This window comes from Streptomyces sp. DSM 118878 (assembly GCF_052936595.1).
The window spans coordinates 4934249-4989786 of sequence record NZ_CP193622.1 but is presented as its reverse complement, the minus strand read 5'-3'; the positions used below and the strand labels follow the sequence as shown (position 1 = coordinate 4989786).

52 protein-coding genes and 1 pseudogene (2 of these 53 running past the window's edge) are annotated in these 55538 nt (G+C 72.4%); 27 read left to right on the top strand and 26 right to left on the bottom strand.

The window, feature by feature from the left end:
* Nucleotides 1-201, top strand: the 3' portion of a protein-coding gene (locus tag ACRAKF_RS22315; RefSeq protein ID WP_447039065.1) for a PAS domain-containing protein. It extends 1167 nt beyond the left edge of the window; only the last 201 of its 1368 coding nucleotides appear in the window; the start codon falls outside the window, past its left edge; the stop codon is at nt 199-201.
* 19 nt (nt 202-220) lie between these two features.
* Here ACRAKF_RS22315 and ACRAKF_RS22310 read toward each other — a convergent pair whose 3' ends face one another.
* Nucleotides 221-985 carry an SIS domain-containing protein gene (locus tag ACRAKF_RS22310; RefSeq protein ID WP_447039064.1) on the bottom strand — a complete coding sequence of 255 codons (765 nt, stop codon included), beginning with the start codon at nt 983-985 and terminating at the stop codon, nt 221-223.
* 150 nt (nt 986-1135) lie between these two features.
* Here ACRAKF_RS22310 and ACRAKF_RS22305 point away from each other — a divergent pair, with 150 nt between their 5' ends.
* On the top strand, nt 1136-1828 hold the full coding sequence (locus tag ACRAKF_RS22305; protein ID WP_447039063.1) for a metal-dependent transcriptional regulator: 693 nt from the start codon (nt 1136-1138) through the stop codon (nt 1826-1828).
* A 571-nt stretch (nt 1829-2399) separates the two neighbouring features.
* Nucleotides 2400-3263 carry an alpha/beta fold hydrolase gene (locus ACRAKF_RS22300; protein WP_447039062.1) on the top strand — a complete coding sequence of 288 codons (864 nt, stop codon included), beginning with the start codon at nt 2400-2402 and terminating at the stop codon, nt 3261-3263.
* Nucleotides 3264-3312: 49 nt separating this feature from the next.
* Here the strand turns inward: ACRAKF_RS22300 and pdxH are convergent, their stop codons facing one another.
* Nucleotides 3313-3948: a pyridoxamine 5'-phosphate oxidase gene (gene pdxH / locus ACRAKF_RS22295; protein WP_447042109.1), complete on the bottom strand. Its 636-nt coding sequence runs from the start codon at nt 3946-3948 to the stop codon at nt 3313-3315.
* A gap of 429 nt (nt 3949-4377) precedes the next feature.
* On the opposite strand from pdxH, the gene ACRAKF_RS22290 reads away from it, so the two are divergent.
* Complete coding sequence (locus ACRAKF_RS22290; RefSeq protein WP_447039060.1) at nt 4378-5478, top strand: citrate synthase 2; 1101 nt, start codon at nt 4378-4380, stop codon at nt 5476-5478.
* A gap of 40 nt (nt 5479-5518) precedes the next feature.
* On the opposite strand, the gene ACRAKF_RS22285 is transcribed toward ACRAKF_RS22290, so the two are convergent.
* From ACRAKF_RS22285 to ACRAKF_RS22245, 9 genes are all read right to left on the bottom strand, one after another.
* Complete coding sequence (locus tag ACRAKF_RS22285; RefSeq protein ID WP_447039058.1) at nt 5519-6142, bottom strand: TetR/AcrR family transcriptional regulator; 624 nt, start codon at nt 6140-6142, stop codon at nt 5519-5521.
* On the bottom strand, nt 6130-6864 hold the full coding sequence (locus ACRAKF_RS22280) for an enoyl-CoA hydratase family protein (RefSeq protein WP_447039057.1): 735 nt from the start codon (nt 6862-6864) through the stop codon (nt 6130-6132). The genes ACRAKF_RS22285 and ACRAKF_RS22280 overlap by 13 nt, the downstream gene beginning before the upstream one ends.
* A gap of 10 nt (nt 6865-6874) precedes the next feature.
* A complete protein-coding gene (locus tag ACRAKF_RS22275; protein ID WP_447039056.1) occupies nt 6875-8077 on the bottom strand; it encodes an acyl-CoA dehydrogenase family protein in 1203 nt (400 codons plus the stop codon).
* Nucleotides 8074-9960: an ATP-binding protein gene (locus ACRAKF_RS22270; protein WP_447039055.1), complete on the bottom strand. Its 1887-nt coding sequence runs from the start codon at nt 9958-9960 to the stop codon at nt 8074-8076. The genes ACRAKF_RS22275 and ACRAKF_RS22270 overlap by 4 nt, the downstream gene beginning before the upstream one ends.
* A gap of 10 nt (nt 9961-9970) precedes the next feature.
* Nucleotides 9971-11575: an acyl-CoA carboxylase subunit beta gene (locus ACRAKF_RS22265; RefSeq protein WP_447039054.1), complete on the bottom strand. Its 1605-nt coding sequence runs from the start codon at nt 11573-11575 to the stop codon at nt 9971-9973.
* Between the two features lie 52 nt (nt 11576-11627).
* Nucleotides 11628-13262, bottom strand: a complete 1635-nt coding sequence (locus tag ACRAKF_RS22260; protein WP_447039053.1) for an acyclic terpene utilization AtuA family protein — start codon at nt 13260-13262, stop codon at nt 11628-11630.
* 266 nt (nt 13263-13528) lie between these two features.
* Nucleotides 13529-14338 carry a TIGR03084 family metal-binding protein gene (locus tag ACRAKF_RS22255; protein WP_447039052.1) on the bottom strand — a complete coding sequence of 270 codons (810 nt, stop codon included), beginning with the start codon at nt 14336-14338 and terminating at the stop codon, nt 13529-13531.
* A 117-nt stretch (nt 14339-14455) separates the two neighbouring features.
* Nucleotides 14456-15466, bottom strand: a complete 1011-nt coding sequence (locus ACRAKF_RS22250) for an EamA family transporter (RefSeq protein WP_447039051.1) — start codon at nt 15464-15466, stop codon at nt 14456-14458.
* A gap of 173 nt (nt 15467-15639) precedes the next feature.
* Nucleotides 15640-18489 carry an FAD-binding and (Fe-S)-binding domain-containing protein gene (locus ACRAKF_RS22245; RefSeq protein WP_447039050.1) on the bottom strand — a complete coding sequence of 950 codons (2850 nt, stop codon included), beginning with the start codon at nt 18487-18489 and terminating at the stop codon, nt 15640-15642.
* A gap of 276 nt (nt 18490-18765) precedes the next feature.
* Between ACRAKF_RS22245 and ACRAKF_RS22240 the strand changes: the two genes are divergently transcribed.
* The 7 genes from ACRAKF_RS22240 to serC all read left to right on the top strand — a co-directional run bounded on the left by ACRAKF_RS22240 (nt 18766) and on the right by serC (nt 25795).
* Nucleotides 18766-20562 carry an ATP-binding protein gene (locus ACRAKF_RS22240; RefSeq protein WP_447039048.1) on the top strand — a complete coding sequence of 599 codons (1797 nt, stop codon included), beginning with the start codon at nt 18766-18768 and terminating at the stop codon, nt 20560-20562.
* Entirely contained in the window at nt 20559-21008 is a 450-nt protein-coding gene (locus ACRAKF_RS22235) for a roadblock/LC7 domain-containing protein (protein ID WP_447039047.1), read from the top strand. Before ACRAKF_RS22240 ends, ACRAKF_RS22235 begins: the two co-directional genes overlap by 4 nt.
* Nucleotides 21005-21361, top strand: a complete 357-nt coding sequence (locus ACRAKF_RS22230; protein WP_447039046.1) for a DUF742 domain-containing protein — start codon at nt 21005-21007, stop codon at nt 21359-21361. The genes ACRAKF_RS22235 and ACRAKF_RS22230 overlap by 4 nt, the downstream gene beginning before the upstream one ends.
* A 94-nt stretch (nt 21362-21455) precedes the next feature.
* Nucleotides 21456-22079: a GTP-binding protein gene (locus ACRAKF_RS22225; RefSeq protein WP_447042108.1), complete on the top strand. Its 624-nt coding sequence runs from the start codon at nt 21456-21458 to the stop codon at nt 22077-22079.
* A complete protein-coding gene (locus ACRAKF_RS22220) occupies nt 22076-23329 on the top strand; it encodes a cytochrome P450 (RefSeq protein WP_447039044.1) in 1254 nt (417 codons plus the stop codon). Before ACRAKF_RS22225 ends, ACRAKF_RS22220 begins: the two co-directional genes overlap by 4 nt.
* Nucleotides 23326-24555 (top strand): cytochrome P450 family protein, encoded by a 1230-nt coding sequence (locus ACRAKF_RS22215; RefSeq protein WP_447039043.1) that lies wholly within the window; start codon nt 23326-23328, stop codon nt 24553-24555. The genes ACRAKF_RS22220 and ACRAKF_RS22215 overlap by 4 nt, the downstream gene beginning before the upstream one ends.
* Nucleotides 24556-24676: 121 nt before the next feature.
* The gene (serC, locus tag ACRAKF_RS22210) at nt 24677-25795 is read left to right on the top strand and encodes a phosphoserine transaminase (RefSeq protein WP_447039042.1); all 1119 of its coding nucleotides are present in this window, start codon (nt 24677-24679) and stop codon (nt 25793-25795) included.
* A 100-nt stretch (nt 25796-25895) separates the two neighbouring features.
* On the opposite strand, the gene ACRAKF_RS22205 is transcribed toward serC, so the two are convergent.
* Together ACRAKF_RS22205 and ACRAKF_RS22200 are read right to left on the bottom strand one after the other, a co-directional pair.
* A complete protein-coding gene (locus ACRAKF_RS22205) occupies nt 25896-26741 on the bottom strand; it encodes an ABC transporter permease (RefSeq protein WP_447039041.1) in 846 nt (281 codons plus the stop codon).
* Nucleotides 26738-27733, bottom strand: coding sequence for an ATP-binding cassette domain-containing protein (locus tag ACRAKF_RS22200; protein ID WP_447039040.1), 996 nt, complete (start codon nt 27731-27733; stop codon nt 26738-26740). Before ACRAKF_RS22200 ends, ACRAKF_RS22205 begins: the two co-directional genes overlap by 4 nt.
* Nucleotides 27734-27833: 100 nt before the next feature.
* Between ACRAKF_RS22200 and ACRAKF_RS22195 the strand changes: the two genes are divergently transcribed.
* The gene (locus tag ACRAKF_RS22195; RefSeq protein ID WP_447039039.1) at nt 27834-28607 is read left to right on the top strand and encodes a TetR/AcrR family transcriptional regulator; all 774 of its coding nucleotides are present in this window, start codon (nt 27834-27836) and stop codon (nt 28605-28607) included.
* Between the two features lie 10 nt (nt 28608-28617).
* Here the strand turns inward: ACRAKF_RS22195 and ACRAKF_RS22190 are convergent, their stop codons facing one another.
* Nucleotides 28618-29622, bottom strand: coding sequence for a WD40 repeat domain-containing protein (locus tag ACRAKF_RS22190; RefSeq protein ID WP_447039037.1), 1005 nt, complete (start codon nt 29620-29622; stop codon nt 28618-28620).
* 86 nt (nt 29623-29708) lie between these two features.
* Here ACRAKF_RS22190 and ACRAKF_RS22185 point away from each other — a divergent pair.
* Nucleotides 29709-30377: pseudogene (locus ACRAKF_RS22185) on the top strand (SGNH/GDSL hydrolase family protein); the annotation flags it as partial.
* A gap of 104 nt (nt 30378-30481) precedes the next feature.
* Here the strand turns inward: ACRAKF_RS22185 and ACRAKF_RS22180 are convergent.
* Nucleotides 30482-30892 carry a hypothetical protein gene (locus tag ACRAKF_RS22180; protein WP_447039036.1) on the bottom strand — a complete coding sequence of 137 codons (411 nt, stop codon included), beginning with the start codon at nt 30890-30892 and terminating at the stop codon, nt 30482-30484.
* A gap of 83 nt (nt 30893-30975) precedes the next feature.
* On the opposite strand from ACRAKF_RS22180, the gene ACRAKF_RS22175 reads away from it, so the two are divergent.
* Together ACRAKF_RS22175 and ACRAKF_RS22170 are read left to right on the top strand one after the other, a co-directional pair.
* Entirely contained in the window at nt 30976-31782 is an 807-nt protein-coding gene (locus tag ACRAKF_RS22175; protein ID WP_447039034.1) for a helix-turn-helix domain-containing protein, read from the top strand.
* Nucleotides 31779-32015 carry a DUF397 domain-containing protein gene (locus ACRAKF_RS22170; protein ID WP_447039032.1) on the top strand — a complete coding sequence of 79 codons (237 nt, stop codon included), beginning with the start codon at nt 31779-31781 and terminating at the stop codon, nt 32013-32015. The genes ACRAKF_RS22175 and ACRAKF_RS22170 overlap by 4 nt, the downstream gene beginning before the upstream one ends.
* 14 nt (nt 32016-32029) lie before the next feature.
* On the opposite strand, the gene ACRAKF_RS22165 is transcribed toward ACRAKF_RS22170, so the two are convergent.
* On the bottom strand, nt 32030-32533 hold the full coding sequence (locus tag ACRAKF_RS22165) for a carboxymuconolactone decarboxylase family protein (protein WP_447039031.1): 504 nt from the start codon (nt 32531-32533) through the stop codon (nt 32030-32032).
* A gap of 28 nt (nt 32534-32561) precedes the next feature.
* Here ACRAKF_RS22165 and ACRAKF_RS22160 point away from each other — a divergent pair, with 28 nt between their 5' ends.
* The 4 genes from ACRAKF_RS22160 (at nt 32562) to ACRAKF_RS22145 (ending at nt 35556) form a co-directional block, all read left to right on the top strand.
* A complete protein-coding gene (locus ACRAKF_RS22160; RefSeq protein WP_447039030.1) occupies nt 32562-33092 on the top strand; it encodes a MarR family winged helix-turn-helix transcriptional regulator in 531 nt (176 codons plus the stop codon).
* A gap of 70 nt (nt 33093-33162) precedes the next feature.
* Nucleotides 33163-33759 carry a Uma2 family endonuclease gene (locus ACRAKF_RS22155; protein WP_447039029.1) on the top strand — a complete coding sequence of 199 codons (597 nt, stop codon included), beginning with the start codon at nt 33163-33165 and terminating at the stop codon, nt 33757-33759.
* Nucleotides 33760-33814: 55 nt separating this feature from the next.
* Nucleotides 33815-34810 (top strand): aldo/keto reductase, encoded by a 996-nt coding sequence (locus ACRAKF_RS22150; RefSeq protein WP_447039027.1) that lies wholly within the window; start codon nt 33815-33817, stop codon nt 34808-34810.
* A gap of 239 nt (nt 34811-35049) precedes the next feature.
* Nucleotides 35050-35556 (top strand): N-acetyltransferase family protein, encoded by a 507-nt coding sequence (locus tag ACRAKF_RS22145; RefSeq protein WP_447042107.1) that lies wholly within the window; start codon nt 35050-35052, stop codon nt 35554-35556.
* Between the two features lie 35 nt (nt 35557-35591).
* Here the strand turns inward: ACRAKF_RS22145 and ACRAKF_RS22140 are convergent, their stop codons facing one another.
* From ACRAKF_RS22140 to ACRAKF_RS22130, 3 genes are all read right to left on the bottom strand, one after another.
* Nucleotides 35592-36938 (bottom strand): MFS transporter, encoded by a 1347-nt coding sequence (locus tag ACRAKF_RS22140; RefSeq protein WP_447039026.1) that lies wholly within the window; start codon nt 36936-36938, stop codon nt 35592-35594.
* 45 nt (nt 36939-36983) lie between these two features.
* Nucleotides 36984-37421, bottom strand: coding sequence for a MarR family winged helix-turn-helix transcriptional regulator (locus ACRAKF_RS22135; RefSeq protein ID WP_447039025.1), 438 nt, complete (start codon nt 37419-37421; stop codon nt 36984-36986).
* 119 nt (nt 37422-37540) lie between these two features.
* Nucleotides 37541-38995: an NCS2 family permease gene (locus ACRAKF_RS22130; protein ID WP_447039023.1), complete on the bottom strand. Its 1455-nt coding sequence runs from the start codon at nt 38993-38995 to the stop codon at nt 37541-37543.
* A gap of 237 nt (nt 38996-39232) precedes the next feature.
* Here ACRAKF_RS22130 and ACRAKF_RS22125 point away from each other — a divergent pair, with 237 nt between their 5' ends.
* Together ACRAKF_RS22125 and ACRAKF_RS22120 are read left to right on the top strand one after the other, a co-directional pair.
* Entirely contained in the window at nt 39233-39490 is a 258-nt protein-coding gene (locus ACRAKF_RS22125) for a DUF2530 domain-containing protein (RefSeq protein ID WP_447039022.1), read from the top strand.
* A gap of 198 nt (nt 39491-39688) precedes the next feature.
* Entirely contained in the window at nt 39689-42091 is a 2403-nt protein-coding gene (locus tag ACRAKF_RS22120) for an HAD-IC family P-type ATPase (protein ID WP_447039021.1), read from the top strand.
* Nucleotides 42092-42119: 28 nt separating this feature from the next.
* Here the strand turns inward: ACRAKF_RS22120 and ACRAKF_RS22115 are convergent, their stop codons facing one another.
* The 3 genes from ACRAKF_RS22115 to ACRAKF_RS22105 all read right to left on the bottom strand — a co-directional run bounded on the left by ACRAKF_RS22115 (nt 42120) and on the right by ACRAKF_RS22105 (nt 47456).
* On the bottom strand, nt 42120-42953 hold the full coding sequence (locus ACRAKF_RS22115) for a calcium-binding protein (protein ID WP_447039019.1): 834 nt from the start codon (nt 42951-42953) through the stop codon (nt 42120-42122).
* Nucleotides 42954-43148: 195 nt separating this feature from the next.
* Nucleotides 43149-46322: a sacsin N-terminal ATP-binding-like domain-containing protein gene (locus tag ACRAKF_RS22110; RefSeq protein WP_447039018.1), complete on the bottom strand. Its 3174-nt coding sequence runs from the start codon at nt 46320-46322 to the stop codon at nt 43149-43151.
* A gap of 189 nt (nt 46323-46511) precedes the next feature.
* Entirely contained in the window at nt 46512-47456 is a 945-nt protein-coding gene (locus tag ACRAKF_RS22105) for a DUF3027 domain-containing protein (RefSeq protein WP_447039017.1), read from the bottom strand.
* Between the two features lie 397 nt (nt 47457-47853).
* Between ACRAKF_RS22105 and ACRAKF_RS22100 the strand changes: the two genes are divergently transcribed.
* The 4 genes from ACRAKF_RS22100 to ACRAKF_RS22085 all read left to right on the top strand — a co-directional run bounded on the left by ACRAKF_RS22100 (nt 47854) and on the right by ACRAKF_RS22085 (nt 51445).
* Entirely contained in the window at nt 47854-49284 is a 1431-nt protein-coding gene (locus ACRAKF_RS22100; RefSeq protein ID WP_447039016.1) for an MFS transporter, read from the top strand.
* A gap of 70 nt (nt 49285-49354) precedes the next feature.
* Entirely contained in the window at nt 49355-49864 is a 510-nt protein-coding gene (locus tag ACRAKF_RS22095; protein WP_447039015.1) for a DUF2771 domain-containing protein, read from the top strand.
* Nucleotides 49834-50583 (top strand): futalosine hydrolase, encoded by a 750-nt coding sequence (locus ACRAKF_RS22090; RefSeq protein ID WP_447039014.1) that lies wholly within the window; start codon nt 49834-49836, stop codon nt 50581-50583. Before ACRAKF_RS22095 ends, ACRAKF_RS22090 begins: the two co-directional genes overlap by 31 nt.
* Entirely contained in the window at nt 50546-51445 is a 900-nt protein-coding gene (locus ACRAKF_RS22085; protein WP_447039013.1) for a 1,4-dihydroxy-6-naphthoate synthase, read from the top strand. The genes ACRAKF_RS22090 and ACRAKF_RS22085 overlap by 38 nt, the downstream gene beginning before the upstream one ends.
* Nucleotides 51446-51473: 28 nt before the next feature.
* Here ACRAKF_RS22085 and ACRAKF_RS22080 read toward each other — a convergent pair whose 3' ends face one another.
* Nucleotides 51474-51857, bottom strand: coding sequence for a cold-shock protein (locus tag ACRAKF_RS22080; protein ID WP_447039012.1), 384 nt, complete (start codon nt 51855-51857; stop codon nt 51474-51476).
* 237 nt (nt 51858-52094) lie between these two features.
* Here ACRAKF_RS22080 and ACRAKF_RS22075 point away from each other — a divergent pair, with 237 nt between their 5' ends.
* On the top strand, nt 52095-52301 hold the full coding sequence (locus ACRAKF_RS22075) for a hypothetical protein (protein ID WP_447042105.1): 207 nt from the start codon (nt 52095-52097) through the stop codon (nt 52299-52301).
* On the opposite strand, the gene ACRAKF_RS22070 is transcribed toward ACRAKF_RS22075, so the two are convergent.
* Together ACRAKF_RS22070 and ACRAKF_RS22065 are read right to left on the bottom strand one after the other, a co-directional pair.
* Entirely contained in the window at nt 52294-52923 is a 630-nt protein-coding gene (locus ACRAKF_RS22070) for an HAD family hydrolase (protein WP_447039010.1), read from the bottom strand. The two genes, ACRAKF_RS22075 and ACRAKF_RS22070, sit on opposite strands and share 8 nt — an antisense overlap.
* A gap of 35 nt (nt 52924-52958) precedes the next feature.
* Nucleotides 52959-53990, bottom strand: a complete 1032-nt coding sequence (locus ACRAKF_RS22065) for a hypothetical protein (RefSeq protein WP_447039009.1) — start codon at nt 53988-53990, stop codon at nt 52959-52961.
* 99 nt (nt 53991-54089) lie between these two features.
* Here ACRAKF_RS22065 and ACRAKF_RS22060 point away from each other — a divergent pair, with 99 nt between their 5' ends.
* A complete protein-coding gene (locus ACRAKF_RS22060; RefSeq protein ID WP_447039007.1) occupies nt 54090-55334 on the top strand; it encodes a glycosyltransferase 87 family protein in 1245 nt (414 codons plus the stop codon).
* Here ACRAKF_RS22060 and ACRAKF_RS22055 read toward each other — a convergent pair.
* Nucleotides 55292-55538 carry the end of a DNA repair helicase XPB gene (locus ACRAKF_RS22055; protein ID WP_447039005.1) on the bottom strand. Its footprint extends 1397 nt past the window's final position, so the window shows 247 of its 1644 coding nt (coding positions 1398-1644); the start codon falls outside the window, past its right edge; it ends in the stop codon at nt 55292-55294. The genes ACRAKF_RS22060 and ACRAKF_RS22055 overlap by 43 nt on opposite strands.

The window sequence follows — 55538 nt, the reverse complement described above, 5'->3', positions numbered from 1 at the left end:
GCCGTGGCGCGGCAGTGGCCGGAGGACTCGGTGCACGCGCTGTGTGCGGTGCTGCGGAGCCGGGGGCGGACGCTGGGTGTCGTGACGTTTCTGCGGGCGGCGGGGCGGGGGGCCTTCGAGCTCCTGGACGCGACGTACGCGGAGAGCGTGGCGGGCAGGGTGGCCGCCTCCCTGGACCTGGCGGCCACCGCCAGGCCGTAGCCCCCGCTCGGGGGCGGGATCAGTGCCGGTAGAAGATCCGCTCCCCGTACTCCTGGAAGATCCGGCCGTTCCAGTCGTGGCCCCCGTCCACGTTCCCGGACCGGAGCAGCGGCGGCTGGACGCCCCGCTCGGCGAGACACTCGACCGTGGCGGCGATCATGGCCTGCATCAGGGCGCCCGTGACGACGCCGGACGCGGGCCCGAACGGCGCGTCGACCCCGTCGAGTGACAGCTCCGCGTCCCCCACGGCGATCTTGGAGTCGACCACGACATCGCAGTGGTCCAGCAGGAAGGTCCCCGAGACGTGCCGCGAACGGGTCTCGGAGGCGTAGGCCACGGAGGTCACGCCGATGACCTTGAGGCCGAGCGCGCGGGCGTTCATCGCCATCTCCACCGGCAGCGAGTTCCGCCCCGAGAGGGAGACGATCACCAGGGCGTCGCCGGGCTTGGCGGGGCTGGAGTCCAGGACGGCTCCCGCGAGGCCGTCGACCCGCTCCAGGGCGGAGCCGAGGGTGGCGGGCATCACGTCGACGCCGACCACGCCGGGCACGGCGAGGAGGTTCACCAGGGCGAGCCCGCCCGCGCGGTAGACGATCTCCTGCGCGGCGAGCGAGGAGTGTCCCGCGCCGAAGGCGAAGAGGCGCCCGCCGGACTGGACGGCGTCGGCCAGCAGGGTGCCGGCCTCCGCGATGTTCCCGGACTCCTCGTCGCGGACTCGCTGCAACAGGTCAATGGCGGCGTCGAAGTACTGACCGGCCGTTTTGCTCTCGCTCTTCGAGCTCATTCGGATCACGTTGAGGTCTGGACCAGTGCCCTGTCAACACTGCCGTCGGGCGGTACGGGGCCGGTTTTCCCACGGCGCGGCACGGTTGTCGGTGGTATGCGTCAGAATTGAGGGCAGGGCCAGCGCACGAGCGAATTCTGAGGGGCACCCATGTCGGGGCTGATTGACACCACTGAGATGTATTTGCGCACCATCCTCGAATTGGAGGAGGAAGGTGTGGTCCCCATGCGCGCCCGGATTGCCGAGCGGCTCGACCAGAGCGGACCGACGGTGAGCCAGACCGTGGCGCGCATGGAGCGCGACGGCCTGGTGGCGGTCGCCAGCGACCGTCACCTGGAGTTCACCGAGGAGGGCCGCCGCCTGGCCACCCGCGTGATGCGCAAGCACCGCCTGGCGGAGTGCCTGCTCGTCGACGTGATCGGGCTCGAATGGGAGCAGGTGCACGCCGAGGCGTGCCGTTGGGAGCACGTGATGAGCGAGGCGGTGGAGCGCCGCGTCCTTGAGCTGCTGCGCCACCCGACCGAGTCGCCGTACGGAAACCCGATCCCGGGCCTGGAGGAGCTGGGCGAGAAGGACGGCGCGGACCCGTTCCTGGACGAGGGCATGGTCTCCCTGACCGAGCTCGACCCGGGCGCGGAGGGCAAGACGGTCGTCGTGCGCCGCATCGGCGAGCCGATCCAGACGGACGCCCAGCTGATGTACACGCTGCGGCGGGCCGGCGTGCAGCCGGGCTCCGTGGTGAGCGTGACGGAGTCGGCGGGCGGCGTGCTCGTGGGCAGCAGCGGCGAGGCCGCGGAGCTGTCCTCCGAGGTCGCTTCGCACGTCTTCGTCGCCAAGCGCTGAGGCGGGCACGGACCGCCGAGGAGACCGAGGTCAACTTCCCCCGCCGCACAGATAGTTGAAGACGGCGAGCGGGCTCCGCGAAATCTCGCGGAGTCCAAGATTCAGTGTGCGGAATTGCAGCGCACGCGCGTTTTGCGTGCGAGGCTGTCGCGAGAGGCATATGACCTGAGGGCTCTTGACCGCGTCGACGCCAGGTCTGGCCGCCCGGCCGGAGAGGGGGCAGGAGGATGTGCCCGTCTGGTGAGCGCGGGGACCCTCGCGGTGGGCGCGAGCAGGGATGCGCACAAGGCGATGGCCCCGGCGCCTTGCGGCGCCGGGGCCTGTCCTCCCCTGTGCTGACCCGGAGCCCCGAGCTCTCAGGGTCATTCCCTTCGGACCGGTTTCCCCGAGCGGCCCGTCCCCCGAGGGAGATCTCCCCTCGGCGACGCCGGTCAACCCTTGAGCGTGGTCACCCGAACGAGGGGTGTTATCGGCTATCCGCCCGCTTTCGAAAGCGAGTTCGATAGCGTGCGGTGGTGTGGGGCAGGACCAGGCAGGGATCCCGACAGAATCTAGGGGGGTGCCAGGAATCATGGTGCGGCGCATCGACGTGAGGGGTGCAGGTGGCGTACGCCTCGCCGCCTGGGAGTTCGCCGACCCTCCCAAGCTCAGGGAGGCCGAGCGGTCACCGGGCGGCGTGCTGTTGCTGCACGGCCTGATGGGCCGCGCCTCGCACTGGGCGGACACCGCCCGCTGGCTCTCCGAGCGGCACCGCGCGGTCGCCCTCGACCAGCGGGGCCACGGCCGCAGCGAGAAGCCCCCGGAGGGCCCCTACACCCGCGAGGCCTACGTGGACGACGCCGAGGCCGCCCTCGAACAGCTCGGCCTCGCGCCCGCCGTGCTCATCGGCCACTCCATGGGCGCCCTCACCGGCTGGCAGCTCGCCGCGCGCCGCCCCGATCTCGTCCGGGGCCTGATCATCTGCGACATGCGGGCCTCCGCGCTCGGCGCGGCCTCGCAGCGGGAGTGGGAGGACTGGTTCAAGTCCTGGCCCGTCCCCTTCGCCACGCTCGCCGACGTCCGCAAGTGGTTCGGCGAGGACGACCCCTGGGTCGAGCGCCCCAACCCCGCGCGCGGCGAGTTCTTCACCGAGGTGATGGCCGAGGGACCCGACGGCTGGAGTCCCGTCTTCGACCGCGCCCAGATGCTGAAGTCCCGCGAGACATGGGTGCACGACGCGCACTGGGAGGAGCTGATCCAGGTCCGCTGCCCCACGCTCGTCGTACGGGGGCTCTACGGCGACCTGGGCCGGGCCGAGTCCCAGGAGATGGTCCGCGTCCTGCCCCGCGGGGAGTACGCGGAGGTCGTGGACGCGGGGCACCTCGTCCACTACGACCGGCCGGACGCTTGGCGCGCCGCGATCGAACCGTTCCTGGACGGGGTCCTGACCGGTTAGCCCGCGGCCCACGACCCGGCCGCCCCGGCCGGCCCGGCCGTCGGGGCCGTCACGGGCTCAGGCGGTCCACCTGCCAGGCGCCGCTTCCCGCCGCGCGGACGTACCGCAGGCGGTCGTGGAGGCGGTTGCTCCGGCCCTGCCAGAACTCCACCGCCCGCGGGGTCACGCGGAAGCCGCCCCAGTTCGGCGGAGCCGGGACCTGTTCGCCCTCGGGATAGCGGGCCGCCAAGTCGGCGTAGGCGCGGTCCAGTTCCTCGCGGGAGATCAGTACGGAGGACTGGGCGCTGGCCCAGGCGCCGAGCTGGGAGCCGTGCGGGCGGGTGCGGAAGTAGGCGACCGTCTCGTCGCGGCCCACGCGCGTCGCCGTGCCGGAGACGATGACCTGGCGGGCCATGGGGTGCCAGGGGAAGAGCAGCGAGACGTACGGGTTGGCGGCCAGCTCATGGGCCTTGCGGGAGGCGTAGTTGGTGAAGAAGACGAAGCCCCGCTCGTCGAAGCCCTTCAGGAGGACCGTGCGGGAGCTCGGCCTGCCCTCGGCGTCGGCCGTGGAGACGACCATGGCGTTCGGCTCGTGCACCAGGCCCGTCTCGCGTGCCGCCTCCTTGAACCAGAGGGCGAACTGGTCCATGGGGTCGGCCGGGAGCTCGGCCTCGGCGAGCCCCGCGGTGACGTACTGCTCGCGCATGCCGGCCGGCTCGGGCAGGGGTTCGGACGAGGAGGCGCTGGAGTCGGTCACACCGCCATCCTGCCGTATGCCTCCGGGCGCCCGGCGGTCGCGCCCGCGACGGAGGTGACGTGTGGCACTGAGTGCCGCATCGCATCGCCAAAGGTGGCACCACGGGATATCGTCCTGCTGCCGAACCGGTTGGGTGACCACCAGCCTCACTGGGCATCACCGGGGTGAACGTTCCGGACCGCGAGTCGACGGACGCGCCGCACTCGGGTGCGTCGGACCGCGTAACCGGGCCGCGTACGCCCGATTTTGACCGATGGTCATGAGCTGTTCCCTGGTCTGCCCCTGATCTGTCCCTGATCTGTCCCTGGTCTGCCCCTGGTCCGGCCCCTGGCCCCACTCGAGAACCATCACGTCGAACCCATCATGAGGAGCCGCCTGATGTCCGATTTCGTACCCGGGCTTGAAGGAGTCATCGCGTTCGAGACGGAGATCGCCGAACCGGACAAGGAAGGTGGCGCGCTGCGCTACCGCGGTGTCGACATCGAGGACCTGGTCGGCCACGTCTCCTTCGGAAACGTGTGGGGTCTGCTCGTCGACGGCGCCTTCAATCCCGGTCTGCCGCCCGCCGAGCCGTTCCCGATCCCGGTCCACTCCGGGGACATCCGCGTCGACGTACAGTCCGCGCTCGCGATGCTCGCCCCCGTGTGGGGCCTGCGCCCGCTCCTGGACATCGACGAGCGGCAGGCCCGCGAGGACCTGGCGCGCGCCGCCGTCATGGCCCTCTCCTACGTGGCCCAGTCGGCCCGCGGCCAGGGCCTCCCGATGGTGCCGCAGCGCGAGATCGACAAGGCCGAGACGGTCGTCGAGCGGTTCATGAGGCGCTGGCGCGGCGAGCCCGATCCCAAGCACGTCAAGGCCGTCGACGCCTACTGGACCTCGGCCGCCGAGCACGGCATGAACGCCTCCACGTTCACCGCCCGCGTCATCGCCTCCACCGGCGCCGACGTGGCGGCGGCGCTGTCCGGCGCCGTCGGGGCCATGTCGGGGCCCCTGCACGGCGGCGCGCCCTCCCGGGTCCTCGGCATGATCGAGGAGATCGAGCGCACGGGCGACGCCGTGGCGTACGTGAAGCGGGCGCTGGACAAGGGCGAGCGGCTGATGGGCTTCGGGCACCGGGTGTACCGGGCCGAGGACCCCCGCGCGCGGGTGCTCCGCCGTACCGCCCGTGAGCTGGGCGCTCCTCGCTTCGAGGTCGCCGAGGCGCTGGAGAAGGCGGCCCTCGACGAGCTGCACGCGCGGCGGCCCGACCGTGTCCTCGCCACGAACGTGGAGTTCTGGGCGGCGATCGTGCTCGACTTCGCCGAGGTGCCCGCGCACATGTTCACGTCGATGTTCACCTGTGCGAGGACCGCGGGGTGGTCGGCGCACATCCTGGAGCAGAAGCGGACGGGGCGGCTGGTGCGGCCGTCCGCCCGGTACACCGGCCCGGGCTCCCGTGACCCCCGGGAGATCGAGGGGTACGGGGACATCACCCGCTGACCCCTCGGGGCTCCGTCCCGGGCCCCGTTCCTCGGAGCTCTCACCCGCCGGAGGGGCCGGTTTTTCCGGTCCCTCCGGCCAGCGCCCGCTCCACCAGCACCGTCCACTGGGCCACCACCCGGTCCCGCCGCGCCCCGTCGTCCGTCAGGAGGTTCGCGAGGCCCAGGCCGCGGGCCATGTCCAGGAGGCCCTGGATGGTCTCCCTGACGCCGGGGACGGACTCGTCCGCGGCGAGGAGCTCCACCGCGATGCGGTGCGTCTCCCGGCCTACGCGGGCCTCAAGATCCGTGACCCGGCCCCCGAGCTGCGGCTCGTTGGACGCGGCCACCCAGAGGTGGAGCGCCGCGCGGAAGAGCGGGCCCGTGTAGAGGTCCACCAGGGCCGCGACGACCGAGGCCCTGTCCTGCGCGGGCAGGGCGCGCAGGGCCGTGGAGCGCCGCTCGGCGACGTACTCGACGGCGGCGGTGAACAGGTCCTCCCGGGTCGGGAAGTGGTGCTGTGCCGCGCCCCGCGAGACGCCGGCCCGCTCGGCGACCGCCGAGACCGTGGAGCCCGCCCAGCCGTGCTCGGCGAGGCAGGACACGGCGGCTTCCAGGAGCCGCTGCCGCGTCGCGCGGCTGCGGTCCTGCTTGGGTGAGCGGTCCGCGGCGGTCACAGCACCCATGGGCGCTCCCGTCGTTCGAGGAACGCCGTCATCCCCTCGCTCGCCTCGGCGGAGCCGAAGAGCCGTGCGGTCAGGGCGACGACAGCGTCCGAGTGGTCGTCGAATGCGTCGAGCACCCTAGCCGTGAGCAGCTTCTTCGTCTCGGCCAGGGCGCCCGGCGCGGCCCGCCGCAGCCCGTCGAGCATCGGTTCGAGCGTGGCGTCGACGTCGGCCCCGTACGCGGTGACGAGGCCGATCCGCGCCGCCTCCACCGCGTCGAAGCGCTCCCCGGTGAGGCAGTAGCGGGAGGCGGCGCCCGGGTCGAGGCGGGGCAGCAGCGTCAGGGAGATCACGGCGGGTGCCACGCCGATGCGGACCTCCGTGAGCGCGAAGGACGAGCCGGGCCCCGCCACCGCCAGGTCGCACGCGCCGAGCAGCCCGATCCCGCCGGCCCGCACATGGCCGTCCACGCGCGCGACCACCGGTTTGGGCAGCTCGATGACCTGCCGCAGCAGCCGTACGAAGTCGTGCGGGTCGGGCGGTGTCCTCAGGTCGGCGCCCGAGCAGAACGTCGTCCCGGTGTGGGCGAGCAGGACCGCGCGGACCGCGGGGGCCCTTCCGAGGTCGCCGAGCACCTCGGCGAGGGCTCCCAGCAGGTCGGCGGAGAGCGCGTTGCGGCGCTCGGGGCGATCGAGGGTGACGGTGACGATGCCGCGTACGGGCGAGGAGACGACCAGGCTCATCACAAGCTCCTCAGTACGACTTGGGAAGGCCCAGCGTCCGGTGGGAGACGTAGTTGAGGATCATCTCCCTGCTCACCGGGGCTATCCGTGCCACCCGGGACGCCACGATCAGCGAGGCGAGGCCGAACTCCTTGGTGAGGCCGTTGCCGCCGAGGGTGTGCACGGCCCGGTCGACGGCCTTCACGCAGGCGTCGGCGGCGGCGAGCTTGGCCATGTTGGCGGCCTCGCCCGCGCCCGCGTCGTCCCCGTCGTCGTAGAGGCGGGCGGCCTTCTGCGTCATCAGGCGGGCCAGCTCGATATCGATGTGGGACTCCGCGAGCGGGTGCGCGATGGCCTGGTGGGCGCCGATGGGGCTCTTCCAGACGCTGCGTTCCTTCGCGTACGTGGTGGCCCTGTCCAGGGCGAAACGGGCCATCCCCAGCGCGAAGGCGGCCGTCATGACGCGCTCGGGGTTCAGGCCCGCGAAGAGCTGGAGGAGCCCCGCGTCCTGGTCGCCGAGCAGTGCCTCGGGCGGCAGCCGGACGTCGTCGAGGACCAGCTCGAACTGCTTCTCCGCGGCCTGGAGCTCCATGTCGATCCGGTGGCGCGAGAAGCCCGGGGTGTCGCGCGGGACGATGAACAGGCACGGCTTGAGGTTGCCGGTCGTGGTGTCCGACGTGCGGCCGACGATGAGCGTGGCGTCGGCGATGTCGACGCCGGAGATGAACACCTTGCGGCCGGTCAGGAGCCAGTCGCCGGAGTCGGGGTCGCGGCGTGCCGTGGTGGTGATGCGGTGGGAGTTGGAGCCCGCCTCGGGCTCGGTGATGCCGAAGGCCATGGTCCGCGAGCCGTCGGCGAGGCCGGGCAGCCAGGCCCGCTTCTGCTCCTCGGTGCCGAACCGGGCGATGACGGTGCCGCAGATCGCGGGGGAGACGACCATCATCAGGAGCGGGCAGCCCGCGGCGCCCAGTTCCTCCAGGACGATGGAGAGTTCGGCGATGCCGCCGCCTCCGCCGCCGTACTCCTCGGGCAGGTTCACGCCCAGGTAGCCGAGGGCCGCGGCGTCCGCCCACAGCTCGTCGGGGTGGCCGCCGTCCTGGACGATGCGCGTCATGTAGTCGCGGCCGTACCGCTTGCCGAGGGCCGCGACGGCGGCGCGCAGGGCACGGTGCTCCTCGGTTTCGAGGACGGTGCTGCGAGCCGTGCTGCGGGCGGTGCTGCGAGCGGTGCTCATACGGACTCTTCCTCCTGGACGACGGGCTTGACGACGGCGAGCAGCGCGCCCACCTCGACCTGGCGGCCGGTCTCGGCGTGCAGGGCGGTGAGCGTGCCGGCGGCGGGAGCGGTGACGCGGTGCTCCATCTTCATGGCCTCCAGCCAGATGAGGGGCTGCCCGGCGGCGACCCGCACCCCTTCGGCAAGCCCCTCGGCGACGCGTACGACGGTGCCCGGCATGGGGGCGAGCAGGGAGCCCGGCTCGCGGCGCGCGGTGGGTTCGGGGAGCAGGGGCAGCGGGGTGAGGACGGTGCGCCCGCGCGGCGACGTCACGTACACCTGGTCCGTCGCGCCCCCGTACCGCGTGACCTCGTACGTCCTGCGTACGCCTTCGGATTCGATGACGACCCGCGTGGCGGTGACGCCGAGCACCCGTACCCCTTCGGCGCGCGGGCCCTCGCGGGTGTGGTCGTAGCGCACCTCGTGCTCGGTGCCGTCGGGTTCGGTGCGCCAGCGTTTGAGGTGCGGCTGCGAGCGGAGGCCGCGCCAGCCGCCGAACCGGGAGCGGCCGTGCGCGTCGGCGAGCGACGCGGCCAGCGCGGCGTGCGGGTCGGTCCCGGGCGCCGCCAGCTCCCCGGCGTGCCGGTCGTAGAAGCCGGTGTCCATGCGCGCCCCGGTGAACTCCGGGTGCCGCAGGGACCGTACGAGCAGGTCGCGGTTGGTGACGGGGCCGTGGAGCACCGCCCGCTCCAGGGCGCCCGCGAGGCGGCGTACGGCCTGTTCGCGGGTCGGCGCGTGCGCGACGGCCTTGGCGAGCATCGGGTCGTAGTGCACGCCGATCGTGTCGCCGTCCGCGTACCCGGTGTCCAGGCGGACGCCCGGCACGTCGATGCGGTGCAGGGTGCCGGTCTGCGGGGCCCAGCCGGCCGCCGGGTCCTCGGCGTAGAGGCGGGCCTGGACGGCGTGGCCGCGCGCGGGCGGTGGTTCGGCGGCGAGGGCGGTGCCTTCGGCGATCTGTATCTGGAGCGCGACCAGGTCGAGGCCGAAGACGGCTTCGGTGACGGGGTGTTCCACCTGGAGGCGGGTGTTCATCTCCAGGAAGTGCGCGCGCCCCTCCGCGACGAGGAACTCCACGGTGCCCGCGCCCCGGTAGCCGGTCACGCGCACCGCCCGTACGGCCCGTTCGTGCAGTTCGGCGACGAGTCCGGGGGCGATGCCCGGCGCGGGTGACTCCTCGATGACCTTCTGGTGCCTGCGCTGGAGCGAGCAGTCGCGGGTGCCGAGGGCCCACACCGTGCCGTGCGCGTCGGCCATGACCTGCACCTCGACGTGGCGGCCGCCCTCGATGAACGGCTCGACGAACACCTCGCCGTCCCCGAAGGCGCCGGCCGCCTCCGCCCGCGCGGCGGTCAACGCGCCGTCCAGTTCGGACAATTGCCGTACGACGCGCATGCCGCGCCCGCCGCCGCCGGCCGCCGCCTTCACCAGGACCGGCAGGTCGGCCTCGGTGACCTCGGCGAGGGGTTCGATGCCGAGGAGTTCCTTGGCGCGCGTCTTGGACGCCATCGCCTCGATCGCTTCGGGCGGGGGGCCGATCCAGACCAGGCCCGCGTCCAGGACCGCGCGGGCGAAGCCGGCGTTCTCGGAGAGGAAGCCGTAGCCGGGGTGGACGGCGTCGGCGCCCGCGGCCCGCGCGGCCTTCACGAGCAGTTCGCCGCGGAGATACGTCTCGGCGGGCGCCGCGCCGGGCAGCCGTACCGCCGCGTCGGCCTCGCGGACGTGCAGGGCGTCCGCGTCGGCGTCGGAGTACACGGCGACCGTGGCGATGCCCAGGTCGCGGCAGGTACGGAAGACGCGGCAGGCGATCTCGCCGCGGTTGGCCACAAGAACGCAACTGATCATCGTCACTGCCTCACATCCGGAAGACGCCGAAGCCGCCGCGCGCGCCCTCGAAGGGGGCCGTGTGGATCGCGGACAGGCACAGGCCGAGCACGGTGCGGGTGTCCCGCGGATCGATGACCCCGTCGTCGTAGAGCCGCCCGGAGAGGAACATCGGCAGCGACTCGGCCTCGATCTGCCGCTCCACCATCTCCCGCAGCGCGGCGTCGGCGTCGTCGTCGTAGGGCTGTCCCTTGGCCGCCGCCGACTGCCGGGCGACGATGGACAGGACGCCCGCGAGCTGCTGCGGGCCCATGACGGCCGACTTGGCGCTCGGCCAGGCGAAGAGGAAGCGGGGGTCGTAGGCGCGCCCGCACATGCCGTAGTGCCCGGCGCCGTAGGAGGCGCCCATCAGGACGGAGAGGTGCGGGACCTTCGAGTTGGAGACGGCGTTGATCATCATGGCGCCGTGTTTGATGATGCCGCCCTGCTCGTACTCCTTGCCGACCATGTAGCCGGTGGTGTTGTGCAGGAAGAGCAGCGGGATGTCGCGCTGGTTCGCCAACTGGATGAACTGCGCGGCCTTCTGCGACTCCGCGCTGAAGAGCACGCCTCGCGCGTTGGCGAGGATGCCGACGGGGTAGCCGTGCAGGGCCGCCCAGCCGGTGACGAGCGACGTCCCGTACAGCGGCTTGAACTCGTCGAAGTCGGAGCCGTCCACGATCCGGGCGATGACCTCGCGCGGGTCGAAGGGCGTCTTCAGGTCGCCGGGCACGATGCCGAGCAGCTCGTCCTCGTCGTACGCGGGCGGCGCGACGGTGAGCGGGTCGGGGTCGGCGTACGCCTTGCGCCAGTTGAGGCGGGCGACGACGCGGCGGGTCCGGCGCAGCGCGTCGTGCTCGTCCTCGGCGAGGTGGTCGGCGAGGCCGGAGGTGCGGGCGTGCATCTCGGCGCCGCCCAGCGACTCGTCGTCGCTCTCCTCGCCGGTCGCCATCTTCACGAGCGGCGGTCCGCCGAGGAAGACCTTCGCGCGCTCCTTGACCATGATCACGTGGTCGCACATGCCGGGCACGTAGGCGCCGCCCGCCGTGGAGTTGCCGAAGACGACGGCCACGGTGGGGATACCGGCCGCCGAGGACTGCGTGAGGTGCTTGAAGAGGGCACCCCCGGGGATGAAGATCTCCTTCTGGGAGGGGAGGTCCGCGCCGCCCGACTCCACCAGGTGGATCGAGGGCAGCCGGTTCGCGTGCCCGATCTCGTGGGCGCGGAACGCCTTCTTCAGCGTCCAGGGGTTGGAGGCGCCGCCCCTGACCGTCGGGTCGTTCGCGGTGATCAGGCACTCGACGCCCTCGACGACGCCGATGCCGGTGACCATGGACGCGCCCACGGGGTAGTCGCTGCCCCAGGCGGCCAGCGGCGACAGTTCGAGGAAGGGTGTGTCGGGGTCGAGGAGCAGTTCGACGCGCTCGCGGGCGAGGAGCTTGCCGCGCTTGTGGTGGCGCCGCACGTACTTCTCGCCGCCGCCCTCAAGGGCCTTGGCGTGTTCGGTGCCGAGTGCGGCGAGCCTCTCCAGCATGGCGGCGCGGTACTCGGTGTACTCGGCGCCCGCCGGGTCGAGCGCGGAGGCCAGGACGGTCATGCCCGCACCTCCGGCGCGCCGGACGCGGGCGGTCCCTCGGTGCTCCTCGGGCTCACAGCAGTACCTCCGGTATGTCCAGGTGACGGGCGCGCAGCCACTCGCCGAGCGCCTTGGCCTGCGGGTCGAAACGGGCCCGGGACGCGACGCCCTCGCCGAGCAGCCCCTCGACGACGAAGTTCAGGGCGCGCAGGTTGGGCAGGGCGTGGCGGGTGACCGGCAGGTGGGCCGCCTCGGGGATCAGTTCGCGGAACCGGTCCTTGGTCAGTTCGTGGGCCAGCCACCGCCAGGCCGCGTCGGAGCGCACCCATACGCCGACGTTCGCGTCGCCGCCCTTGTCGCCGCTGCGGGCGCCCGCGACGCGGCCGAGGGGGGCGCGGCGGGTGGGCACCGGGGGCAGGGGCTCGGGCGGCGGGGGCTCTTGCACATCCCGCGGTACGAGGGTGTCGGGTCCGGTGGCCACGGGGGTCCGCTCCCCGCCGGGCAGCACCGCCACGTGTGCGACGGTGTCCCGGTCCACGTGGGCCGCTTCGAAGACTCCGTAGGGGGCGCCCTTGCCGGGCGGGGCGGTCACGTGGAAGCCGGGGTAGCTGCCGAGGGCCAGCTCGATCACGGCGCCGCTCAGCTCCCTGCCCACGGCGTCGGCGTCGGCGTCGCGCACCACGAGGCGCAGCAGGGCGCTCGCGGTCTCCTCGGTGGCCGCGTCGGCGCGGTCGGTGCGGGACAGCTCCCAGCGGACCTCGGCGGGGCGCGTCCCCGCACGGTCCAGGGCGTCTTCGAGCTGGGCGCGGACCAGGGCGGCCTTGGCCTCGATGTCCGGGCCCGTGAGGACGAGGACGACCTCGTTGCGGAAGCCGCCGAGCCGGTTGAGGCCGACCTTGAGGGTGGGCGGCGGTGCCTCGCCGCGTACGCCTTCGATCCGCACCCGGTCGGGTCCCTCCCGCGTGAGGACGGCCGTGTCGAGCCGGGCGGTGACGTCGGGGCCCGCGTAACGGGCGCCGGCCGTCTCGTAGAGGAGCTGCGCGGTGACCGTGCCGACGTCGACGAAGCCGCCGGTGCCGGGGTGTTTGGTGATGACGGCCGAGCCGTCCTCGTGGATCTCGGCGAGCGGGAAGCCGGGGTGGCGCAGGGACGCCGGGTCGTGCTCGGCGAAGAACGCGTAGTTGCCGCCGGTGGCCTGTGTCCCGCACTCCAGGACGTGCCCGGCGACGACCGCGCCCGCGAGGCGGTCGTACGCGTCCTGCCGCCAGCCGAAGTGTGCGGCCGCCGGGCCCGTGACCAGGGCGGCGTCGGTCACCCGCCCCGTCACGACCACGTCCGCCCCGGCCTCCAGGCAGGCCGCGATGCCGGCGCCGCCGAGGTAGGCGTGGGCGGTGAGGGCGCCGGGGAAGCGGCTGCCGAGGTCGTCGCCCTCGACGTGGGCGACCCTGGCGGGGACGCCGAGCCGCCCCGCGAGGTCCCTGACGGCGTCCGCGAGCCCGGCCGGGTTGAGCCCGCCCGCGTTGGCGACGATCCGTACCCCGCGGTCGTGGGCGATGCCGAGACAGTCCTCCAACTGCCGCAGGAACGTCTTGGCGTAGCCGCGCGCGGGGTCCTTCAGGCGGTCACGGCCGAGGATGAGCATGGTCAGCTCGGCGAGGTAGTCCCCGGTGAGGACGTCGATCTCGCCGCCGGTCAGCATCTCCCGCATGGCGTCGAAACGGTCACCGTAGAAGCCGGAGGCGTTGGCTATCCGCAGGGGCCGCTCCGGGCGGGGCCGGTAGCCGCGGCGGTCAGAGCCTCCGGCCGGGCGTGGCGGGTGCCCGGGGGCAGGGGCAGGGCCTCGGCCGGTAGCCCGTGCCACGGAGGGGCCCTCGCCGCGCCCCGCTCCCACGGAGGCATCCCCGCCGGTTCCCGGCCCCACGGAGACGCCCTCGCCGTGCCCCGCTCCCACGGAGCCCCCGCCGCGCGCCCCCGTCACGTCGGGTTCCCCGCGGTGCCGTCCTTCGCCGGACGTCCCGTGCCCGGTGGTCCCGCGAATGCCTGGGCGATGTCCAGCCAGCGGTCCGCGTCGGCGCCCTGTGCGCGTACCGCCAGGTCGGAGCGGTGGGCGCGGCGGGTGACCAGGAGGCAGAAGTCGAGCGCGGGGCCGCTCACGCGCTGGGGGGCGTCCTCGGGGCCGTACGCCCACGGCTCCCCCGTCACCGGTGAGCTCAGCTCGACCCGGAACTCCTCCCGCGGCGGGCTCATCCCCCGTACCGCGAAAGCGAAGTCCCGCGCCCTGACGCCGATCCGCGCCACGTGCCGCAGCCGGTCCGTCGGGACGCGCCGCACGCCGAGCGCGTCCGCCACGTCCTGGCCGTGCGCCCAGGTCTCCATGAGCCGCGCGGTCGCCATGGACGGCACGGCCATGGGCGGCCCGTACCAGGGCAGCCGGGTCCCGGCGGGTGCCTCGGCCAGGGCCCGGCGGAGCGCGGCACGGCCGGTCCGCCAGCGGTCGAGCAGCTCGGCGGGCGGCAGCTTCGCGCCCTCCTCGGCGCCCTCGTCCACGAACGTGTCCGGAGCCGCCGCCGCCTTCTCCGCCTCGGCGGCGAAGGCCTCCGGGTCCGTGGCGGCGAGCAGGGCCACCCGGTCGGTCCAGGCGAGGTGCGCGATCTGGTGGGCGACCGTCCAGCCGGGCGCGGGCGTGGCGAGCGCCCAGCGCTCACCGCGCAACTCCGCCACCAGCCGGTCCAGTTCCTCGCTCTCGGCACGCAGGTCGTCGAGCACGGACAGGGCATCGGACACGGAACGCTCCCCTCGGTCCACGGCGATGTGCCAGGGAGCATGGCAGCGCCCACAGAAACAAGCAAGCGTGCTTGCATAATTTCCGCGGGCGCCCACCGGGGGCCCGCCGGGGGCCGATTACGGCCCGCCCCGCCCCACCTGCGTACGCACCGCGCCCATGCTCGCCGCGATGACCAGGGCGATCGCCAGCGCCTCCACGGCGGAGAGCGTCTGGCTGAGGATGAGGAACCCGGCGATCGAGGCGATGGCCGGTTCCAGGCTCATCAGGACCGCGAAGGTGTGCGCGGGCAGCCGCCGCAGCGCCAGGAGCTCCAGGGTGTACGGCAGCACGGACGACATCACGGCGACCACCGCGCCGAGCGCCAGCGTGCCGGGCTGCACGAGCCGCGACCCCGACTCGACGATGCCGAGCGGCAGGAACAGCACCGCGGCGACCACCATCGCCAGGGCGAGCCCGTCGGCCTGGGGGAAGCGCCGCCCGGTGCGCGCGCTGAAGACGATGTACGCCGCCCACATCGCGCCCGCGCCGAGCGCGAAGGCGACGCCCGCCGGATCGAGGCCGCTGAGACCGCCCCCGCCGCCGAGCAGGAACACACCGCACAGCGCGAGCCCCGCCCAGATCAGATTGACCGCGCGGCGCGACGCGACGACGGAGAGCGCGAGCGGCCCGAGGACCTCAAGGGTGACGGCGGGACCCATCGGGATGCGGGCCACGGACTGGTAGAACAGGCCGTTCATCGCGGCCATGGCCACCCCGAAGGCCACGACCGTGCCCCAGTCGGCGCGCGAGTGCCCGCGCAGCTTCGGCCGGCACACGATCATCAGCACCAGCGCGGCGAAGGCGAGCCGCAGCGTCACGATGCCGAGCGCCCCGGCCCGCGGCATCACGCTGACGGCCACCGCGCCGCCGAACTGCACCGAGATGCCGCCCGCGAGGACGAGCCCCACCGGGCCGAGGCGCGCCCGGAGACCACCGGCGGCACCCCCTCCCGCTCCCCCGGCCTCCGCGGTCGCCGCGGCGCCCGCGACCTCCGGCTGCTGCGCCACGACGGGGGCCGCCGCCGGTGCCGCCTGGTCGCTGCGCGAGATGTTCACCGCTGAGCCTTCCTGCCACTGCCACTGGGCCATGAGTCCAGCATCCTGGACCAGGCCATTCACGATAATGAACTCCGTAAGGATTGTGGAGCGGTTTTGCTGCTGTACGCAAACCACGTCCACATGTCGAAGGTACGGCCGCTCACGACGCGCGGGAAATGCCGATTACCCACCGGTTATGCGTGGTGCGCATAACGACGGTTCACTCAGAGCCGCTCCGCGAGGACTTCCGCGAGGTGGCGTGCGCGCACCCCGGCGAGCTGGTGCAACTGCGTGCGGCAGGAGTACCCGTCGGCCAGGACGACCGCGCCGTCCGGCGCCTGCCGCACCGCGGGCAGCAGTTGTTCCTCCGCGCAGGCCGCCGAGACGTCGTAGTGCCCGCGCTCGAACCCGAAGTTCCCCGCGAGCCCGCAGCAGCCGCCGGTCAGCTCGCCCGCCAGGCCCGCCTTCGCCCGCAGCCGCCGCTCCGCCGCGTCCCCGAGGACCGCGTGCTGGTGGCAGTGGGTCTGGCCGGTCGCCGGGCGGTCGACACGGGGCGGCCGCCACTGCGGGGCCAGCTCCTCGACGGCCTGGGCGAAGGTGCGTACGGCGGCGGCGAGGCGGTGCGCGCGCGGGTCGTCGCCGAGCAGTTCGGTCAGGTCCGTCCTGAGCGCCGCCGCGCAGCTCGGCTCAAGGACCACCACCGGCACCCCCGCGTCCACCAGCGGAGCCATCCGCTCCAGCGTGCCGCGCAGCACCGCGCGCGCCCGGTCGAGCTGCCCCGTCGACACGTACGTCAGCCCGCAGCACACCCCCGGCGGCGGCAGCTCGACGGCGATCCCCGCGGCCTCCATGACCCGCACGGCGGCCTCGCCGACCTCGGGCGAGAGGTGGTCGGTGAACGTGTCGGGCCACAGCACGGCACGCGGCCCGGCGACCGCCCCGGCGCGGTGCCCCGTCCGCCACCACCGCCGGAACGTGCGCGGCGCCACCTCGGGCACCGCCCGCCGCGCGTCGATCCCGCCGAGCCGCTTGCCGAGCGCCGCGAGCGGCCGTACGCGCGCCAGAGCGTTGACCACCCGCGCGGCGCGCGTCACCGCGACGGCCCGCAGCCAGCGCGGCAGCCACCCCATCGAGTAGTGCGCGGCGGGCCTGCGCCGCCCTTCGTAGTGGTGGTGCAGGAACTCCGCCTTGTACGTGGCCATGTCGACGCCCACCGGGCAGTCCGAGCGGCAGCCCTTGCAGGACAGGCAGAGGTCCAGGGCGTCCCTGACCTCCGTCGAGCGCCATCCGTCCGTCACCACCTCGCCAGCGAGCATCTCGTGCAGGAGATGCGCGCGGCCCCGCGTGGAGTGTTCCTCCTCGCCCGTCACCCGGAAGGAGGGGCACATGACGTCCGTGGGCGATCCCGGCGCCGCCGTGCGGCACTTCGCGACCCCCACGCACCGCCTGACCGCCGCCGAGAAGTCGCCGCCGTCGTGCGGGTAGCCGAAGGCGACGTCGACCGGCTCGCGCGGCAGCGGCGCGAACCGCAGACCGGCGTCGAGCGGCGCGGGCCGCACCAGCATCCCGGGGTTGAGCAGCCCTTGCGGGTCCCAGAGGTCCTTGACGCGCTCGAAGAGGCCGACGAGTTCGCTCCCGTACATCTTCGGCAGGAGCTCCGCGCGGGCCTGCCCGTCGCCGTGTTCGCCGGAGAGGGAGCCGCCGTGCGCGACGACGACGTCCGCGACCTCCTCGGAGAAGCGGCGGAACCGGGCCACGCCCGCGCGGCTGAGCAGATCGAAGTCCACGCGTACGTGGATGCAGCCGTCCCCGAAGTGGCCGTACGGGGTGCCGCGCAGACCGTGCTCGGCGAGCAGCGCGCGGAAGTCCCGCAGGTAGGCGCCGAGCCGGGCGGGCGGCACCGCGCAGTCCTCCCAGCCGGGCCAGGCCTCTCCCCCGGGCGAGCCGTCCGCCTCGTCCGGCAGGCGCGTGGCCGTGCCGCTGGCGTCCTCGCGCACGCGCCACAGGGCCCGCTGCCGCGCCGGATCGTCGACGACCACGGCGTCCAGCGCGTCCGCCGCCCGCACGAGGTCCCCCGCATGCGCGCGCGCCTCGGCAGGGCTCGCGCCGCCCGTCTCCACGAACAGCCAGGCGCCGCCCCTGGGCAGGCCGGCCGCGCCGCGCACGAGGTCGGCCGCCATGCCTTCGACGGTCAGCGGCCCGTACGCCAGGAGCCCCGGTGCCGCCTCGGCCGCCGCGCTCTCGTCGGCGTACCCGAGCACGGCGAGGGCGCGGGCGCGGGGCGCCTCGACCAGGCGCAGGGTCGCTTCGGTGAGGATGCCGAGGGTGCCCTCCGAGCCGCAGAACGCGCGCGCGAGGTCGGGGCCGCGCTCCGGGAGCAGGGCGTCGAGGGCGTAGCCGGAGATGCGGCGCGGCAGGTCGGGGTAGCCGGTGCGCAGGAGCTTCAGGTGGCTCTCGACGAGCGTCCGCAGGCCGTCGGGGGCTCCTTGCCAGCTCTGCCCGAGCCGGTGGGTGTCGCCCCGGCTGCCGATGACGGACAGCTCACGGACGTTGTCGGCGGTCGTGCCGTAGGCCACCGAGTGGGAGCCGCAGGAGTTGTTGCCCACCATGCCGCCGAGCGTGCAGCGGTTGTGCGTCGACGGGTCGGGGCCGAAGGTGAGGCCGTGCGGGGCGGCGGCGGCGCGCAGGTCGTCCAGGACGACTCCCGGCTGGACCACGGCCGTTCGCGCCTCCGGGTCCAGGGAGACGATCCGCCGCAGGTGCCGGGTGAAGTCGAGGACGACCCCGGTGCCCGTCGCCTGACCCGCGATCGAGGTGCCCGCGCCGCGCGCCACCACCGGCGTGTTCCGCTCCCGGCAGACCGCGAGCACGGCCGCCACGTCGTCGGCGTCGCGCGGGGCCACCACGGCGGCGGGTACGCGGCGGTAGTTGGAGGCGTCCATGGTGTGCAGGGCCCGCGCGGTGACGGAGAGGTCCACGTCGCCGCGTACGGCCGCGCGGAGGTCGTGTTCGAGGCCCTGGGCTTCGAGGGCGTCGCTCCGGGCCCCCTGACGCTTGCTCATGCGGTCGCTCATACGGCCAGGATGCCCCCGCCGGGCCCCCTGGCGGCCACCCCGCAGGGACCGCTATGTCATGATCCGGAAGGGATCATTCCCACTCCGGTCAGTAACTCTCCTATAGTGACCAGAACTTGAGCTGACCTTGAGAATCACCCGAGCACGTTCGAGTAAAAGTGTGTCGCTTCCGATCGAGGACCCCGATTGATGACCGCGCCAACCCCCCTAGCGCGCCCCGGGACGAATGGGGCATCTCCTGGTCGAGCCCAGTCGAGAGCTTGGGCACACGCTCCCTTGCGACCGTCCGCCCTCGTCCTCCTGACCTGCGCCGTGGTCACCGCGGCGCTCACCGGAACCGCCGTCGCCCTGGCCCCCGCCTCCGTGCGCGCGCCCCTCGCCTGGGGCGCGGGCACCGCGGCGCTCGCGCTCAGCGTCGCGGTGGCCGCCGCGTTCCACGGCGCGCGGTCCGCGGCCCTGCTGGGGCGTCAGCTCGCCGCCGCCCGGGAGGAGCTGGCGTGCTCCAGGGACGAACAGGCGCGGCTCGCGTCCGACTTCGCCCAGGAGCACGCACATCTCACCGGCCGCCACGCCCGTGAGATCGCCGCGCTGACCGCGGAACACGTACGGGAGCGCAACGCGCTGACCATGCGTGTCCGTACCGCCGAGTCCGAGCGCGCCGCCGCGCTCGCCGCCTCCGCCAACGCGGCGGGCCGCATGCAGGCGCTGGCCACCGGCATGCTCGCCGACCTGCGCGAGATGGAGGGCAGGCACGCCGACGAGGACGTCCTCACCGACCTGCTGCACCTGGACCACAGGACCGCGCAGGCCGGCCGCATCGCCGACTCGGTGGCCGTCCTCACCGGCGCCCGCTCCGGCCGCCGGTGGGCCCGCCCCATCGTCATGGAGTCGATCCTGCGCGGCGCGATGGGCCGTATCGGCGGCTACCAGCGCGTACGCGTCCACTCGGCCAGCGAGGCCGCCGTCGCGGGGCACGCCGCCGAGGGCGTCATGCACGCCCTGGCCGAAATCCTGGACAACGCCGCCAATTTCTCGCCGCCCACCTCCGAGGTGCACGTCTACATCGAGGAGGTCGCGGCCGGCGTCATCGTCTCCGTCGAGGACAGCGGCCTTGTCATGGGTCCGGTGCAGCAGCGCCGCGCCGAGCAGGCCGTGTCCGGCGGGACGAAGGGCCTCGGCGGGCTCTCCGGTACGCGGCTCGGCCTCGCGGTGGTCGGCCGACTGGCCCGCAAGCACGGCCTGACGGTGTCGTTCCGCCCGTCCGCGCGCGGCGGCACGGGGGTACTCCTGCTGATCCCCCAGGAACTCCTCTCCCACCCCTCACAACCACGTCCGACAACAGACGCTCCCCCCGCGACACCGTCCTTGCCTGCGGCCCGGACGGGCGGGGCGGCTTCGGAGGCTTCGGCGGCTTCGGAGACTCCGGCGGACACGGCGGCTTCGGCGGCTTTGGCGGGCACGACGGCTTCGGAGGCTCCGGCGGGCACGACGGCTCCGGAGGCTCCGGCGGGCACGACGGCTCCGGAGACTCCGGCGGACACGACGGCTCCGGAGGCTCCGGCGGGCACGACGGCTCCGGAGGCTCCGGCGGGCACGACGGCTCCGGAGACTCCGGCGGGCACGACGGCTTCGGCGGCTCCGGCGGGCACGACGGCTTCGGCGGCTTCGGCGGCTTCGGTGGCCGGAACGACCGCCGCGGCCGAAGCGGCGCAGGCGGCCGCGCCGCTCCAGCCCGCGGCCACCGCGGACTACCCGGCCCCCGCGGCCCCCGCGGACGACGACACCGCCATCCTCACCCCCGTGGACCGCGAGCCCCTCCCGGCCCATGACTCCCCGGCCGGCGGCCCCGACGCCCCCCTGCCCAAGCGGCCCCGTGGTCGTACTCTCGCCGCTGCCGAGCGGGCGCGGTCCGGTGGGGACACCGGGGAGCATCCTCGGCCGCGCGCGACCGACGCCGCCGCCACCGCGGCCCGTTTCAGCAGCTTCCGCAAGGCAGTCCGCGTCACGCCATCGCCCAGTGACACGGACGCCCCCGCAACCTCCCCGCACCCGGAAGGCGACTCCCCCCGATGACCACCGGCACCACCAACCCCGGCACCACCACCAACGCCAAGCTCACCTGGCTCCTCGAAGGCCTCATCGAGCGCACCCCCGGCGCCCGGCACGCGCTCGTCCTGTCCAGGGACGGCCTGAAGCTGTGCCGCACCCCGGAACTCTCCGTCGACCAGGCCGACCAGCTCGCCGCCATCGCCGCCGGCATCCAGTCCCTCTCCCACGGCGCGTCCGCCGAGTTCGGGGACGGCAGCGGCGGTGTGCGCTCGGCGATGACGGAGTTCTACGGCGGCATCCTCTTCATCGTCGAGGCGGGCGAGGGCGCCCACCTCGCGGTGATCGCCGCCGAGGACGCCGACCCCGGGCTCGTCGGACACACCATGAGCGAGCTGGTCGAACAGCTCGGCGAGCACCTGCGTGCCGCACCCCGCGCGGACGACGGCCCCAGCGCCACGCCCGCCTCATGAGCCGCCCCGGCCGGGACGACTCCCCCGACCGGCTGTACACCCTCACGCAGGGCCGCAGCCGGTCGGCGCCCGACGCCCCGTTCGACCTGGTGACCCTGGTCGTCGCCGAGTCGGCCCCCACGCCCGGCATGCAGTCCGAGCACACCGCGATCCTGCGGATGTGCGAACGGCCCACGGCGGTCGTCGAGATCGCCGCCGAGCTCGGCCTGCCGGTGAGCATCACGCGCATCCTGCTCTCCGACCTGCTCGACGCGGGCCGCATCAGCGCCCGCCATCCGCGGGCGGCAGCCGGTCACCTCCTTCCCGACCCCGACATCCTGGAGCAGGTGCTCGTTGGACTCCGCAATCTCTGAACTGAGCGAAGAACGCGGCGCGAGCGGCGCGAGCGACGCGCGCAGCGCCACCGGCACCGCTACCGGCACGGCTACCGGCACGGCCCGCAGAGAGCTGTCCGCGACCGCCGACAACGGCCTGAAGGTCGTCGTGGTGGGCGGCTTCGGCGTCGGCAAGACGACCCTGGTCCGGTCCGTGAGCGAGATCCGTCCCCTCAGCACCGAGGAGACGATGACGCAGGCGGGCCGTGGCATCGACGAGACGGGCGGCCTGGAGGGGCTGCGCGCCAAGACGTCCACGACGGTCGCGTTCGACTTCGGCCGCATCACGCTCGACGCGCGCAACGTCCTCTACCTCTTCGGCGCCCCGGGCCAGGAACGCTTCTGGTTCCTGTGGGACCGGCTGTTCTCCGGGACGCTCGGCGCCGTCGTCCTCGTGGACCCGCGGCGCATCGAGGACTCCTGGTACGCGATCGACCGCCTGGAGCACCACGGGACGCCGTTCATCGTGGCCCGCAACGACTTCGGCGGCTCCGCCCACACCGCCGAGCAGTTGCGCGAGGCGCTCGACCTCGACCCCGGGGTGCCGCTCATCGACTGTGACGCGCGCTCCCGCGAGTCCAGCAAGACCGTACTCATCACCCTCGTCGAACACCTCAAGACGCTGTACGCGGCTGGGCCGAACGCCTCTCGGCCGGGCCCGGCAGAGCTGAACCCCGCCCAGGAGACCGCCAAGTGACCTGCCCCGTATCCGGCGCCGCGGCCGGCCCCGTCCCGCTCTGGGGCCCGCGGTACGCCACCGAGCCCGCCCGCCTCTACCGGGAGATGCGGCGCGACCACGGCCCGGTGGCCCCCGTACTCCTCGACGGCGACGTGCCCGCCTGGCTGGTGCTCGGCTACCGCGAGCTGCACCAGGTCACCGGCGACCCCGTCCTGTTCAGCCGCGACTCCGAGCTGTGGAACCAGTGGCCGGACATCCCCGCCGACTGGCCGCTGCTCCCGATGATCGGCCACAAGCAGCCGTCGATCCTCTACACCGTCGGCGAGCGGCACACCGAGCGCGCCGCGATGATCGCGAACGCCCTGGAGTCGGTCGACCCGTTCGAACTCAAGGCCCATGCCGAGCGGTTCGCCGACGAGCTGATCGACGGCTTCTGCGGCCGGGGCTCGACGGACATCATCGCCGAGTACGCGATGCTGCTGCCGGTACGGGTCCTCACCAAGATCTACGGCTTCTCCGACGAGGACGGCCCCGCCCTGGTCACCGCGTTGAACGACATGATCGACGGCGGGGAGCGGGCCCTCGCGGGCGCGCGGCACCTGGCTGAGTCGATGGCGCGGCTCATCGCCGACAAGCACGTCCGGCCCGACCAGGACGTCGCCTCGTCGATGCTGGCGGACCCCTCGGGGTTCACCGACAACGAGATCGCGGAGGACCTGATGGTGATGATGGCCGCCGGCCATCAGCCCACCGCGGACTGGATCGGCAACTCGCTGCGGCTGATGCTCACCGACGACCGCTTCGCCGCCTCCCTCTTCGGCGGCCGGCACAGCATCGCCGAGGCCATGAACGAGGTCCTGTGGGAGGACACCCCGACGCAGAACGTCGCGGGCCGCTGGGCCTCGCGCGACACCCACCTCGGGGGCCGCCGTATCGAAGCCGGTGACCTGCTCCTCCTCGGCCTCGCCGCGGCCAACGCGGACCCCCAGGTGCGCACCGACGGCTCCGCGCTGACCGGCGGCAACAGCGCCCACTTCTCCTTCGGCCACGGCGAGCACCGCTGCCCCTTCCCCGCCCAGGAGGTCGCCGAGGTCATCGCGCGCACCGGCATCGAGGTGCTCCTCGACCGGCTGCCCGACCTGGACCTGGCCGTCCCCGCGGCGGACCTGACGCGACGCCCGTCCGCCTGGCTGCGCGGCCTGACCGAACTGCCGGTGACCTTCACCCCGACCTTGACTCCGGCTTCCACCCTGGGAGAGCACAGATGACGCGTATCGTCCTGGACCCGTTCGTCACCGACCTGGACGGCGAGAGCGCCCGGCTCCTCGCCGCGGGCCCGCTCGCCGAGGCGGAGCTGCCGGGCGGCGTGCCGGTGTGGGCGGTGACGCACCACGCGGAGGCCCGCCGGCTCCTCACCGACAAGCGCCTGGTGAAGGACATCAACGTCTGGGGCGCCTGGCGGCGCGGCGAGATACCCGCCGACTGGCCGCTGATCGGCCTCGCCAACCCCGGCCGCTCGATGCTGACGGTGGACGGCGAGGAGCACCGCAGGATGCGTTCGCTCGTCGCGCAGGCGCTGACGCCGCGCCGCGTGGAGCGGCTGCGCGAGCGCATCACGCAGCTCACGGAGGGCCTCCTCGACCAGGTGGCCTCGGCGGCGGTTGACGGCGTGGTCGACCTGAAGGCGGTGTTCGCGTACCCGCTGCCCATGTACGTCGTCAGCGAGCTGATGGGCATCGACGAGGCCGACCACCCGCGGCTGAAGGTCCTCTTCGACAAGTTCTTCTCCACCCAGACGCCGCCGGAGGAGGTCGTGGCCACGCTCGGCGAACTCGCCGGGATGATGGGCAAGGTCGTCGCGGCGCGCCGCGAGCAGCCGGGCGACGATCTGACCAGCGCGCTGATCCAGGCCTCCGAGAACGGCGACCACCTCACGGACGAGGAGATCGTCTCCACCCTCCAGCTCATGGTCGCGGCGGGCCACGAGACGACGATCTCCCTGATCGTCAACGCCGTGGTGAACCTCAGCACCCACCCCGAGCAACTCGCCCTGGTCCGCGAGGGCAAGGCCGGCTGGGACGCGGTGGTAGAGGAGACGCTGCGCCACTCGACGCCGACGTCGCACGTCCTGATCCGCTTCGCCGCGGAGGACGTCCCGGTCGGCGACAAGGTGATCCCCGAGGGGGACGCGCTGATCGTCTCCTACGGCGCCATCGGCCGCGACGAGGCGGCCCACGGCCCGACGGCGGCCGCCTTCGACATCACCCGCACCTCCGCCAACCGCCACATCTCCTTCGGCCACGGCCCGCACGTCTGCCCCGGAGCGGCCCTCTCCCGCCTGGAGGCCGGCGTGGCACTCCCCGCCCTGTACGCCCGCTTCCCCGCGCTGACGCTGGCGGTAAAGCCCGAAGCCCTCCGCAACAAGCCGGTGGTGACGCAGAACGACTTGTACGAACTGCCGGTCAAGCTCAATGGCAACACCTGCGGCAACTGAGGAGCGGAAATTCAGCCCCTCCGGCGTTTGAGGAGCGGGGTCCGGGGCGGAGCCCCGAGGCGGGGGTCTCAGCCGCCGGACGGGTTGAGGCCCCCTTGCCAGAAGCCGCTAGGCTCACCCCGTGGCTGAGATCCAGATTCCCGCTGACATGAAGCCCGCCGACGGCCGTTTCGGCTCGGGCCCCTCCAAGGTGCGCACGGAGGCGCTGGACGCCCTCGCCGCGACCGGAACCTCCTTGCTCGGTACGTCCCACCGCCAGGCCCCGGTGAAGAACCTGGTCGGCCGCGTGATCGGCGGCGTCAAGGACCTCTTCTCCCTCCCCGAGGGATACGAGGTGGTCCTCGGCAACGGCGGCTCCACCGCGTTCTGGGACGTGGCGACGCACGGCCTCATCGAGAACAAGTCGCAGCACCTGAGCTTCGGCGAGTTCTCGTCGAAGTTCGCGAAGGCGGCCAAGCTGGCCCCGTGGCTGGCCGAGCCGAGCGTGATCACCAGTGACCCGGGGTCGCACCCGGACCCGCGCGCGGAGGCGGGCGTCGACGTCTACGCCCTCACGCAGAACGAGACCTCCACCGGTGTCGCGGCGCCGGTCAAGCGCGTCGCGGGCGCCGACGACGGCGCGCTCGTCCTGGTGGACGCCACGTCGGGCGCGGGCGGCCTGCCGGTCGACATCACCGAGAGCGACGTCTACTACTTCGCCCCGCAGAAGTCGTTCGCCGCGGACGGCGGCCTCTGGCTGGCCGTGTTCTCCCCGGCGGCGATCGAGCGGGCCGAGCGCGTCCACGCGTCGGGCCGGCACGTGCCGGAGTTCTTCTCGCTGCCGACGGCGATCGACAACTCCCGCAAGAACCAGACGTACAACACCCCGGCGCTCGCCACGCTCTTCCTGCTCGCCGAGCAGCTCGACTGGATGAACTCCCAGGGCGGCCTGGAGTTCACGACCGGCCGCACGGCGGCGTCCTCGCGGACGCTGTACGGCTGGGCGGACGACTCCAAGTACGCGACGCCCTTCGTCACGGACCCGTCGAAGCGCTCGCAGGTCATCGGCACCATCGACTTCGCGGACGAGGTGGACGCCGCGGCGGTCGCCAAGGTCCTGCGCGCCAACGGCATCGTGGACACCGAGCCGTACCGCAAGCTGGGCCGCAACCAGCTTCGCATCGCGATGTTCCCGGCGATCGACCCGGCGGACATCGAGGCGCTCACGAAGTGCGTCGACTACGTGATCGAGAAGCTCTGACACCGCGCCGCTCGTATCTGAACGCGGGAGTCCCCGCGCCCCGGTCGGGGCGCGGGGACTCCCGCGTTTCAACGGCCCAGCGGCTCAGCGGCTCAACGGCTCAACGGCCCAGCGCCTTGAACTTCCGTACCGCCAGCGGCAGGAAGACCAGCGAGATCGCCAGCGGCCACACGACCGCCATCAGGACGGCGTGCTGCTCGACCCAGCTCGCGCCACCCGCGCCCGGGTTGCCGAAGAGTTCCCGCGTGGCCGTACCCGTCGACGAGACGGGGTTCCAGGCGGCGACGGGTGCCAGCCAGTCCGGCATCAGCGACGGCGCCACGAAGACGCTGGAGATCATCGTGAGCGGGAACGCCACCGCGTAGAGCCCGCCCGCGGCTTCGGGCGTCGGTACGACGAGGCCGAGGAAGACGCCGACCCAGATGAGGCTGAACCGCAGGAGCAGCAGCAGCGCGAAGGCGAGGGCGGTGTCGAGGAGCCCGGCGCTGGAGCGCCAGCCGATGGCCAGGGCGGTCACGGCGAGGATGCTCAGCTCCGCGCAGGCCACGACGAGGTCGGCGACTCCCCGGCCGGAGGCGACCGCGGAGGGCGCCATGGGCATGGAGCGGAAGCGGTCGATGACGCCCTTGGAGGCGTCGTTGACCACGGCCACGGCGGTGTTCATGAAGCCGAAGGCCATGGTCATCACGAACATGCCGGGCATCAGGAAGTCCTTGTAGTCGCCGCCGTCACCGCCTCCCGGCACCTTCATCGCCTCGCCGAAGACGAACCCGTACAGGAGTACGGAGATGATCGGGAAGCCCAGTTGCCAGGCGATGGTGACGGGCTGGCGCAGGAAGTGGGTCAGGTAGCGGCGGGTGACGTTCCAGCTGTCGGCGAAGGCCCAGAAGAGCCGGCCGTGCGGCCGTCCGTGTGACGTGGCGTCCGCGGTGAGTGCGACGCTCATGCCGCGACCTCCTTCTTCTTCCGCTCGGTGATGGCGTCGGCTGTCTCGGAGGGCTGGCCGGTCAGCCGCAGGAACACGTCGTCCAGGCTCGGCCTGCGCAGGCCGATGTCCTCCACGGCGACGCCCTCGTCCTGGAGGGTGCGCGCCACGTCGGTGAGGGCGCGGACCCGGTCGGTGACGGCGGCCTGTACGCGGCGCTCCACGTCGATGACGAGCGGTTCGCCCGCGCAGACCCGGCGGACGGCACGGACGGCCGCCGGCAGGTCCGCCGTCTCGCGCACGACGACGTCGAGGTGGCTGCCGCCGACGGTGTTCTTCAGCCCGTCGGGGGTGTCGTCGGCGATGGCCCGGCCCCGGTCGATGACGGTGACGCGGGAGGCGAGCCGGTCGGCCTCCTCCAGGTACTGGGTGGTCAGCAGCACGGTCGTGCCGCGGGCGACCAGGTCTCGTACGGTGTTCCAGACCTCCTGGCGGCCGCGCGGGTCGAGGCCGGTGGTCGGCTCGTCGAGGAAGAGCACGCCGGGGGCGAGGATCATCGAGGCGGCGAGGTCGAGGCGGCGCCGCATGCCGCCGCTGTACTGACCGGCGCCCTTCTCCGCCGCGTCCACCAGGTGGAACTGTTCGAGGAGTTCCTGGGCGCGCAGCGCGGCCCTGCGGCCGCCCAGGTGGAAGAGGCGGCCGAACATCTCCAGGTTCTGCCGGCCGGTGAGGATCTCGTCGACGGCCGCGTACTGCCCGGTCAGGCCGATGCGTCCGCGCACCAGGGCGGGTTCCCGCACGACGTCGGCGCCGGCGACCTCGGCGTGGCCGCCGTCGAGCCGGACGAGGGTGGAGAGAATCCGCACGGCGGTGGTCTTGCCCGCGCCGTTCGGTCCGAGAAGTCCGTGCACCGTGCCCTGCTCGACGCGCAGGTCGAAGCCGTCCAGCGCGTACGTGTCGCCGTACCGCTTCCGCAGCCCTTCGGCCCGTACCGCGAAGCCTTCGCCGTTCATCGCCCACCCTCCAGATCACCCGTCAGACACTTGAGTACACCGTACCCAATTTCGCGAGTACACCGTACCCAATTAAGAGGACGGCGATTAGGGTGAGGTCATGACGAGCACAGACGGCGGCGACGTCCAGCGCACCGGCAGCGACATCTCCCGGAGCCTTGAACTGCTGTGGGGCGGCGGCGAACGCCCCACGCGCGGGCCGAAGCCGGCGCTCACGCTGGACCGGATCGTCACCGAGGCGGTGCGCCTCGCCGACGCCGAGGGGCTCGCGGCGGTCTCCATGCGCCGCCTCTCCACGGAGCTCGGCACCGGCACGATGTCCCTGTACCGCTACGTCCCCGGCAAGGGCGACCTGCTCGACCTGATGCTGGACCGGGTGTACGCCCCGCCGGAGGAGGAAGAGCCCTGGTCGGGCGGCTGGCGCGAGGGCATCGAGGGGTACGCCCGCGAGACCCTCGTCCTCTACCGCCGCCACCCCTGGCTGCTCCACGTCAACCAGGCCCGCCCGGTGCTCGGCCCCGGCGCGGTCAGCGGCCTGGACAGGACCCTCGCCCGCATCAGGCCGATGGGCCTGACCGACCCCGAACTGATCGGCGTCATCGTCGCGGTCGAGGGGTACGTCACCGGGGTCGCCCGCACCCAGGTGCACGAGGTGGAGGCCGTGAAGAAGAGCGGCCTGACCGACCAGGCGTTCTGGGAGGCGCAGCAGCCGACACTCGAACGGATCATGATGAGCGGCAAGTACCCGGCGCTCGCGGGCCTCTCCGAGGACGCGTTCGGCTCGGACTTCGACCACTTCGAGTTCGGGCTCCAGCGGCTGCTCGACGGCTTGGACGTCCTGGTGGCCCGCCGCGCGACCGAAAGCGAAGCCTGACCCCCGGGTTCTAGCCTCTCGCGCCCCGCCGTGTCAGGCGCTTCAGGCCGAGGAAGGCCAGCAGTACGGCGCCGAAGACGACGGCCCCGGTGGTGAGCCCGCCGTCCAGGCCGTCGCCGTCGCCCCCCGAGGCCGAACCCCCGCCCGTCCCCGACGAGCCGGAGCCGCCGTCCTTCCCCTCGACCTCCACGGGCGTGACCGCGCTCTGCGCGCCCTCGGTGCCGTACATCAGGGTCGTGCCGTCCGGGGTGTACGTCACGGACTCGCCCTGCCGCTGGAGCGGCACGCTCAGCCGCCCCTCCCGCTCGGGCTTGGCGCCCGCGCCCTTCCAGGTGTACGAGACGCCGCCGAAGTAGCCGCGCAGGGAGAGCTGCTTCCCGTCCGGCGAGAAGGCGCCGTCGGTGACCCACAGGTCGGTGGCGGCGATCCGCCGGAAGACGTTCGTCCCGGACGCGGACATCCGGGCGGGCCCCTCGTAGAGGCTGCCGCCCTCCTCCTTCTTGTCGGCGATGTAGATCCGCCCGGTCTTCGGGTGCACCATCAGCGCCTCCGCGTCCCGGGCCCCGTCGGCGTACTTCACGACGTACTGCTTGGCGCGCACGGTCTGGTCGACCAGCTTCTTCGGCTCGGGCAGCTCGTAGATCCAGACGTTCGACCACTTGCCGCCGAGGTTGTCGCCGATGTCGCCGACGTACAGGTTGCCGTCACCCCCCACGGAGATGGCCTCCACGTCACGCGGCGCGCCGACCCCGGTCATGGTGACGGTGGCGACGGTCTTGCCGGTCTTCGAGTCGACGGCGTACAGGTAGGCGCCCTTGTCCTGGTCGTTGTGCGTCCAGTAGACGCCGGGGTGGGCGCGGGACGCGGCAAGGCCGCTGGACTCGACGATCCTTGGGTCCTTGATCGTGAACCCGTCGTGCCCGTCGTCGGCGGCGGCGGGTGCCGCCCCGGCGAGGGACAGCACGGTGACGACGGCGAGGACGGACGGAACCGGAACAGCCCAGAGCGAACGCATGGGCCCAAGCGTGCCATCAGCGCCCCCGCCGGGGCGTGCTCAGCCTCACATCGCAGGCGCCCCGCCCGATCCGCCAGAATGAGCGGATGCTCAGGTTCATGTTCGTCGGCGACTCGATGACCATCGGAAGCGCCGGTGAACACACCTGGCGCCACCGGATGTGGCAGCACCTGCGCGCCACTCTCGGCGAAGACGGTTTCGCGGTCGTCGGCCCGCGCACCGCCCTGTACGACAAGGCGGCGGGCGGACCCCTCTCGTACGACTACGCCGACCCGGACCCGGAGTTCCCGCGCAACCACCTGGCCGGCTGGGGCGAGGGCTGGCTGCACATGGCACCCGCGATCTCCGGCGCGCTCACGCACGCCCCCGCGGACGTCCTCCTCGTCTCCCTCGGCCTGATCGACCTGGGCTTCTACACGGACGCGGACCAGACCGCCGAGAACGTCCGCGCCTTCGTCGCGGGCGCCCGCACGGCCAACCCCCGGGTGCGCATGGTCCTGCTCCCGGTCATCCCCAACATCCGCGCCGAGTCGGACGCCCCCTTTGCGGCCGAGGTGGCCCGCTTCAACGAACTCCTCGCGAAGACCGCCGCGGACCTGGACACGGCGGCCTCACCGCTGCTCCTGGCGTCACCTCCGTACGGGTACGACATCCACGCCGACACGTACGACGGCACGCACCCCAACGCGAGCGGCGAGCACAAGCTGGCCGGCGCCTTCGCGCAGGCGCTGGCCCAGGGCTGGGGAATCGGCGGGCGGCGGTGGCGTGGCGGTCGGGGATTGCAGGAAAGTCCCACGGGCACTTGCGCTGACCTCGGGTTTTACTGGGCGGAGGTGGGAGTTTCCTGCGACGGTCCCGGTCACCGCGCCGCCCGCCCCACCGCCTCGCGCAGCGACTCCGCGTTCACGAACGGCTTCTCCGCCGTCGGCAGCGACCGCCAGTCCAGCGGCCAGGTCCAGCCGTCCAGCGCGGGCACGCCGACGTAGGCGAAGCCGGCCGAGGTCCGCCCCAGGGGGCGCACTCCGGCCGGCCAGCCGTACGACTTCGCCGTCCCCGGCGGGAGCAGGAAGTAGAAGTAACGCCCGCCGATGGCCTCGCGGATGACAGGGCCCACGTGGCACTCCGTGAGCTGCGTCAGGTCGTACATGATCCGCTCGCCTGGCGGACCTTCCACGCGTACGGCGTCGAAGTGGATACCGGCGTGACGCAGCGCGTGGCCCGACGCCGGAATCCAGTCGTGGACCGCAAGCGGTGAGATTTCCGAGTTCATGCACCGAATGCTTTCGGGTGCTCACATACTGTGACCAGGGCTACGCAACGTAGGTGCGGGGCTGTGCACTTGGGGAGGTCGTTGTGCACCAAGGTGAGCGGGGCTCGGAGACGTTCGGCGCGCTGTTGCGGTTCTACCGCGAGCGGGCCGGGATCACGCAGGAGGCGCTGGGCACGCATGTCCAGTACTCCAAGTCGCAGGTGGCGATGGTGGAGCGGGGCGAGCGGGCGCCCCGGGGCAGGTTGGTCGAGCTGGCGGATCAGTTCCTTGGTGCACAGGGTGCGCTGACGCTGCTCGCGGAGAAGGAGTTCGGCAGCGGGGGGCTCCGCCCGTGGACCGAGGATTACTTGGCCGAGGAACGGAAGGCGTCCGCCCTTCACGTGTATCAGAGCCATGTGATCCCCGGTTCACTACAGACAGAGGCGTACGCACGGGCCATCTACAGCTGCCATTGCCCAGCCCTCGATGACGAGGAGTTGGAGAACCGAGTGGCGGCACGCCTGGCGCGTCAGGAGCTGTTCCAGCGCAAACCGGCGCCCGTCATCAGTTACGTCTTGGAGCAGAGCACCCTGACTCGCCCCCTCGGCGGCCATGCTTCCCTCAAGGAGCAGTTGCGGCACATCCTGGGTATCGCCCGGCTTCGCCACGTTCAGATCCAGGTAATGCCGCACGACCGCCAAGCCCATGCCGGGCTGAACGGCCCCATGATTCTCCTGGAGACCTCGGAGCACCGCCAGCTTGCCTACGTGGAGGGGCCCAGCGGCGGCTACTTCGTCGGCGAGCAGCCCGACCTGGGACACCTGTTCGCGCGGTATGGCATCCTGCGGGCTCAGGCCCTCAACCCCGATGAGTCCGCAACACTAATTGACGAGGTGACAGCGTCACTATGAGAACTGACCTCGCCTGGTTCAAGAGCAGCCACAGCGGCGACCAAGGCGAGTGCGTCGAAGTAGCCCTGTCCTGGACGAAGTCCAGCCACAGTGGCGGTGAAGGTGAATGCGTGGAGGTGGCCGCCTGCCCCGCCGCCATCCACGTCCGCGACTCCAAGAACCCCGAGGGTCCCACCCTCCGCGTCGCCCCCGGCGCCTGGGCAGCCTTCCTGACCGAGGCCGCCACCACGTAAGGCCCCCGGCCAGGTCAAGCCCGCGTCAGTCGATTCGCGAGGGTCGACATCGTGTACGTACCAATCCCGAGGACGACTTCGAGCGCGTTGCGCTCGGTGTAGCCGTGGGCGAGGAACGCCTTGATGCCGGTGTCGTCGACACCGCCCGCCGTCGCGAGGACGGACAGCGTGAAGACCCGCACCGCTTCGAGGCGTTCGTCGGGGATGGGGCGCTGCTCGCGCAGGGCGGCGATGACCCCGGAGTCGGCGCCCAGCTTGCGCAGCTTCCCCGTGTGCAGGGCCACGCAGATGTGGCAGTCGTTGCGTACCGCCACGGTCATGATGACCGTCTCGCGGGCCACGGGCTCCAGCGTGGTGTGCTCGAAGGCGGCGCTCATGTCCAGGAAGCCGTTGAGCAGTTCGGGGGACTCGGCGAGGCGGGCGACGGCGTCCGGGAGCTGCCCGAAGGCCTTGGTCACCCGCTCCATGGCGGGACGGGACTCGGCGGGTGCGGTCTCGACGGTGCGGGTGGTGAACATGCGGTGGTGACCCCCTACGATCGACAACATGGTTGACGGTACGGAGAAGGTAAACCAGGTTGACGATATCGGCAAGGGCTTGGAGGGGCCGGCGGCGGACGCGCCGGGGTACGAGTTGCCCCTGCTCCTCTTCGCCGGGTTCCGTACGCTGATCGACCGCCTGCACGCCGAACTCGCCCGGCAGGGACACCCCGACGCCCGGCCGGCCCACGGCTTCGCGATGCAGGCCATCGGGGTGCGGGGCGCCACGTCCAGCGAGGTGGGCCGGCGCCTCGGTGTCAGCAAGCAGGCGGCGGGCAAGACCGTCGACCGCCTCATCGCCCTCGGCTACGCCCACCGCACCGACGACCCCGCCGACGCCCGCCGCAAGCTGGTCCACCTGACCCCGCACGGCCTCGACGCGCTGCGCCGCTCGGCGGCGGTCTTCGACGAGCTGCGGGCGGAGTGGGCGGCGTCCCTGGGCGCGGACCGCCTCCGGGACCTGGAGTCCGCCCTCCGCACGGTCGTACCGCCGGACGCGTTTGGCCTCGACGCGGCGGGGTGGCTGGGCGGCTCATGACCTTGTCTCCGTGCGTATCGTTGTACTGCGCGGCCGCGTCCGACCGGGGCGGCCGGGGAGGGGTGCCACGATGACCGTCGTAGATGTGAATACCGACAGGATCGAGATGGCCGACAGCAGCGACGAGCGCACTTTGGACATGATGTTCGGATGGCTCGACAAGATGCATGTCCCCGAGGGAATCAAGACAGAGATTGTCGGGGGTCATATCTTCGTGTCACCACAACGAGACACCCACTGGGACATCACCTTCCGCATCCTGCTTCAGCTCGACAACTGCTTCCCGACCGCGCGGCAGAAGTCCGACGTACGCATCGATTACCCGGGTCACCTCAACGGCTTCGCCAGCGACGTGACCTTGCTCGCAGATGGAGCCATCAAGAACGACAAGGGGCAATGGCGCTACCAGGATGTCGAGTTCGTCGGGGACGTGATCTCCCGAAGCACAGCGCAGAACGACTACGGTCCGAAGAAGGACGCGTACGCCGAAGCAGGCGTACCCGTCTACCTCATCGCCGACCCTTATCAGGGCAGGGTCTACATCTGCACGGCCCCTAAAAACGGTGAGTACACGACTGAATCGAAGTACAGCTTCGGCGAAGACATTGACCTCACCGACACTCCGGTCGGCCTCGTCCTCAAGACGGATCGCTTCCCCCGCGACTGACACGCCCCCGCTCCCCCTTGCCTGGAGCCCACTCCAACGCGTTGGCTGGGGTGCCATGAAGTACACGCAGCTGGGACGCACGGGGCTCAAGGTCAGCCGGCTCACGCTCGGGACCATGAACTTCGGGCCCTTCACCAACGAACCCGACAGTCACTCGCTCATGGACGCCGCGCTCGACGCGGGCGTCAACTACTTCGACACCGCCAACGTGTACGGGCAGGGCGCCGGCAAGGGCCGCACCGAGGAGATCATCGGCACCTGGTTCACACAGGGAGGCGAGCGGCGCGACAAGGTCGTGCTCGCCACCAAGGTGTACGGGAACATGACCCGCCAGGGCGAAGAGGTCTGGCCCAACCACGACCGGCTCTCCGCGCTGAACATCCGCCGCTCCGTGGAGGCGAGCCTGCGCCGCCTCCAGACCGACTACATCGACATCTACCAGTTCCACCACATCGACCGGAACACACCGTTCGAGGAGATCTGGCAGGCCGTCGACGTCCTCGTACAGCAGGGCAAGATCCTCTACGCGGGCTCCAGCAACTTCCCCGGCTACAAGATCGCCCAGGCCAACGAGACCGCCGCCCGGCGCGGCAGCTTCGGCCTGGTCAGCGAGCAGTGCCTGTACAACCTCGCCGAGCGCAGGGCCGAGGAGGAGGTCATCCCGGCCTCGCGGGAGTACGGGCTCGGCGTCATCCCCTGGTCGCCGCTGCACGGCGGTCTGCTCGGGGGCGTCCTGAAGAAGGAGAGCTCCGAGGGGACCCGCCGTGCCGGTGGCCGTGCCGCCGCCGAGCTGGCCAAGCCGGAGGTCCGCGCGCAGGTCCAGGCGTACGAGGACCTGCTCGACAAGCACGGCCTCGAACCCGGTGAGGTCGCTCTGGCCTGGCTGCTGACGCGGCCCGGCGTCACGGGACCGATCGTCGGCCCGCGCACGGCCGAACAGCTCGCCTCCGCGCTGCGCGCCGTCGAGCTCGACCTGCCGCGGGACCTGCTCGACTCGCTGGACGAGATCTTTCCCGGTCCCGGACCGTCGCCGGAGTCCTTCGCCTGGTAGCACGCACCGCACACGGGCGTACGAGGGCGGCCCCGGTCGGGCCCTAGCCGCCGACCGCGGCCGCCACCGCCACCACGACGAACATCAGCACGAGCACACCGGCCATGATCCGGTTTCTGGTCTTGGGGTCCACACCGTTGAGGTTAACCGCCCGCGCCCGGCTCCCCGGACCCGCCTCCCCGCGCGGGCGGCCCTGGACCCCGGTCCTGCGGGCTGCCTAGCCTCCACCCATGACCGATATGAAGATCAGGCCCGGCGGCGTCGACGATCTCCCCGCCGTGCTCGGCCTCTTCGACCGGGCCGTGGAGTGGCTCGTCGCGCGGGGGCGGACGGGGCAGTGGGGCACGAAGCCCTGGTCGGAGAACCCGAAGGCGGTGGCGCTCGTCGAGCGGTATCTGACGTCGGGCGAGCCGTGGGTCGCGGAGATCGGTGGCGTGGTGGCGGGCACGGTCACGCTCACCGACGGGCCGGGCCCGGGCATCCCCGAGGCCGGGGAGCCGGAGCGGTACGTCCACCTGCTCGCCGCCGACCACCGCTTCGCGGGCCGTGGCGTGGGCCGGGCCCTGCTCGCGCACGCCGCCGACGAGACCCGGCGCCAGGGCGTCCCGCTGCTCCGGGTCGACTGCTACGCGGGCGGCGACGGCAAGCTCGTCGCGTACTACGAGAGCAACGGCTTCACCGCCACGCAGGCCTTCACGGGCCCCGACGGAAGCTGGCCCGGCCAGATCCTGGAGAAGCGGGTCTGAGAGCTTGTGTCATGGCTCCGGCCGGACACGCACTCTCACGCCGCGGCCGCCAGCTCCCTCTCCCTCGGCACGAACTGGAGGTGCTGCCGGCCGCGGCGCAGGTCCACCTTGAGGCGGAGGTTGGCGGCGCGCGCCAGCATCAGGCCCACGCCGACCGCGGCGATCGCGCAGACGACGCCGCCGACGGCCATGCTGATCCGGACGCCGTAGGCATCGGCGAGCCAGCCGAAGAGCGGTCCGCCGAGCGGCGTGCCGCCGGTGAAGACCATCATGAACAGCGACATCACACGGCCCCGCATCTCGGGGTCGGTGGCCATCTGGACCGAGGAGTTCGCGGTGACGTTCACCGTCAGGCCCAGGATGCCGATCGGGACGATCAACGCCACGAACATCCACAGCTCGGGGGCGAACGCGGCCACGATCTGGAGCACGCCGAAGGCGACGGCCGCCCCGGCGAGCAGCCGCAGGCGCGAGGTGCCGCGCCGGGCCGCGAGCAGCGCACCGGCGAGGGAGCCGATGGCCATCAGGGTGTTGAAAAGGCCGTACATCCCCACGCCGCCGTGGAAGATGTCGTCCGCGAAGGCGCTCAGCCAGATCGGGAAGTTGAAGCCGAAGGTGCCGACGAAGCCGACCAGGACGATCGGCCAGATCAGCTCGGGGTGCTTGGACACGTAGTTCAGGCCGTCCCGCAACTGCCCCTTGCCGCGCGGCGCGCGCGGGGTGGAGTGGAGCTCGGCGGTCCGCATGAGGAGCAGGCCGGTGAGCGGCGCGAGGAAGGACAGGCCGTTGGCGAGGAAGGCCCAGCCGGGTCCGACGGCCGCGGTCAGGACGCTCGCCACGGCGGGGCCGATGAGGCGCGCCGACTGGAAGTTCGCCGAGTTCAGCGAGACGGCGTTGCGGACCTGGTCCGGGCCCACCATCTCGGACACGAAGGACTGCCGCGTCGGGTTGTCGACGACGGTGACGAGGCCGGTGAAGAAGGCCGCGACGTAGACGTGCCAGACCTGGACGTTGCCGGTGAGCGTGAGCGCGGCGAGGAAGAGCCCGCTGATGCTCATCGCGCCCTGGGTGCAGAAGAGCAGGCTGCGCTTGGCGAAGCGGTCGGCGATGACGCCGCCGTACAGCCCGAAGAGCAGCATCGGCAGGAACTGCATGGCCGTGGTGATACCGACGGCCGCGGAGGATCCGGTGAGGCTCAGGACCAGCCAGTCCTGGGTGATGCGGGCCATCCACGTACCGGTGTTGGAGACGACGGCACCGGAGGCGAAGAGGCGGTAGTTGCGGATCTTCAGCGAGCTGAACATCGAGGACTTGCGTGGGCGGACGGGTGTGTCGAGGGTGGTTGGTGCGGGGGCGGAGTCTGCTCCGGATCCCGTACTCAAAGTGCGTTCGCCTCCTTGGCGTCGTACGGCGTTGTCGACCCGCGTCTACAGGTGCGCGAGCTTCTCCAGGACGGGGGCTGCGGCGCGCAGTCGCGCCCACTCGTCGTCGTCGAGGTGCTCGGCCAGGCCGGCCAGCCAGGCGTTGCGCTTGCGGCGGCTCTCTTCGAGCATCGCCTCGGCGGTCTCCGTCTGGGTGACCACCTTCTGGCGGCGGTCCTCGGGGTGCGGCTCCAGCCGGACCAGGGCCTTGGCCTCGAGCAGTGCCACGATGCGGGTCATGGACGGTGGCTGCACGTGCTCCTTGCGGGCGAGCTCGCCCGGGGTGGCACTGCCGCAGCGGGCGAGGGTGCCGAGCACCGACATCTCGGTGGGGCTCAGCGACTCGTCGACGCGCTGGTGCTTGAGTCGACGGGAGAGGCGCATCACGGCGGAGCGCAGGGCGTTCACGGCGGCGGCGTCGCCACCATGGGAGAGGTCCGGCATGTTCGTTAGCGTAACTCATTACTCAAGCTAAAGACCACTCGCCATGGCGCGGGAACGCGAATGAGCGTCCAGGACCATGTGGTCCGGACGCTCATCCGGGACGGCTCCGACGAACGCTTCTACGTCAGGTTCAGCGCCGGCATCAGGTAGTAGAAGGCGAACACCGCCGACACCACGTACATCGCGACCGGCACCTCGCGGCCGCGCCCGGCGGCGAGCCGCAGGACGCTGAAGGTGACGAAGCCCATGCCGATGCCGTTGGTGATCGAGTACGTGAACGGCATCATCAGCATCGTCACGAACGCGGGGATGGCGATCGTGTAGTCCGCCCAGTCGATCTGCCGGATGGACCCCGAGAGGATCAGGAAGCCGACCGCGAGGAGCGCGGGCGTGGCCGCCTGGGACGGCACCATCGTGGCGAGCGGGGTGAGGAAGAGCGCCACGGCGAAGAGCCCGCCGGTGACGACGTTCGCGAAGCCCGTGCGCGCGCCCTCGCCGACGCCCGCCGTGGACTCCACGAAGCAGGTGGTGGCGGAGGCGGAGGAGGCGCCGCCCGCGGCGACGGCGATTCCGTCGACGAAGAGCACCTTGTTGATGCCGGGCATGTTGCCGTTGGCGTCGGTCAGCTTGGCCTCGTCGCCGATGCCCATGATCGTGCCCATGGCGTCGAAGAAGCACGACAGGAGCACGGTGAAGACGAAGAGGACGCCGGTCAGGATGCCGACCTTCTCGAAGCCGCCGAAGAGGCTGATCTGGCCGACGAGCCCGAAGTCCGGCGTGGAGACGGGGTTGCCGGGCCACTCCGGGCTGGTCAGGCCCCATGCCTCGGGCTTCAGCCCGGCGGCCGCGTGGATGACCATCGCGACGACCGTCATGACGACGATGCTGAGGAGGATCGCGCCCGGCACCTTGCGCACGAGCAGCGCGAGGGTGAGCAGCACGCCGAGCACGAAGATCAGGACCGGCCAGCCGTTGAGGTGGCCGTCGCCGCCGAGCTGGAGCGGGACCGTGGTCTGCGCGGCGTCCGGCATGCGCGAGACGAAGCCGGAGTCGACGAGGCCGATCATCATGATGAAGAGGCCGATGCCGATCGCGATGCCCTTGCGCAGCCCCAGCGGTACGGCGCTCATGACGCGTTCCCGCAGGCCCGTCGCCACGAGCAGCATCACCACGAAGCCCGCGAGGACGACCATGCCCATGGCGTCGGGCCAGGACATGCGCGGGGCGAGCTGGAGGGCGACGACGGTGTTGACGCCGAGACCGGCGGCGAGCGCGATGGGGACGTTGCCGATGACGCCCATGAGCAGGGTGGTGAAGGCCGCCGTCAGGACCGTCGCGGTGACGAGCTGCTTGTTGTCGAGCTGGTGGCCGTACATGTCCTTCGCGCCGCCCAGGATGATCGGGTTCAGCACGACGATGTAGGCCATCGCGAAGAAGGTGGCGAAGCCGCCGCGGACCTCCCTGGCCAGGGTCGAGCCGCGCTCCGAGATCTTGAAGAACGCGTCGATGCCGTTCTGCGGTGCTTGCGGCGGCTCTTTGCGGGCGTCGACCGGAGCGCTGGCCGAGGGAGACATGGGAAACCTCATGACCTGGGGTGAGGAAGGTGATGTGCCGAGCTCGAACCTTCAGTACGTTCGTACGAAAGCAATCGGCCATTAATGAGCCGTTTCAGTATGAATACATGAAGGCGAAATCGCTATCTCCGCGCGTAGACCCTTGGGCCGCACCGGTTCTACGGGCATTCGCGCCCGTTCTACGGGCACCCGCGCCCGCGTCACGCCCGGCGCGGCCCCGCCTCGTAAGGTGTACGCATGGCGAAGTGGACCCCTAAGCACGAGGCGCCGGAGCCCCTTGAGGGCCCCGTGGTCGCCACCATCACGGGCGGCACGATCCTCTGGTTCGTCCTCTTCCTGGTGCAGCTCCCCTTCTATGGCTGGTTCGACGACCGGGACGCGACCTGGTGGGTGTGGACGTGCCTGGCCGGCGGCGGCCTCGGCCTCATCGGCATCTGGTACGTGCGCGGCCGCGACGCCGCGATCAGGAGGGCGAGGGCGGCAGAGCCCCGGTAGCCCCGGGCGAAAACGGCAGGGCCCCGGCAGCCCGAGGCGAAAGTGGCAGAGCCCCGGCAGCCCCGGAGCGAAAGTGGCAGAGCCTCTGTAGCTCCCTACGACCGCAGTACGAGCTCGGGACGGGCCCCGTCCTACCGTGGTCGGATCTTTGGCCCGCTCGGGGGGTGAAGCCCCACGGCCGCACTTACCGTCGAAGGCATGACGCATATCGACGCGGGCGCCGAGCTCGACCCCGTACACCCGGTGCCTCCCCCGGCGGGCCGGGCCACCGGACTGACCTCCGCCGAGGTCGCCGAACGGGTCGAGCGCGGCGAGATCAACGACGTACCGGTACGCAGCTCCCGCTCCCTCGGCGAGATCGTCCGGGCGAACGTCTTCACCCGCTTCAACGCGATCATCGGCGTGCTCTGGGTGATCATGCTCATCGTGGCGCCGATCCAGGACAGCCTCTTCGGCTTCGTGATCGTCGCCAACACCGCCATCGGCATCATCCAGGAGTGGCGCGCCAAGAAGACCCTGGACAGCCTCGCGATCATGGGTGAGGCCAAGCCGACCGTGCGGCGCGACGGCAGGGCGACGGAGGTCTCCACCTCCGAGATCGTCCTCGGCGACCTGGTGGAGCTCGGCCCCGGCGACAAGATCATGGTGGACGGCGAGACCGTCGAGGCCGACAGCCTGGAGATCGACGAGTCGCTCCTGACGGGCGAGGCCGACCCGGTGGTCAAGAAGCCCGGCGACAAGATGATGTCCGGGTCGTTCGTCGTCGCGGGCGGCGGCGCCTTCACCGCCACCAAGGTCGGCCGCGAGGCGTACGCGGTGCAGCTCGCCGAAGAGGCGTCGCGCTTCACCCTCGTCCACTCCGAGCTGCGCTCCGGCATCTCCACGATCCTCAAGTACGTGACGTGGCTGATGGTGCCGACCTCCATCGGCCTGATCATCTCCCAGCTCGTCGTGAAGGACGACGACTTCAGCGAGTCCGTGGCCTACACCGTCGGCGGCATCGTCCCGATGATCCCCGAGGGCCTGGTCCTGCTGACCTCCGTGGCCTTCGCGATCGGCGTCATCCGGCTCGGCCGCAAGCAGTGCCTCGTCCAGGAGCTCCCGGCGATCGAGGGCCTGGCCCGCGTCGACACCGTCTGCCTGGACAAGACGGGCACCCTCACCGAGGGCGGCATGGACGTCACCGAGCTGCGCCCGCTCGGCGGCGCCTCCGAGGACCACGTCCGCAAGGTCCTCGGCGCCCTCGGCGAGTCCGACCCCCGGCCGAACGCCTCGCTCCAGGCGATCATCGACACCTACCCCGACAGCGAGGAGTGGCGCTGCACGCAGTCCCTGCCCTTCTCCTCGGCCCGCAAGTACAGCGGGGCCTCCTTCAGCGAGAGCGACGGCACCACGTCCACCTGGCTCCTCGGCGCACCCGACGTGCTCCTGCCCGACGGCGACCCCGTGCTCGGCGACATCGACGGGCTCAACCAGCAGGGCCTGCGCGTCCTGCTGCTCGCCCGCGTCACCGGCGAGCTCGACGACCCCGAGGTGGCCCGCGGGGCACACGCCACCGCCCTGGTCGTCCTGGAGCAGCGGCTGCGCCCCGACGCCGCCGACACCCTGCGCTACTTCGCGGAGCAGGACGTCCAGGCCAAGGTCATCTCCGGTGACAACGCCGTCTCGGTGGGCGCGGTCGCGGGCAAGCTCGGGCTGCCGGGCGCCGAGAACACCGTGGACGCGCGCGGCCTGCCCACCGAGCGGGACGAGATGGGTCAGGCCCTGGACGACAACTCCGTCTTCGGCCGCGTGAGCCCGCAGCAGAAGCGCGACATGGTGGGCGCGCTCCAGTCACGCGGCCACACGGTCGCGATGACGGGCGACGGGGTCAACGACGTCCTCGCCCTCAAGGACGCCGACATCGGCGTCTCGATGGGCTCGGGCTCGGAGGCCACCCGGGCGGTCGCCCAGATCGTGCTCCTGAACAACAGCTTCGCGACGCTGCCCTCCGTCGTCGCCGAGGGCCGCCGCGTCATCGGCAACATCACGCGCGTGGCCACGCTGTTCCTGGTCAAGACCGTCTATTCGGTGATCATCGCGCTGCTCGTCGTCTGCGCGCAGGTGGAGTATCTCTTCCTGCCCCGCCACCTGACGCTGCTGTCCACCCTCACGATCGGCGTCCCGGCCTTCTTCCTCGCGCTCGCCCCCAACAAGGAGCGCGCGCAGCCGCACTTCGTCCGCAGGGTCATGCGGTACGCGATCCCGGGCGGCGTCATCGCGGGCGTCGCCACCTTCGTGACGTACCTCCTCGCCGGGCACCACTACGAAGGCGCGGGCGCGCGGGAAGCCGAGACCAGCGCGGCGACCCTGGCGCTGTTCCTGATCGCCATGTGGGTGCTCGCGATCATCGCCCGCCCCTACACGTGGTGGCGGCTCGGCCTCATCGGCACGATGGGTCTCGGCTTCCTGATCGTGCTCACCGTGCCCTGGCTCCAGGACTTCTTCCAGCTGAAGCTGGTGGGCACGACGATGCCGTGGGCGGCGGTCGCCATCGCGGCGGTGGCCTCACTGGCCATCGAGTTCATCTACCGCTGGGTGGACCGCCGCGTGCCGGCGTAACCGCTTCCGCGGGACTTCCGGGGGACTTCTACTGGACGTCGACGAAGTCGCTCTTCGACGTCACGGACGGAGTGGTGGAGGTGCCGGCGAAGACGTAACGGAAGTAGCCGTCGGCCGAGGCCTTGACGGTGGTGCTCAGGTTGCCCTTGGTGTCGGACTTGACCGTCTTGAGGGTGGTGTAGCTGCTGGCACCCTTCTTCTTGTACTGGAGCTTCACGTCCTGCTTGGTGTAGCCCGCGTACTTCGAGGTGTACCAGTTGGCGCGGGTCAGGGCGCCCTTGACGGTGAGGGTCTTGCCCTTCTTGATGGGCTCGGGGGAGGCGTTGGTGGTGAGGCGGGCGTAGCGCTGGATGCGGGCGTTGGCGGAGAAGTTGTCCTCCTGGTAGTAGTCGCCGTCCTCGCCGATCGCGCTGGCCCCGACCTTCCACTTGCCGGCCAGGTCGTTGTCGAAGAGGTCGAGCTTCGGGTCGACGACGATGGAGACCGTGCAGGTCGAGGTGGTCGCGTTCACGACCTTGCACGTACCGGAGTCCTCCGAGAAGAGGAAGCCGTCCAAGCCGTCGTCGAGGTCACTGCCGTGCCAGAGGAAGGCGTCACCGGCGAAGATGCCCTCCGCGTCGGTCGCGGTGATGGCGATGTCGAACTTCACCTTGTTGGTGGTGCCGACGACGATGTTCTTGCCCTTGTTGACGACGACCTTCGTGATCTTCGTGTCGCCTTCGAATTCGTCGGCGGCCGCCTTGGCGATGGCCGTCTCGCGCTGCGTCAGGTTCGGACCGTCGGCCGCCTGCGCGGCCGGGACGGCGAGTGCGGAAAGGGCCAGGGTGCCGGACAGTGCGGCCACGGTGGCACGAATACGCATGTGTTTCCCCAGGTGGAGAAGGGGCTCCCGCGGTGCGTGACGCCTTCACGTGGGAGCCCGGTGATCTAGGAGTCTGTTGACTCGCAAGATCAGACTCGTGACTCCCGCGCCTGGTTGTATGAAAAGTAAAGAAAGTGTGACCGGGATATGGACGGAGAGGTTCCGGCCTCGCCGTCCCGTTCCGCCCCGGCGTCCTCAGTCGAACCAGCGGTCCCGCGCCAACTCCGCCGTCCGTGAGGGGTCTTCGAGCAGGGCCGTCACCTCGAAGCGGCGCGGCCACTGGCCCGCCGCCCACGCGAGGCCCGCCGCGACGCCCTCCAGGGTCGCCGCGTGGACGGTGCCGTCCGGGGTGCGGCGCCAGTCCAGCTCGACGCCGCCGGCGACCAGTTCCTCGTACTCGGTGTACGTCTTCGGGGTCGCGGGGCCCAGCAGGGTCCGTACCGACACGGGCACCTCGTGCTCGACGCCCTCCCCCGCGGGCTCCACGGCCGCCGTCTCGCTGAGGCGCCGTACCTGGAACAGCTCCGCGAGATCCGCGGCCTTGCGGGGCGTCACGGGCAGCAGCGGCACACCGCCGGAGAGCGGCAGCAGGTCCGGGGCGTCGGCGACCACCGCGTCCGCCGCGTCGACCACCACGACCTCGCCGTCCACCACCGCGCGCAGCTCCTCGGGGAGTGTCACCTGCTCCGGGTCGAGATCGGCCAGGGCGCCGTACAGCGCGTGGAGCTGACCGGCGGTGACGGTCCTGTCGGGGTCCGCGAGCCGGTCCAGGAGTTCGGCGGCTCCGCCCGGCTCGCCGAGGAGGGCGGCCACGGACGTACGGACGCCGAGCGCCCGCAGCACCTGCTCGTCACCGAAGCCGGTGGCGTCCGCCGCGTCGTAGAGGCCCACGAGGAGCGGATCGCCGCCCTCCGCGCGCAGCCCCGCGGGCCTGCGGCCGTCGAGGACCGGATGCCCGCGCAGCCACCACGCCGTGTACGAGCGGACGGTCTCCGTCGTACCGTCCGGAAGCAGCACCCGCAGCGGCTGCGTCAGGGCGTCCCGCAGCGGCGGGCGCGAGAGCATCGCGAGGGCCTGTGGCCAGCGGTCGTCGTCGACCAGGTCGAGGTCCCGCACGGCGACGATCTCGGTGGCGACGGGCGGTACGGGCGTGTCCGGCAGCCGGTCGATCACGTCCTCGCACCACACGTCGACGGCGTCGAGGAGCCCGGCGTCGTCGGGCTCGGGGAAGTCACCCTCACGGGGGTCGAGCTCATCCGGGTCGAGGACGACGTCGGTGGCCCGCACCAGCGCGAACGTGGCGAGCACACCGCAGGCGGCCAGCGGCTGCTCGCCCCAGCGCCCGGCGGTCTCGGCGTCCACGAGGGCCAGCTCGTCCTCGCGCATGACGTGGGCGAAGGGGCTGTCGGGCAGGACGAGTTCACCGGCGGGGGCCAGTTCGCCGTCCTCGTCGGGCAGGGCGAGGGCCGCGAGCCACGGCTCGTCGCCGGGCGCGAGGTTCGCGTCGCGCACCAGCGTGAGCACGGCCTCCGCGAGCTCGTCCGCGTCCAGGGCCTCGTCGTCCCACGTGTCGTCGTCGAGGGAGGCGGCCACCGCGGCGCGCACCTGCGGCGTCGTCAGGACCGCGCGGGGCGTGGCGGGCAGGGCGCCCAGCTTTTCGAGCAGCGGGTGCACGGCGTCGGGGTGGGCGACCTTCAGGCCGAGGCGGGCCAGCGGCGCCTGGTCGCGGTCGTCGCCGGACGGTGGCAGCAGGACCTGCCGCGGCCCGATCGTCGTCCGTCCGCCCACGGAGCCGGAGCCCGGGCCGGAGGCCCGGGAGGAAGCCCCCGCCAGCGGCACGGGCAGCCCCGAGAGGCGCTCCGGGTCGACTCCGGCGAGGGTGTCGTACAGCCGCCACCACCAGCCGGGCTCCCGCTCCAGACCGGCGAGGCGGTCGATCGCCTCGGTCAGCGGGACCCTGGCGACCCCGAGGGTGCGCAGCTCGGCACGGCGCTCCAGGCCCGCGGGCAGCAGGCTGGGCAGCACCTCGGCGAGTACGCGTACGGTGTCGGCCCCCGCTCCCTCCACGACCTCGGCGTCGCGCGGACGCAGGGCCTCGGGCAGCTCGTCCTCGTCCTCCTCGCCGCGGGGCAGGGCGGGCGGCAGGAAGGCGGTACGAGGCAGCCGCTCCAGGATGCCCTGGCGCAGCGCGCCGTCCAGCTCGCTCCTGCCGAGCGGCCCCGGCACCAGGGAGATGATGCCCTCCCCCACGGGCCGCCAGTCGGCGAGGAGTTCCGCGTACGCGTCCGCCGCGCGCCGCACGAGGAAGTCGGTGAGTGGCCCGGGGGCGGCGTGCCGCCGCGCGGTGTCCAGCGGGAACGAGGCGATGAGCAGCGCCGGTACGCCCAGCGGCTCGTCGCTGGGCGTCGGCGCGTGCACGACCGGCGTGGTGCGCGGACGCTCCGGGGCGCCGTCGGGGCCCGCGGGGACGGCCCAGGTGACGGACCAGTGCGGGCGCAGCCGCTCCTCGACGGGACGGTCCTTCAGGAGGGCGCTGTCCAGCGCTCCCTGCCGGCTGACGGTGCGCCAGCGCGTCGTGCCCTCGCGGCTGTCCTCGACGACGGTGTACGGGGCTTCGGTGCGGCGGCGCAGGGTGCGTACGGTGCCGTCCGGGGTCTCGACGCGGACCTCATCGAGGCCCGGCAGGGCGAGGAGCAGGGCGTCGTCGATCCCGTCGAGCAGCCGGTCCACGAGGTCCTTCGCGGCGGCGTCGCGCAGCGGCAGGATGACGACGGTGTCGTACCCCTCGGGCGCGGCGCCCTCGGCGGCCATCGGCAGCCGCAGCAGCGGTACGTGGCCGTCCCTGCGGCGGATCTCGTCGCCGAGGCCGGGGCTGAAGCGGGAGGTCTCCGCGGCCAGTTCGCGCGCCTCGGTCAGGGACCACCGGACGCCGCCGGTCCGCCCCACGACGGCGGGTTCGTCGCTGACGGCGAGCACGGCGGCGAAGCCCACGCCGAAGCGGCCGACGCTGTTCTCCTGCCGTGCCTCGCTTTCCGTCTCCCGCTTGGCGGAGGCGCGGAGGGTGGAGAGGGACTCGACGCCGGCGGCGTCCAGCGGGGCGCCGCGGTTGGCGGCGGCGAGGACGCCGTCGCGGAGCGTCAGGGAGAGCTTGCCGGGGGTGCCCGCGCGGGCCGCGGCGTCCGCGGCGTTCTGGGCCAGCTCGACGACGAGGCGGTCGCGGTAGCCGCCGAGGGCGAGGTCCTCCTCGGCGTTGGCGTCCTCGCGGAAGCGGGCGGGGGCCGCCGCCCACGCGTCGAGGACTCCGCGGCGGAGGCGGGCGGTGCCGAAGGGGTCCGTCCCCTCGGCCGCCGGCCACACGGTCTTGCTCACGGTCGTCCCTCTTCCTTCGCCGGCCGGCTGTCCCTGCCCTGCGGGCGAACGCTACCGCTTCTGGCCGGGGGCCCGTGAAAAGGGCGGGCGGGTGGGGACGACGCCGCGAAGCGGCGACGCGGAACGGCCGAGGCCGCAGGCGAGTACAGGCACGGCCGGGCAGAGGGACCGCTCAAGGCCCCGGGGCCCTCAGCTGTGGCCGAGGTCCTCGCCCGAGCCGTCCGCCGGCACGGAGACCGAGCCGGAGTCCGCCGAGGGCCGCAGCGGCATCGCGTCGACCCGCGTCTCGTCGAGCACCGGCGGCGCCGGCCGCGGCGGCTTCGGCATGACGGCGGCCTCGGAGTGCCCGCCGCACCCGTACGAGAGGGACACCACGTGCCCGTCGGCGGGCCCGAACTCATTGCCACAGATACCGAACGCCTGTCCGAGCGAGCCTCCGATCGCCACGAGGAACCCGCAGCTCACACACGCCGCCGGCGCGGCCTGCGCCATCGCGGTCTTCGCGCCGTACCCCTCTTCCCAGCGGTCGGCGGCGACATGCAGCCCGTACCGCGAGAGGACCCGCGCCCTGCGCATGCCCAGCTCGTCGGCGACCGCCGCGATCGACCCGCGCGCGGGCGCCAGCGGCTGCTCGGCGGGCGAACCCGCGCTGACCTCGGCGTCCTCCGCCTCGACCAGCTCCGCCATCTCGCCCGAGACGATCGAGTTCGGCGGCGGCTCCTCCTCACCGGTGAAGCCCGGCTCCAGGCGGAGATCCTCGGCGTCGGTCGGCAGCAGATCGCCGGGGCCCATGTCCCCGGGGCGCAGCCGCTCGCTCCACGGCACCCACTCGGGGGCCAGGAGCGCGTCGGGCCCCGGCAACAGCACCGTCTCGTCGAGCGTGACGACCTTCGCCCGCGAGGCGCGGGCCACCGTCACCGCCCAGCGCCAGCCCCGGTAGCCGAACTCCTTGCATTCGAAGAGGTGCGTGACGACGCGGTCGCCCTCGACGACGACCTCGACATGCTCACCGACCACACCCGGCGCGGCTGCCTCCTCGGCCGCCGCGCGTGCCAGGCCGACCGCCTCGGCGCAGAGGCGGTCGGGGGTACGCGGGGTGCGCGGGGTACGGCTTCGCGTTGTCGCTGCGCTCACAGGTATCGCTTCTCTCCTACGCCGTCTCACGAGTGCGCCACCCTTGTGCGGGGGTACGAACGGAGCGGCAAAGGCACCTCCGGGCTCTGAAGCACCGGGGGCGGGCCGCGTCGACGTCCGCGCCCGACGTTCCTGGGCGCACCTACGTCACCCATTCTGCGGGATGACCGAGAGGCGCGCGGCCGAGAACAACCGCCGCAGGCGCGTTACGCACGCTACCTTCTCCTGGCCCCTGGGCCTACACCGACGTACGCGACCGTGCCCGAGCCGCTCTTTCGAAAAGGCTCTCCGAGAGCCTCGGCACACGGGTGAGAGGCCCTTGCGGGAGCGGTTCGCGGGGGCCCCGTGCGAAGGACCCGCCACGGCTCACGGCCCGTTGTCCGTACTAGTGGACCGCATGAGGGGGCACTATGACGAGGTGGCCCCCACCAGGTCGACACCCGTAGCGACTGTCTCGCCCGGACCGGCGAGGCGGACCGGACGTGCGCTGGTCCGGGCCCTGCACCTGCCGTTCACCGGCACGGCGCGCGGCATCCGCAAGGCCACGCACGCCCACGGAGCGGGTGAGTCCGGGCTCGGCAAGCTCATCGAACTGCACGCGGTGAACGGCGCGGGCGACGTCATGGTCACCGTCGCGCTCGCCTCGACCGTCTTCTTCTCCGTGCCGACGGACGAGGCCCGCGGCCGTGTCGCGCTCTACCTCGCCATCACCATGGCGCCCTTCACCCTGCTCGCCCCCGTCATCGGCCCGCTCCTCGACCGGCTGCCGCACGGCCGCCGCGCCGCGATGGCCGGATCGATGCTGGCCCGCGCGCTGCTGGCGCTGGTCCTCTCGACCGCCGTGGCCACCGGCAGCGTGGAGCTGTACCCGGCCGCGCTCGGCGTCCTCGTGGCGTCGAAGGCGTACGGCGTGGTGCGGAGTGCCGTGGTCCCACGGCTGCTCCCACCCCGCTTCTCCCTGGTGAAGGCGAACTCCCGGGTCACCCTCGGCGGTCTCCTCGCCACCGCCGCCGCGGCCCCGGTCGGGGCGGGGCTCCAGGCGGTCGGGCCCCGCTGGCCGCTCTACGGCGCCTTCGTGATCTTCGTGTCGGGGATGCTGCTCTCCTTCTCGCTGCCCCGCAAGGTCGACTCGGCCAAGGGCGAGAGCAAGGCGCTGCTCGCCGCCGACGAGGAGCACCTGCGGCTGCACCCCCGCGCCCGGGCCGCCGGGGACACCGCCCGCGGCCGGCGCCCCGGCCTCCGTACGGTCGGCCCCGCCGTCACCCATGCCCTGGCCGCCAACGCGGCGCTGCGCTGTCTCTCGGGGTTCCTCATCTTCTTCCTGGCGTTCCTGCTGCGGGAGCATCCGCTCGCCGGGCAGAGCGCGGCCGTCTCGCTCGGGATAGTCGGCGTGTCGGCGGGCGCGGGCAACGCGCTGGGCACCGCGGTCGGCGCCTGGCTGAAGGCGCGGGCCCCCGAGGTCATCATCGTGACGGTCGTGGCGGTGGTGCTCGGCGTGGCGATCGCGGCGGCGGTGTTCTTCAGCGCGGTGGCCGTCGCCTGCCTCGGCGCCTGCGCGGGCTTCGCGCAGGCCCTGTCCAAGCTGTCCCTCGACGCGCTGCTCCAGCGCGATGTCCCCGAACTGGTGCGCACCTCGGCCTTCGCCCGCTCCGAGACGCTGCTCCAGGTCGCCTGGGTGATCGGCGGCGGCATCGGCATCGCGCTGCCACTGGTCGGCCCGCTCGGCCTCTCGGTGGCCGCGGCGATCGTCGCGCTGGGCTGGCTCTCGACCGTACGGGGACTCCTGGCCGCGGCCAGGAGCAGCGGACCCCGGCGCGTCCTCGCCTAGAAACCGTGCCGCGGCGCGCCCGTGACCCCCGCGTAGAGGGACCCCACGACGCGCCCGATAACCTTCGCCCATGACCTCCCTGCTCCGCGGCGGAGCCGCGAATGTGAACAGCGCGGCGCGCCGCCGCCGCACCGTGGCCGCCCTTGGCGCCGTCTCCGCCGGACTCCTCGTCCTCTCGGCCTGCGACAAGCCGACGCCGCTCGCCACCGTGACGGTCGGCAGCGACTCGGTGAACTCGGAAGCCTCCTGCTACAACGACGGCAAGGAGCTCAAGCAGTCGCAGCTCAAGTCCTGCCTCCAGGACAAGGACGTGAAGTCCATCAAGGTCGACCCCGACGAGAAGGTCCGCTTCGGCGTCGACCCGGAGATCGCCGAGAAGGGCTGGACGCTGCTGATGAACGGCCGTCCGCTGACCGAGGCCAGCAAGAAGACGTACGTGGTCATCCCCGGCAACGTCTTCTTCAACCAGCAGTACGGCGGGGGCGGCAAGAAGTCCACCGTCAGCCTCCTCGAGGGCGGCGAGGGCGGCACCCAGAAGGCCACGGGCCTGTGGTCGTTCACGTTCAAGAAGGACTCCTGACCCCGCACGGCGCGTTCCCCGGGGGCGCTGAGCGCGTCCTCGTCGCCACCGCGGTCCCCGCCGAACGGGACGCGGTGGCCAAAGGCCTGCCCGCCGGGAGCCTCATCGACGTCCTCGCGGTCGGCGTGGGGCCCGGTGCCGCCGCGGCGGGCACGGCGACCGCGCTGGCCCGCGCCGCCGCCGCGGGGCGGCCCTACGGCCTCGTCGTCTCGGCGGGCATCGGCGGCGGTTTCCAGCCCGGCGCGCCCGTCGGCTCCCTCGTCGTCGCGGACGCGGTCACGGTCGCCGATCTGGGCGCCGAGACCCCCGAGGGCTTCGCACCGGTCACCGAGCTCGGTTTCGGCGCCGTCACGCACCGTCCGCCGCCTTCCCTCGTACGAGAGCTCGCCGGCGCCTGCGGTGCCGCGACCGGCACCGTGCTCACCGTCTCCACCGTGACCGGCTCCGCCGAGCGCGCCGCGGAGCTGCGGCTGCGCCACCCGGCCGCCCTGGCCGAGGCGATGGAGGGGTTCGGCGTCGCCGAGGCGGCCGTACTGCACGGTGTGCCGGTGGCGGAGGTGCGTGCCGTCTCCAATCCGGTCGGCCCGCGCGACCGCGCCGCCTGGCGGATCGGTGAGGCGCTCGCCGCGCTCGGTGAGGCGTTCGGGAAGTTCACGCCGGTACTGGAGAGTTGGAACACGCATGACAGCCATGACCCCCGCGACCGACGCCGCGAATGACCCGCTGCGGATCGCGTACTCGCCCTGCCCCAACGACACGTTCGTCTTCGACGCCTGGGCGCACGGCCGGGTGCCCGGCGCCCCCGCGCTCGACGTGACGTTCGCGGACATCGACATCACCAACGGCGTCGCCGAGCGCGGCGCGGCCTCCCCCGGCTCCTCGGAGCTCGACGTCCTCAAGGTGAGCTACGCCGTCCTGCCCTACGTGCTCGACGAGTACGCCCTGCTGCCCTGCGGCGGCGCGCTCGGCCGCGGCTGCGGGCCCCTGGTGCTGACCCGTGAGGCGGGAGTGGACCTCGCGGGCAAGACCGTCGCGGTGCCGAGCGAGAAGTCGACGGCGTATCTGCTGTTCCGTCTCTGGGCGGCGGACACGCTGCCGGGCGGTGGCGTCGGCGAGATCGTGGTGCTGCCCTTCGACGAGATCATGCCCGCGGTGCGCGACGGCAAGGTCGACGCGGGCCTGGTCATCCACGAGGCGCGCTTCACGTACCAGAACTACGGTCTGCACCGCCTCGCCGACATGGGCGAGCACTGGGAGGCCACGACCGGCCTGCCGATCCCGCTGGGCGCGATCATCGCCAGGCGCTCGCTGGGCGCGGACGTCCTGCGTTCCCTCGCCGAGGCCGCGCGCGCCTCGGTCCGCATGGCCTGGGACGACCCCGAGGCGTCGCGTCCGTACGTCATGGAGCACGCCCAGGAGATGGACCCGGCCGTCGCCGACCAGCACATCGGGCTCTACGTCAACGAGTTCACCGCCGACCTCGGCGAGGACGGCTACGCGGCGGTACGCGGGCTCCTGACGCGGGCGGCGGCGGAGGGGCTCGTACCCGCCCTGCGGCCGGAAGCCCTGGCGTTTCCGTGAGCGTGCCGGGGGCTCCGCCCCCGGCGTCTCACACGTCCAGTTGGTCCGCCACCGCGCGCAGCAGGCCCGCGATCTTCGCGCCCGACGCCTTGTCGGGGTAGCGGCCCTTCTCCAGCATCGGCGTGATGTTCTCGAGCAGCGTCGTGAGGTCCTGGACGATCGATGCCAGGTCGTCCGGCTTGCGGCGCTGCGCGGCCGCCACCGAGGGCGTCGGGTCGAGAATCACTACGGACAGGGCCTGGTCGCCGCGCTGACCGGCGACGACCCCGAATTCCACACGCTGTCCCGGCTTGAGTGTGTCGACGCCGGCGGGCAGTACTGAGGAGTGCACGAAGACGTCGCCGCCGTCGTCGCGGGAGAGAAAGCCGAAGCCCTTCTCGCTGTTGAACCACTTGACCTTGCCGGTAGGCACGTGAAGTCCTCGTCCTCGTACTCGTCGTACTTCGTCTGTGCCGCTCCGCCCAGCGGAAATGGCAGGGCGAAAACGGCTCTGGATAGCACTACAGCGGGTCGCTCGACCCGCCGGACCCAAGACTATTGGTCCGGGAGCCGGTGACAAGACGTCCCCGGATTCTTCCTTCGCGCTGGGAACTACCCTGGTGGGGTGCGTGACAAAACCCAAGCGAATTCCGCCGGACCGGGCGATGGAATGGTCCGGACCGGAGCAATCATCTTTTTCGTCGGTGCCGTGGCCACTCTGGTCACGGTGGCCCCGCTGTTCCTGGGCACCGATCCCTTTCCCCCACTCGCCTACGCGGTGTGCATGCTGATGGGAGTGGGGTTCCTCGTGGCGGCGGCCGGAGTGCTGCGCGGCATCGCCGTGCAGCGCAGGCAGGCCAGGTCCGCGGCTAGCTAGCGGCGGTGCCCGCGGTGTAGGTGCCGAGCCAAGCGGCGAACTCCGTCAGGTCGCCGAGGACCACGTCGGCGCCCGCTTCGCGCAGTTCCGCCGCGTCGCACGGCCCCGTCGCCACGGCCACGGAGAGCGCGCCCGCCGCCCGGGCGCCGCGTACGTCGCCGGTGTGGTCGCCGACGTACACCGCCGCGTCGTGCTCGCGCAGCGCCACCGCCTTCGCCTCCGCCCAGAGCGAGCCGATGACCGCGTCGGCCTCGATGCCCAGGTGCGCCAGGTGGAGCTTCGCGTTGGGCTCGTGCTTGGCGGTCACCACTATCGTGCGTCCGCCGGCCGCACGGACCGCCGCCACGGCCTCGCGGGCGCCGGGCATGGCGAGCGTCGGCTCGATGGCGTATGTGGGGTACATCTCACGGTAGCGGTCGGCGATCTCCGCGATCTGCTCCTCGGGGAACCAGTGCCGCAGCTCCTGCTCCAGGGGCGGTCCGAGCCGGGTGATGGCCAGATCGGCGTCGATGTGGGTGCCCGTCTCCGCGGAAAGGGCCAGGAAAGCGGCCCTGATGCCGGGGCGGGAGTCGATCAGGGTCATGTCGAGGTCGAAGCCGACCGTCAGCGCGCGAGAAGTCATGCCCCCATTCTGCCGAGGACGGGTACGCGCCCGCGTCAGCCGCGGCGCCGCTGGGAGCGCCACAGGAGGAACAGCGCGGAGGCGATGGCCGCGCCGCGCACCACCCAGGGCCAGGTCTCGGCGATGGCGTCGCTCATGTGGCCGTCGGGGATCTCGTCGCCCCAGTGGCGCTCGCCGCGGCCCCACAGCCAGGTGAGCCCGGCGGCGACCGTGAACACCGGGATGCCGATGACCGCCGCTTTCGCCTCGGCGCGGGTGAGCCTGCGGGAGGCGTAGGCGATGAGCCAGCCGACGCCGAGGGCCGGCCAGTTGCCCATGACGGCGCCCGCGACGAGCAGGGCGGCGGCGAGCAGGAGCAGCGGGTTGCTGAATCCTCCCCCGGCGGCGGGCCACAGGCGGGGCCGCCACCGCCGGCGCCCGCCCGCCTCCACGGCCTCGTCCTCGTACTCCTCCTCGTCCTCCGGGTCCTTCGGGTCCTTCGGGTCCTTGGCGAGGCGGGGACGGGGGACGCCGGGGGCGTCGTCCGCGGCGGGCGGGGGCTTCAGGAGCTCGGGGATCTCCACGCCTCCGACGAAGCCGGGGACGCTGTCGGCGACGCCGAAGGGGCTGCTGTCATGGCGCCACCAGTCGGGCTCGGAGCCGCTGGGTCCCAGTTCGTCGGTGCCCGCGAGGTGCGGGGGCGAGGCGTACGGACCCGCGAGGTCCTGCGGCGGCTCGTCCGGCTCCGCCGGCTGAGCGGGCCTCTTGCGCAGCTTGGGGCGGCGGCCGGTCCGCTGCGTGGGTACGGCCGGCCTCGCCGCACTCGCCTGCTCCTGCGCCCGTGCCGGTACGTCGCCGGGGTCACCGCCCGCCGCTTCGACGATCTCTTCCGGGGTGCCGAGGCGGGTCAGGATGCGGCGGATGGCCGCGGGACTCTCGACCACGGCCTTGGAGCGGCTGCGGTCGATCTCGTTCCGCAGCTCCGAGACCAGGCGCATTCTCGTGCCGGACGGCAACTGCCGCTGCTGGGCCAGATCTCCGACCCTGCTCAGGTAGTCGTAGACCAACTGATCACTTTCGATCCCCACGGACCGACCGTACCGGTTTTCCGGGCTCTCCGGGCCGCCGACCGGCGGTGCATCCGCTGTCCGCCCATTCCGCCGCTCTTGTCCACTAATGTCGCGCGCGTGACACGACGGACCGCGTTCAGCCGCTCGATCTTCGGAGCCCCCGCCGCATCCTTCGCCCTGCTGGCCGTCTCGCTCGGCGCCATGGCCACGCTCTGCGTCGTCCAGCACGTGCCGATGGCCGACACCCTGGTCTACCGGGCGGAGGGCGCCGCCGTCGTCGACGGCGGCGATCTGTACGGGTTCACGGTCACCGAGTGGCAACTTCCCGCGACCTACCCGCCGTTCGCCGCGATCCTCTTCGTGCCGACCACCTGGCTCCCGCTCGCCGTCCTGAAGGCCGTCTTCCTCGCGGGGAACGTCGCCCTGCTCGCGCTCCTCGTACGCCTCTCCTGCCGCCTCACGCACCGTCCGGCCCGCGCGCCGCTCGTCCGCACCGCCACCGCGCTCGGACTCTGGCTCGAACCCGTCTTCCAGACCGTGCTGTTCGGCCAGATCAACCTCGCCCTCGCCTGCCTGGTCCTCTGGGACCTCACCCGGCCGCCGGGCGCCGTCGGCAAGGGCTTCGCGCTCGGTGTCGCCGCGGGGATCAAGCTGACCCCCGCGGTCTTCATCGCGTATCTGCTGCTGCGGGGGCGGGTGCGCGAGGCGGGGACCGCGGTCGCCGCCTTCGCCGGGACCGTGCTGCTCGGCGCGCTCGTCCTGCCGTCCGCCAGCGTCGACTTCTGGACGCGGCGGCTCTTCGAGACGGGGCGGGTCGGCAAGGCGTGGATCGTCGACAACCAGTCGCTCCAGGGCCTCGTCGCGCGGGTCCTGCACGATCCGGAGCCGGGGCTCGCGTGGGCCGGTGCGGCGGTCCTGGCGGGCGCGGCCGGGCTGTGGGCGGCACGGCGTGCCCGCGGGGAGGCGCACGGCCTGCTCGCGGCCGCGCTCACCGCCCTGCTGGTCTCCCCCATCAGCTGGTCCCACCACTGGGTGTGGTGCGTGCCGCTGCTCGCCCTGCTCGTCGCCGACGGCAGGCCCCGCCTGGCGGCAGCGGTGGCCGTCCTGTTCACGGCGCGCACCTTCTGGCTGCTTCCGCACCAGGGCGACCTGGATCTGCGCCTGCCCTGGTGGCAGCAGCCACTGGCGTCCCCGTACGCGCTGCTCGCGCCGGCGCTGCTGCCCTACCTCGGCCTGTTCGGCGCGAGGCCGCGGAAGCCCGGCGACGCGGTGCCGCCACCGCGCGCGGAGAGCGGCGGCGCGCGGCGTGACGGTGCCCGTCAGCCCCCGGCGAGCAGCTCGTCCGCGTCGACGATCCGGTAGGCGTACCCCTGCTCGGCCAGGAACCGCTGGCGGTGCGCGGCGAAGTCCTGGTCGATGGTGTCGCGTGCCACGACCGAGTAGAAGCGGGCCTCGTGCCCGTCGGCCTTGGGCCGCAGGACACGCCCGAGCCGCTGCGCCTCCTCCTGCCGGGAGCCGAACGTGCCCGACACCTGGATGGCGACGGTCGCCTCCGGCAGGTCGATG

Bases quoted from the DNA above. Each gene is read 5' to 3' on its own strand.
- ACRAKF_RS22095 (WP_447039015.1), top strand. From the start codon at position 49,355: ATGACCTCCCTGCTCCGCGGCGGAGCCGCGAATGTGAACAGCGCGGCG.
- ACRAKF_RS22130 (WP_447039023.1), bottom strand. From the start codon at position 38,995: ATGTCTCCCTCGGCCAGCGCTCCGGTCGACGCCCGCAAAGAGCCGCCG.
- ACRAKF_RS22260 (WP_447039053.1), bottom strand. From the start codon at position 13,262: ATGCGGGAGATGCTGACCGGCGGCGAGATCGACGTCCTCACCGGGGAC.
- ACRAKF_RS22310 (WP_447039064.1), bottom strand. From the start codon at position 985: ATGAGCTCGAAGAGCGAGAGCAAAACGGCCGGTCAGTACTTCGACGCC.
- ACRAKF_RS22285 (WP_447039058.1), bottom strand. From the start codon at position 6,142: ATGGGTGCTGTGACCGCCGCGGACCGCTCACCCAAGCAGGACCGCAGC.
- ACRAKF_RS22250 (WP_447039051.1), bottom strand. From the start codon at position 15,466: ATGGCCCAGTGGCAGTGGCAGGAAGGCTCAGCGGTGAACATCTCGCGC.
- ACRAKF_RS22290 (WP_447039060.1), top strand. From the start codon at position 4,378: ATGTCCGATTTCGTACCCGGGCTTGAAGGAGTCATCGCGTTCGAGACG.
- ACRAKF_RS22265 (WP_447039054.1), bottom strand. From the start codon at position 11,575: ATGACCGTCCTGGCCTCCGCGCTCGACCCGGCGGGCGCCGAGTACACC.
- ACRAKF_RS22235 (WP_447039047.1), top strand. From the start codon at position 20,559: ATGACCACCGGCACCACCAACCCCGGCACCACCACCAACGCCAAGCTC.
- ACRAKF_RS22165 (WP_447039031.1), bottom strand. From the start codon at position 32,533: ATGTTCACCACCCGCACCGTCGAGACCGCACCCGCCGAGTCCCGTCCC.
- ACRAKF_RS22270 (WP_447039055.1), bottom strand. From the start codon at position 9,960: ATGATCAGTTGCGTTCTTGTGGCCAACCGCGGCGAGATCGCCTGCCGC.
- ACRAKF_RS22115 (WP_447039019.1), bottom strand. From the start codon at position 42,953: ATGCGTATTCGTGCCACCGTGGCCGCACTGTCCGGCACCCTGGCCCTT.
- ACRAKF_RS22195 (WP_447039039.1), top strand. From the start codon at position 27,834: ATGACGAGCACAGACGGCGGCGACGTCCAGCGCACCGGCAGCGACATC.
- ACRAKF_RS22155 (WP_447039029.1), top strand. From the start codon at position 33,163: ATGACCGTCGTAGATGTGAATACCGACAGGATCGAGATGGCCGACAGC.
- ACRAKF_RS22070 (WP_447039010.1), bottom strand. From the start codon at position 52,923: ATGACTTCTCGCGCGCTGACGGTCGGCTTCGACCTCGACATGACCCTG.
- ACRAKF_RS22205 (WP_447039041.1), bottom strand. From the start codon at position 26,741: ATGAGCGTCGCACTCACCGCGGACGCCACGTCACACGGACGGCCGCAC.
- ACRAKF_RS22145 (WP_447042107.1), top strand. From the start codon at position 35,050: ATGAAGATCAGGCCCGGCGGCGTCGACGATCTCCCCGCCGTGCTCGGC.
- ACRAKF_RS22135 (WP_447039025.1), bottom strand. From the start codon at position 37,421: ATGCCGGACCTCTCCCATGGTGGCGACGCCGCCGCCGTGAACGCCCTG.
- ACRAKF_RS22280 (WP_447039057.1), bottom strand. From the start codon at position 6,864: ATGAGCCTGGTCGTCTCCTCGCCCGTACGCGGCATCGTCACCGTCACC.
- ACRAKF_RS22275 (WP_447039056.1), bottom strand. From the start codon at position 8,077: ATGAGCACCGCTCGCAGCACCGCCCGCAGCACGGCTCGCAGCACCGTC.
- ACRAKF_RS22100 (WP_447039016.1), top strand. From the start codon at position 47,854: ATGAGGGGGCACTATGACGAGGTGGCCCCCACCAGGTCGACACCCGTA.
- ACRAKF_RS22300 (WP_447039062.1), top strand. From the start codon at position 2,400: ATGGTGCGGCGCATCGACGTGAGGGGTGCAGGTGGCGTACGCCTCGCC.
- ACRAKF_RS22075 (WP_447042105.1), top strand. From the start codon at position 52,095: ATGGTCCGGACCGGAGCAATCATCTTTTTCGTCGGTGCCGTGGCCACT.
- ACRAKF_RS22160 (WP_447039030.1), top strand. From the start codon at position 32,562: ATGGTTGACGGTACGGAGAAGGTAAACCAGGTTGACGATATCGGCAAG.
- ACRAKF_RS22230 (WP_447039046.1), top strand. From the start codon at position 21,005: ATGAGCCGCCCCGGCCGGGACGACTCCCCCGACCGGCTGTACACCCTC.
- ACRAKF_RS22190 (WP_447039037.1), bottom strand. From the start codon at position 29,622: ATGCGTTCGCTCTGGGCTGTTCCGGTTCCGTCCGTCCTCGCCGTCGTC.
- ACRAKF_RS22125 (WP_447039022.1), top strand. From the start codon at position 39,233: ATGGCGAAGTGGACCCCTAAGCACGAGGCGCCGGAGCCCCTTGAGGGC.
- ACRAKF_RS22305 (WP_447039063.1), top strand. From the start codon at position 1,136: ATGTCGGGGCTGATTGACACCACTGAGATGTATTTGCGCACCATCCTC.
- ACRAKF_RS22085 (WP_447039013.1), top strand. From the start codon at position 50,546: ATGACAGCCATGACCCCCGCGACCGACGCCGCGAATGACCCGCTGCGG.
- ACRAKF_RS22150 (WP_447039027.1), top strand. From the start codon at position 33,815: ATGAAGTACACGCAGCTGGGACGCACGGGGCTCAAGGTCAGCCGGCTC.
- ACRAKF_RS22120 (WP_447039021.1), top strand. From the start codon at position 39,689: ATGACGCATATCGACGCGGGCGCCGAGCTCGACCCCGTACACCCGGTG.
- pdxH (WP_447042109.1), bottom strand. From the start codon at position 3,948: ATGCGCGAGCAGTACGTCACCGCGGGGCTCGCCGAGGCCGAGCTCCCG.
- ACRAKF_RS22215 (WP_447039043.1), top strand. From the start codon at position 23,326: ATGACGCGTATCGTCCTGGACCCGTTCGTCACCGACCTGGACGGCGAG.
- ACRAKF_RS22170 (WP_447039032.1), top strand. From the start codon at position 31,779: ATGAGAACTGACCTCGCCTGGTTCAAGAGCAGCCACAGCGGCGACCAA.
- ACRAKF_RS22200 (WP_447039040.1), bottom strand. From the start codon at position 27,733: ATGAACGGCGAAGGCTTCGCGGTACGGGCCGAAGGGCTGCGGAAGCGG.
- ACRAKF_RS22180 (WP_447039036.1), bottom strand. From the start codon at position 30,892: ATGAACTCGGAAATCTCACCGCTTGCGGTCCACGACTGGATTCCGGCG.
- ACRAKF_RS22245 (WP_447039050.1), bottom strand. From the start codon at position 18,489: ATGAGCGACCGCATGAGCAAGCGTCAGGGGGCCCGGAGCGACGCCCTC.